Annotated in this window: 40 protein-coding genes and 2 tRNA genes (1 of these 42 running past the window's edge); 22 read left to right on the top strand and 20 right to left on the bottom strand. The window is 35.1% G+C overall.

What is annotated here, in order from left to right; translation table 11 throughout:
- The first annotated feature begins 536 nt into the window (after positions 1–536).
- The 5 genes from HJ01_RS07625 (at position 537) to HJ01_RS07605 (ending at position 7,168) form a co-directional block, all read left to right on the top strand.
- On the top strand, positions 537–1,208 hold the full coding sequence (locus tag HJ01_RS07625; protein ID WP_007137774.1) for a flavodoxin reductase: 672 nt from the start codon (positions 537–539) through the stop codon (positions 1,206–1,208).
- 25 nt (positions 1,209–1,233) lie between these two features.
- Complete coding sequence (locus tag HJ01_RS07620; RefSeq protein ID WP_007137773.1) at positions 1,234–1,785, top strand: ferritin; 552 nt, start codon at positions 1,234–1,236, stop codon at positions 1,783–1,785.
- 849 nt (positions 1,786–2,634) lie between these two features.
- Positions 2,635–4,392, top strand: coding sequence for an aromatic amino acid hydroxylase (locus tag HJ01_RS07615; protein ID WP_040473781.1), 1,758 nt, complete (start codon positions 2,635–2,637; stop codon positions 4,390–4,392).
- Positions 4,393–4,718: 326 nt separating this feature from the next.
- On the top strand, positions 4,719–5,492 hold the full coding sequence (locus tag HJ01_RS07610; protein ID WP_007137771.1) for an alpha/beta fold hydrolase: 774 nt from the start codon (positions 4,719–4,721) through the stop codon (positions 5,490–5,492).
- Entirely contained in the window at positions 5,489–7,168 is a 1,680-nt protein-coding gene (locus tag HJ01_RS07605; RefSeq protein WP_007137770.1) for an AMP-binding protein, read from the top strand. Before HJ01_RS07610 ends, HJ01_RS07605 begins: the two co-directional genes overlap by 4 nt.
- Before the next feature lie 67 nt (positions 7,169–7,235).
- Here HJ01_RS07605 and HJ01_RS07600 read toward each other — a convergent pair whose 3' ends face one another.
- The 4 genes from HJ01_RS07600 to alaS all read right to left on the bottom strand — a co-directional run bounded on the left by HJ01_RS07600 (position 7,236) and on the right by alaS (position 12,441).
- Complete coding sequence (locus tag HJ01_RS07600; protein WP_007137769.1) at positions 7,236–7,856, bottom strand: DUF4230 domain-containing protein; 621 nt, start codon at positions 7,854–7,856, stop codon at positions 7,236–7,238.
- Between the two features lie 2 nt (positions 7,857–7,858).
- Positions 7,859–8,809 carry a GSCFA domain-containing protein gene (locus tag HJ01_RS07595; protein ID WP_007137768.1) on the bottom strand — a complete coding sequence of 317 codons (951 nt, stop codon included), beginning with the start codon at positions 8,807–8,809 and terminating at the stop codon, positions 7,859–7,861.
- 31 nt (positions 8,810–8,840) lie between these two features.
- Positions 8,841–9,620, bottom strand: a complete 780-nt coding sequence (locus HJ01_RS07590) for a hypothetical protein (protein WP_007137767.1) — start codon at positions 9,618–9,620, stop codon at positions 8,841–8,843.
- A gap of 184 nt (positions 9,621–9,804) precedes the next feature.
- On the bottom strand, positions 9,805–12,441 hold the full coding sequence (alaS, locus tag HJ01_RS07585) for an alanine--tRNA ligase (RefSeq protein ID WP_007137765.1): 2,637 nt from the start codon (positions 12,439–12,441) through the stop codon (positions 9,805–9,807).
- 328 nt (positions 12,442–12,769) lie between these two features.
- Here alaS and HJ01_RS07580 point away from each other — a divergent pair, with 328 nt between their 5' ends.
- The 6 genes from HJ01_RS07580 to HJ01_RS07555 all read left to right on the top strand — a co-directional run bounded on the left by HJ01_RS07580 (position 12,770) and on the right by HJ01_RS07555 (position 16,557).
- Positions 12,770–13,747, top strand: a complete 978-nt coding sequence (locus HJ01_RS07580; protein ID WP_007137764.1) for a M23 family metallopeptidase — start codon at positions 12,770–12,772, stop codon at positions 13,745–13,747.
- Positions 13,748–13,813: 66 nt separating this feature from the next.
- Positions 13,814–14,146: a MerR family transcriptional regulator gene (locus HJ01_RS07575; protein ID WP_007137763.1), complete on the top strand. Its 333-nt coding sequence runs from the start codon at positions 13,814–13,816 to the stop codon at positions 14,144–14,146.
- Between the two features lie 12 nt (positions 14,147–14,158).
- A complete protein-coding gene (locus HJ01_RS07570; protein WP_007137762.1) occupies positions 14,159–14,746 on the top strand; it encodes a LemA family protein in 588 nt (195 codons plus the stop codon).
- A 97-nt stretch (positions 14,747–14,843) separates the two neighbouring features.
- On the top strand, positions 14,844–15,281 hold the full coding sequence (locus tag HJ01_RS07565; RefSeq protein ID WP_007137761.1) for a TPM domain-containing protein: 438 nt from the start codon (positions 14,844–14,846) through the stop codon (positions 15,279–15,281).
- 1 nt (position 15,282) lies between these two features.
- A complete protein-coding gene (locus tag HJ01_RS07560) occupies positions 15,283–16,098 on the top strand; it encodes a TPM domain-containing protein (protein WP_007137760.1) in 816 nt (271 codons plus the stop codon).
- Between the two features lie 231 nt (positions 16,099–16,329).
- A complete protein-coding gene (locus tag HJ01_RS07555; protein ID WP_040473771.1) occupies positions 16,330–16,557 on the top strand; it encodes a hypothetical protein in 228 nt (75 codons plus the stop codon).
- A gap of 91 nt (positions 16,558–16,648) precedes the next feature.
- On the opposite strand, the gene HJ01_RS07550 is transcribed toward HJ01_RS07555, so the two are convergent.
- The 3 genes from HJ01_RS07550 to der form a co-directional block, all read right to left on the bottom strand.
- The gene (locus HJ01_RS07550) at positions 16,649–17,440 is read right to left on the bottom strand and encodes an SDR family oxidoreductase (RefSeq protein WP_007137758.1); all 792 of its coding nucleotides are present in this window, start codon (positions 17,438–17,440) and stop codon (positions 16,649–16,651) included.
- 145 nt (positions 17,441–17,585) lie between these two features.
- Positions 17,586–20,366, bottom strand: coding sequence for an outer membrane beta-barrel protein (locus HJ01_RS07545; RefSeq protein WP_007137757.1), 2,781 nt, complete (start codon positions 20,364–20,366; stop codon positions 17,586–17,588).
- A 90-nt stretch (positions 20,367–20,456) separates the two neighbouring features.
- On the bottom strand, positions 20,457–21,764 hold the full coding sequence (gene der / locus HJ01_RS07540) for a ribosome biogenesis GTPase Der (RefSeq protein ID WP_007137756.1): 1,308 nt from the start codon (positions 21,762–21,764) through the stop codon (positions 20,457–20,459).
- 104 nt (positions 21,765–21,868) lie between these two features.
- Between der and HJ01_RS07535 the strand changes: the two genes are divergently transcribed.
- Positions 21,869–22,381, top strand: a complete 513-nt coding sequence (locus tag HJ01_RS07535; RefSeq protein ID WP_007137755.1) for a hypothetical protein — start codon at positions 21,869–21,871, stop codon at positions 22,379–22,381.
- A gap of 98 nt (positions 22,382–22,479) precedes the next feature.
- Here the strand turns inward: HJ01_RS07535 and era are convergent, their stop codons facing one another.
- The gene (gene era / locus HJ01_RS07530; RefSeq protein ID WP_007137754.1) at positions 22,480–23,361 is read right to left on the bottom strand and encodes a GTPase Era; all 882 of its coding nucleotides are present in this window, start codon (positions 23,359–23,361) and stop codon (positions 22,480–22,482) included.
- A 119-nt stretch (positions 23,362–23,480) separates the two neighbouring features.
- On the opposite strand from era, the gene HJ01_RS07525 reads away from it, so the two are divergent.
- The 4 genes from HJ01_RS07525 to HJ01_RS07510 all read left to right on the top strand — a co-directional run bounded on the left by HJ01_RS07525 (position 23,481) and on the right by HJ01_RS07510 (position 24,331).
- Positions 23,481–23,553: transfer RNA gene (locus HJ01_RS07525), tRNA-Met, on the top strand.
- 34 nt (positions 23,554–23,587) lie between these two features.
- Positions 23,588–23,660: transfer RNA gene (locus tag HJ01_RS07520), tRNA-Met, on the top strand.
- A 52-nt stretch (positions 23,661–23,712) separates the two neighbouring features.
- Positions 23,713–23,967, top strand: coding sequence for a GIY-YIG nuclease family protein (locus tag HJ01_RS07515; RefSeq protein ID WP_007137753.1), 255 nt, complete (start codon positions 23,713–23,715; stop codon positions 23,965–23,967).
- Between the two features lie 109 nt (positions 23,968–24,076).
- Positions 24,077–24,331: a GIY-YIG nuclease family protein gene (locus HJ01_RS07510; protein ID WP_007137752.1), complete on the top strand. Its 255-nt coding sequence runs from the start codon at positions 24,077–24,079 to the stop codon at positions 24,329–24,331.
- 275 nt (positions 24,332–24,606) lie between these two features.
- On the opposite strand, the gene HJ01_RS07505 is transcribed toward HJ01_RS07510, so the two are convergent.
- Positions 24,607–25,461 carry a leucine-rich repeat domain-containing protein gene (locus HJ01_RS07505; RefSeq protein ID WP_007137751.1) on the bottom strand — a complete coding sequence of 285 codons (855 nt, stop codon included), beginning with the start codon at positions 25,459–25,461 and terminating at the stop codon, positions 24,607–24,609.
- Positions 25,462–25,631: 170 nt separating this feature from the next.
- Here HJ01_RS07505 and HJ01_RS07500 point away from each other — a divergent pair, with 170 nt between their 5' ends.
- A complete protein-coding gene (locus HJ01_RS07500) occupies positions 25,632–26,114 on the top strand; it encodes a DUF1761 domain-containing protein (protein WP_007137750.1) in 483 nt (160 codons plus the stop codon).
- A 51-nt stretch (positions 26,115–26,165) separates the two neighbouring features.
- On the opposite strand, the gene HJ01_RS07495 is transcribed toward HJ01_RS07500, so the two are convergent.
- Positions 26,166–26,444, bottom strand: a complete 279-nt coding sequence (locus HJ01_RS07495; RefSeq protein ID WP_007137749.1) for a 4a-hydroxytetrahydrobiopterin dehydratase — start codon at positions 26,442–26,444, stop codon at positions 26,166–26,168.
- Between the two features lie 96 nt (positions 26,445–26,540).
- Here HJ01_RS07495 and HJ01_RS07490 point away from each other — a divergent pair, with 96 nt between their 5' ends.
- Positions 26,541–27,695: a GNAT family N-acetyltransferase gene (locus HJ01_RS07490; RefSeq protein WP_007137748.1), complete on the top strand. Its 1,155-nt coding sequence runs from the start codon at positions 26,541–26,543 to the stop codon at positions 27,693–27,695.
- A gap of 5 nt (positions 27,696–27,700) precedes the next feature.
- Here the strand turns inward: HJ01_RS07490 and HJ01_RS07485 are convergent, their stop codons facing one another.
- Entirely contained in the window at positions 27,701–28,570 is an 870-nt protein-coding gene (locus HJ01_RS07485; protein WP_040473769.1) for a diacylglycerol/lipid kinase family protein, read from the bottom strand.
- A 65-nt stretch (positions 28,571–28,635) separates the two neighbouring features.
- On the opposite strand from HJ01_RS07485, the gene HJ01_RS07480 reads away from it, so the two are divergent.
- Entirely contained in the window at positions 28,636–29,607 is a 972-nt protein-coding gene (locus HJ01_RS07480) for an App1 family protein (protein ID WP_007137746.1), read from the top strand.
- Between the two features lie 186 nt (positions 29,608–29,793).
- Here HJ01_RS07480 and HJ01_RS07475 read toward each other — a convergent pair whose 3' ends face one another.
- A complete protein-coding gene (locus HJ01_RS07475; RefSeq protein ID WP_007137745.1) occupies positions 29,794–31,704 on the bottom strand; it encodes an ABC-F family ATP-binding cassette domain-containing protein in 1,911 nt (636 codons plus the stop codon).
- 73 nt (positions 31,705–31,777) lie between these two features.
- Here HJ01_RS07475 and HJ01_RS07470 point away from each other — a divergent pair, with 73 nt between their 5' ends.
- Positions 31,778–32,158 (top strand): DUF983 domain-containing protein, encoded by a 381-nt coding sequence (locus tag HJ01_RS07470; RefSeq protein ID WP_007137744.1) that lies wholly within the window; start codon positions 31,778–31,780, stop codon positions 32,156–32,158.
- Positions 32,159–32,169: 11 nt separating this feature from the next.
- Here HJ01_RS07470 and HJ01_RS07465 read toward each other — a convergent pair whose 3' ends face one another.
- The 8 genes from HJ01_RS07465 to HJ01_RS07430 all read right to left on the bottom strand — a co-directional run bounded on the left by HJ01_RS07465 (position 32,170) and on the right by HJ01_RS07430 (position 42,737).
- Entirely contained in the window at positions 32,170–33,216 is a 1,047-nt protein-coding gene (locus HJ01_RS07465) for an NAD(P)/FAD-dependent oxidoreductase (protein ID WP_007137743.1), read from the bottom strand.
- Between the two features lie 128 nt (positions 33,217–33,344).
- Positions 33,345–34,232, bottom strand: a complete 888-nt coding sequence (gene gldN / locus HJ01_RS07460; protein ID WP_040473778.1) for a gliding motility protein GldN — start codon at positions 34,230–34,232, stop codon at positions 33,345–33,347.
- Positions 34,233–34,282: 50 nt separating this feature from the next.
- Positions 34,283–35,830, bottom strand: coding sequence for a gliding motility protein GldM (gene gldM, locus HJ01_RS07455; protein WP_007137741.1), 1,548 nt, complete (start codon positions 35,828–35,830; stop codon positions 34,283–34,285).
- Between the two features lie 46 nt (positions 35,831–35,876).
- Entirely contained in the window at positions 35,877–36,527 is a 651-nt protein-coding gene (gene gldL, locus HJ01_RS07450) for a gliding motility protein GldL (RefSeq protein ID WP_007137740.1), read from the bottom strand.
- A gap of 37 nt (positions 36,528–36,564) precedes the next feature.
- Positions 36,565–37,977: a gliding motility lipoprotein GldK gene (gene gldK / locus HJ01_RS07445; protein ID WP_007137739.1), complete on the bottom strand. Its 1,413-nt coding sequence runs from the start codon at positions 37,975–37,977 to the stop codon at positions 36,565–36,567.
- A 127-nt stretch (positions 37,978–38,104) separates the two neighbouring features.
- Positions 38,105–39,256 (bottom strand): formimidoylglutamase, encoded by a 1,152-nt coding sequence (locus HJ01_RS07440; RefSeq protein ID WP_007137738.1) that lies wholly within the window; start codon positions 39,254–39,256, stop codon positions 38,105–38,107.
- A 1-nt stretch (position 39,257) separates the two neighbouring features.
- A complete protein-coding gene (gene topA / locus HJ01_RS07435; RefSeq protein ID WP_007137737.1) occupies positions 39,258–41,789 on the bottom strand; it encodes a type I DNA topoisomerase in 2,532 nt (843 codons plus the stop codon).
- Between the two features lie 174 nt (positions 41,790–41,963).
- Positions 41,964–42,737: a DeoR/GlpR family DNA-binding transcription regulator gene (locus HJ01_RS07430; protein WP_007137736.1), complete on the bottom strand. Its 774-nt coding sequence runs from the start codon at positions 42,735–42,737 to the stop codon at positions 41,964–41,966.
- A gap of 153 nt (positions 42,738–42,890) precedes the next feature.
- On the opposite strand from HJ01_RS07430, the gene HJ01_RS07425 reads away from it, so the two are divergent.
- Both HJ01_RS07425 and glpK read left to right on the top strand, forming a co-directional pair.
- Positions 42,891–44,474, top strand: a complete 1,584-nt coding sequence (locus HJ01_RS07425) for a glycerol-3-phosphate dehydrogenase/oxidase (protein ID WP_007137735.1) — start codon at positions 42,891–42,893, stop codon at positions 44,472–44,474.
- A 22-nt stretch (positions 44,475–44,496) separates the two neighbouring features.
- Positions 44,497–45,865, top strand: the 5' portion of a protein-coding gene (gene glpK / locus HJ01_RS07420; RefSeq protein ID WP_007137734.1) for a glycerol kinase GlpK. 128 nt of this gene lie beyond the right edge of the window; 1,369 of the gene's 1,497 nt are visible here — the first part of the coding sequence; it begins with the start codon at positions 44,497–44,499; its stop codon lies off the right edge, out of view.

Below are 45,865 nucleotides of genomic sequence, written 5' to 3'. Positions count from 1 at the left end.
CACAAAGTAAAGGCACGAATCCTTTCGTGTGGCACGTTTTAATAACTGATAAACTTTCCAACTGGCGGTCGTTTGCAAAAGAGCACCTATTTCAATTTACAGCACCATCGTAGCTTTTGCAAAGCAGTTTACAGCATATAATCCCCTTATTTTGAACCGATAGACAAAAAAAAGCATTTAGAATGTATGAATAATGTAATTAATTTAAACAATTATGTAACACCTATTTTGCAAAACCGGCCCACCTTTGTGATATTATGAAGATTGATTGACAATATAGATTTATAAACTATCTATGGTTACGTTGGTTGTCACTTTGGGGAATGCCCCTGAAATGTTGGTTTGTTTGGCTAATATTTCTCTTTTAGATACTCGCACTCCCTTATAATATTCCCAGTCAACGCATGCAGAAAGATTCACCTCTTGACATTTTGCAAAAACGACTTGCTTCAAGAGAAATTAAAACTGAAGATATCACCTGAAGAAGAAAATTCCCGAAAGTGATTTAGCAAAACAATAATCAAAATAAAAATACGATGCAAAAACATATTGTAAAAATACAATCAATAGAGAAGGTCACTCATGATGTATTGAAAATTGTTACTGAAAAACCTAAAAATTATACCTTCAGCCCAGGGCAAGCCACAGAAATTTCCATAAACAAAAATGGATGGAACGATAACAAGAATCCTTTTACTTTCACTTCCTTGCCTGAGGATAACTATCTTGAATTTATTATTAAAACTTATCCATCACATAAAGGTGTGACAAACGAATTACTCCATCTAAAAAAAAACGATGAGTTAATTTTACATGAGGTGTTCGGCGCGATCAGCTACAAAGGCGAAGGAGTATTTATAGCTGGAGGCGCTGGAATCACTCCGTTTATCTCTATTTTCAGACACCTTGACTCGAAAAAAGAAATAGGAAATAACAAGCTCATCTTCGCAAACAAAAAAAAGAATGATATCATACTCGAAGATGAATTTAAAAAATTACTAAGCGATAATTTCATCAACATTTTATCTGATGAAAAAGTGCAAGGTTATGCAAACGGACAAATTACTAAAGATTTCATCCAAGAAAACTGCAGCGGATTAGATAAATTATTTTATCTCTGCGGGCCTCCGCCAATGATGGAAGCAATCGAAAAACAATTAGTCGATTTGCACGTAGATAAAAATTTAATTGTCAAAGAGGCATTTTAAAACAACATACTAAATAAACAATAAAATGAACACAAACAGACTTTCAAAAACGATTTCAGACGCATTGAACGCACAAATAACAAAAGAAGCACATGCTTCGCAAATATATTTGTCTTATGCTGCTTGGGCTGACGGACAGGGATTTGGCGGCATCGCTAATTTCCTTTTCAGACATGCTCAAGAGGAGCGCAACCACATGATGAAAATATTAGAATATATTTTAAAAAGAGGTGCCAAGGTAGAAGTAACAGCTATTCCAGCTCCCTCAGAGAATCCGGTAAATATAAACAACTGTTTTGAAAAAATATTCGAGCACGAAGTGGATAATACAAAAGCCGTTTACAAAATTGTAAAGATGAGCCATGAAGAAGAAGATTGGGCAACTTGGGATTTTATGCAATGGTTTGTTAAGGAACAAGTGGAAGAAGAAACGCTCGCGATGAACTTATTAGATAAAATTAAAATAGCAGGAGGCGAAAAAATGAGTAGCGATGTTTTATATTCATTTGACAGAAATATGGAAAAAACATCCGATGAAGTGACAGCCGCACAGGATGTAACAACTGAGAGCCCTTAAATTTTTAAGTGACATAACTTTAGACCACCATAATAATATACACAAAGAAAATTATGGTGGTAGGAAGCAGAGTGGCAGGCATAGCAAATCGACCAAAATTAGACTGTATGTAAACTGAAAATCTACAATGCTAACTTTGCCTTTTGTCCTTCGATGAATTTGCTGAAAGAGTTCGCAGGATGAAAAAATAGAATAAAAAAAAGAAACTTAGTTTAACTGAAGTAATATCTATGGTAGTAGGCACAATCATTGGCGCTAGCATTTTTTTATATTTGGTTTAGGAGCTAAAATTGCCGAAATGATTTACCAGAAGCATTTATTCCTTAACAGTGGCTTATTCATGCACTATATTAGGAGGAAAGATTATATCGAATGCAGATCCAATTGCATTTATATTAAAAGGACTTTGAGATAATATTGTAACAAGTGCTTTAAGCATACTAATATGGTTGTCATATGTGACATCAATAGCACTTTTCACTAAAGGCTTTGCGGGCTATCTATTCCTACTGGCGCTCGTTTGTAACGAGCGCCTATTTTTGTTTACAGCACAATCGTAGCGTTTACAACGAGGTTCAAATAGCATACTTTTTTTTCTTAGTTGCTGCAAACATAAGATGATCTCTTGAATCACCAAATCCCAAATCAAAATACAACTCCCCTAGCCCCGATTGTAATGAAAAGCTTTTTGTAAAAGCCGTTTCAGTTTTTCTTGTTTATAAAAAGCGACCAGAGGAAGCTCTTTTATAAACTTTAGAAAAACAAACGGCGATGCAAAAACTTGCAATGAAAAGCGGGAAATGGCTCCCAGAATTCGTACTTTTGTATCTTAACTACAACGTTTTCGACATGAATGCAACTATTGAAACTAATCCGTTATTAGACCGATTGCCAAAACACTTGAAGCAATTTATTAAGCCTCAGGATTATAGCGATTACACGCCTATCAATCAAGCCGTATGGCGTTATGTGATGCGCAAAAATGTGGATTACCTTTCGAAAGTGGCGCACAAGTCCTATTTAGACGGCTTGAAGAAAACGGGAATTGAAGTAGACAACATACCAAGTATGTACGGTATGAACCGTATCCTTACGGATATTGGTTGGGCTGCCGTGGCTGTGGACGGATTTATTCCGCCTAACGCATTTATGGAGTTTCAGGCGTATAACGTACTGGTTATTGCTTCGGATATTCGTCAGCTAGAACACATTGAATACACACCCGCTCCGGACATTATTCATGAAGGTGCTGGTCATGCTCCTATTATTGCCAACCCAGAATATGCGGAATATTTACGCCGTTTTGGAGAAATAGGCTGCAAAGCGATTTCTTCGGATAAGGATTACCAAATGTATGAAGCAATCAGACTGTTATCGATAGTCAAAGAAGCGGAAGACACGCCACAAGCTACTATTGATGCTGCCGAAAAAGCGGTGGAAGACTTGCAGAATAATATGGGCGAATTATCTGAAATGGCGCAAATCAGAAATTTACACTGGTGGACTGTTGAATATGGCTTAATAGGAACTGTTGAAAATCCAAAAATATATGGTGCCGGTTTGTTATCCTCAATAGGCGAAAGTGCTTATTGTATGACGGACAAGGTGAAGAAAATCCCTTATGACCTATCAGCCGCAAACCAGAATTTTGACATTACTAAACTGCAACCTCAGCTTTATGTAACGCCTAGTTTTTCGCATTTAAGTTTGGTCTTAGAAGAGTTTGCTAATAAAATGGCACTCAGAACTGGTGGTTTATCTGGAATAGAAAAACTGATTGAATCTAATGCTTTAGGAACTATTGAATTGAGTACTGGCTTACAGGTTTCAGGTGTTTTCACCAAAGTGATTTCACATGAAGGCAAACCTATTTATATACAAACTACAGGAAAAACAGCTTTAGCTTCTCGCGAAAAAGAATTGGTTGGCCACGGCAAACTAACTCATGCGGAAGGTTTTGGTAGCCCGATAGGAAAACTGAAAGGCATCAACCTTGCCATTGAAGATATGAGTCCGAAAGACTTAACTGCCTACAATATAACGGAAGGCAATACCGTAAAACTGGAATTTGAAGGCGACATTACTGTTGAAGGGGAAATCATTACGGGCTCCAGAAACCTTCAGGGAGAAATCATCCTTATCCGCATGAACAATTGTACAGTAACTCACGGTGAAACGATTTTGTTTCAACCAGAATGGGGCGTATATGATATGGCTGTCGGTAAAAAATTAGTTTCGGCTTTTTCAGGCCCTGCTGATGTGAATAGTTTTGACTTGATTACGCATTTACCATCTAGTACAACCATCAAAGCAAAGCATTCTGCTGAACGTGACGACCTAGAATCATTATACCATACGATTCGCTCCATAAGAGAAACGAAAGATCTCGAAACTTCATTAGCTCCTGTACTTAGTAAACTAAAAGCAGCTCATGCGAACGATTGGTTATTGTCCATAGAAATTGCAGAACTACTGATAGACAGAAACGAACCACAACTACTGGAAGAAGTTCTGATTTATCTTGAAAATTTAAAACAAAGAAGACCTGAAGTGGCGCATTTAATTAGTGGTGGTTTGGACTTGATTCTTACGAAAGAAAACGTATAAAGTTTTTAGCCACTGATTCAAAGTGATTATTATACAAAATTTAACCGCAGATTCGCAATATTTAATTAGCGAATTTGCGGTTTTTTCTTTTTTAAAAAAGCATGAAAATTCGATCATTGATTCACCGATTTAAAATCGTGCATTCGCGGTTTTTTATTTTTTCAAGCTAAAAGTGAAATACATTAAAAAGCACAGCCTTAAACTATATTGCAGATTCATAGAAGTAATTTCGTTTGTTTTTGAATTATTACGTGCTAAAAAAATCTTTTTAGTCCGTCTATGCTGTAAAAAAACGCTACATTTAAATCTCAAAACGAAAAATAAATATGTGCAGCAGCGAGATGATAACGGTTGAAATAGAAGGCAAAATAATTTCCTGCAGCTACATAACTCCCGCAAATAGCACAAACGATACACTACTTCTTTTTCTGCATGATGCGTTAGGCTGTTCTGAAAGTTGGAAAGACTTCCCTTCTACTCTATGTCAGAAAATGGGTTCAGTCGGTTTTACGTATGATCGAGTGGGTCATGGAAAATCAGCAGCAACCACTGCTAAATGGTCTAAAGGCTATTTAGAAGCGGAAGCCGATTTTCTAAAAAAAATTATCGCGACACAAAACCTTAAAAACGTTGTTTTAATTGGCTCCAGCGATGGAGGAAGCATAGCGCTTCTCTATGCAGCAAAATACCAAGACTGCAAAGCTATCGTTAGTATTGCTGGCCATTCGAAAGTAGAAGAGGAAACTACTGAAGGTATTCAACGTACAATTCAAAATTCAGAAAAAATCATTAGCCAATTAAAGAAATATCACGACGACAAAACAAGCAGTCTTTTTCAGAATTGGCAAGACTGCTGGCTTTCAGCTGATTTTAAGAATTGGAATATAGAAACTGAGTTACTAAAAATTCAATGCCCAAGCCTTATCATTCAAGGCAAACAAGACGAATATGCGACCAACGCGCATTGCAAAAGTATTGCACAACTAATAGGCAAAAAAGCCAAGGTCGTTCTAATTGATGATTGCGGGCATTTTCCTTATAAAGAAAACCCCTCACTTATTGCAGCAACAATTCACTCTTTTTTAAATTCAGAATCATGAAAAAATACAGTTATACTAGCGGCACAAGTGACGAACCATTGTTAGGCCTAACCATTGGAGGTGCTTTTGAAGAAACCGTAAGCCGATTCCCTAAAAACGAGGCCGTGGTATCTAGACACCAAAACATTCGTTATACTTATGAACAGCTTGAAATTCGAGTGAATCAATGTGCCAAAGCTTTCTTGTCAATCGACATCAAAAAAGGGGACCGCGTGGGAATCTGCGCTCCCAATTGTGTTGAGTGGTTGATTGTACAAATAGCGACTGCAAAAATAGGTGCTATTTTAGTCAATATCAACCCCAGTTACAGGACCTACGAACTGGAATACGCACTAAACCATTCGGGTTGTAAATCAATCGTAATCGCTGACAAAAGCAAACATATCGATTACAGCGAAATGATGTATGAACTCATTCCAATACTAAAAGACAACCTACTCCCCACTTTCGATTGCGACGAATTTCCGTTATTAAAATCGGTAATCTCATTAAGCAAAAACAACCTACACGGAATATTGATGTGGGAAGAATTTATTGATATGGGAATTCGTATCGATTATCACGAACTAGAAAAAAGACAAAGCACGCTTTCTTTTGACGATCCCATCAACATTCAATTTACTAGTGGCACGACCGGAAGTCCAAAAGGAGCTACATTGAGTCATCATAACATATTAAACAACGGTTATTTCGCAACCAAAACGCAACGCATCACAGAGAAAGATAAAATTGTAATACCAGTACCGCTCTATCACTGTTTTGGAATGGTTTTAGGAAATTTAGGCTGCATTAGTCAAGGCGCTACTATGATTTATCCTAGCGAGACTTTTGATGCAGAAACCACCCTTAAAGCTATTTCTGAAGAAAAAGCAACAGCACTTTACGGTGTTCCAACTATGTTTTTTGCTGAATTAGATCATCCCAACCGAAAAAAATATGATTTAAGTAGTTTGAGAACAGGAATTATGGCTGGGTCCCTTTGCCCTACGGAACTGATGAAAAAAGTCCAATCAGAAATGAATTTGACCGAAATGGGAATTGGTTATGGGATGACCGAAACCAGTCCCTTGAGTACACAAACAAGACACGACACATCGTTTGAGAAAAGAGTAAGTACCGTGGGGAAAATATTACCCCATACCGAAATAAAAATCATCCATCCAGAAACCCATCAAGTAGTTCCTATAGGGGAAACGGGAGAATTATGCACCCGTGGCTATTGCGTAATGCTGGGATATTGGAATGACCCAGTCAGAACAAAAGAATCAATCGATTCTGCCGGTTGGATGCACAGTGGCGATCTAGCCATTATGGATAACGAAGGCTACATCAACATTGTTGGAAGAATAAAAGATATGATTATACGTGGCGGAGAAAACATTTACCCAAAAGTGATTGAAGAATTCTTGTACACCCATGAAAACATAAAAGAAGTTTCTGTTTTTGGTATTCCAGACGAAAAACTGGGAGAGCAAGTTTGCGTTTGGATTCAGATGCAAGACAATTACAAACTCACTGAGCTAGAAGTTAAAGAATATTGTCGTGGAAAAATAGCGCACTATACGATTCCATATTACGTGAAATTTGTGCATGAATTCCCAATGACTGTTACAGGTAAAATTCGTAAAGTAGAAATGAGAGAAGCTATGAAGGAGGAATTAGGACTGTCAAAATAATAAAAAAGGGTTTGAATCAGATTATTACTATTCAAACCCTTATTATTGAAAACAAATTGGAAATCTGCTATAATTTTATCTGCTGATTAAAATCTTTTTCGCTTTCAATTACTTTTCCTTCGTATTTTAAGGTCCAGCCTAGATTACTGGTAGTAATTAACAACTTTGACAATTCACTAATCAACCTGTTTTGGGCATTAGATTTCAATGTAGATTTATCGATTTTTTTAGCTAGATTCGCTTTAACCGATTTGTTTATTTTATTGTAATCATCTCCTGTAAAAGGATTTAACTTACTTTGTTCTACATCATAAAACTTAATATCTGGACTGATTTTTATTTCTTCTTTCGGAATACTTACTATTGTGATTGTTTTATTTACGTCATCGATATCGTATTTCATTTTGTGCAAATCATACGCAACAGTAACGTCAGCATTAACAACAATCAATGCTTTTTTATCGAAAGAAACAATTCCCATCAAGTATTTTTCTTTATTCTTATACGTAATCACCTCCGAAAAATGCCCTTCGGTTACCACCAATTTCCCCACATTTAGGATTTGTTGCTGGATCAAACCTGAGCCATCTACAGTCGTAGAGTCATCGCCTTTTTTAAACTCACAATATTTAAACAATAGCACGACTGTAGCAATCAATGCTATAAACACAATAAATCTCTTGAACATAATTAAAATTTCATGAATGAATATTCCCCCAGCAATTTAGTGATTTTAAGCTTGAGGTTGGCTTCAAATTTTTTATGACTTTCTGAGTCTGGATTGAAAGCTCTGTGTTGTAATGATTTTTGAACCGTCTCTACGGCATCCATAGTAGAAAAGGCAGTTTCTGAAATTGTAGTTTCCTTAAAACGCTTCCAGATATAATCGATTGCCACTTGGTTTGGGTGTAACATATCTTCACCATAGAAACGATAATCCCGGAGCTCGTCCATCATGATTTCATAACTGGGAAAATAATTGGCAATTGATAATTGGCAATTGATAATTTGATGCAGCGCAGCTATTAGATTCGACTTACTCCATTGATTTTCTACAAAACCATCTTTGATATGACGCACCGGCGAAACGGTGAAAATAATATTGCAATTGCGATTTACGGAATGAATTAATTTCAGTGTATTGACAATAGATACTTGAATTTCATCAACTGAAAGTAATTCTTTCTTAAACTGCTTTTGCGGCACTTTATGGCAATTAGCGACAATAGCGTCACTTTCTATGTTTCTATACACCCAGGCCGTTCCATAAGTGATAATAACATGGGAAGCCTGTTTTAATTGCAGTTGAGTCGATTCTATTTTTTTATTCAAGCTTGCTATTAAGTCCTCTTTACTTGAATTACTTAAATCCGAATGTACAGCGTAACAATGCCAGCGTTCGTTATGAAAAAAAATGTCATTTTCTGTGAATCGCTTTGCAGAAACAGCAAAAGTGATTAGCTTCTCAATCGCAAAAGGATGAAACAAAATCCCAAACGGATTGCAACTATTTTGAAACTTAAAATAGTCCAGTTTCTCTGCCATATTTACGGCAAAACAAGAACCCAAAGACACAATGGTAGAATTGTAATCTATTTGATGATTATTTTGAGGAATAGGTATAAGAGTTCTAAATTGCATGATCAGTTATTTATGCAAACTTAGCAATTTATTAATAGAAGTACTCTGATTTTTTATATTCAGAATTGCCATTAATAGGCATGACAGCCTCTGAAATCCTTTCGGTAGGATAGCCATCTTCATCGTATTTGAAAGTGCTCTTATAAAAATTAGCTGAAGAAGTTATTTGGTCATTTTTGCTAGAACTATTAGTCGCCACACTGATCAAACTATTGTTTGCAGAAATAATATCATTATGATCCAGTAACTTTTCATAACCCATTATGGAATAAAACGGATTACTCTTAGCGTCGTATTCAAAACTAGCAGTATAAGTTAAGATAACGCCTGAAGGAGCATTATCAATTGTTCTCTGGTCTTTGATGATATTGTTCTTTTCGAAATACAAGGTGCCGTGATAAATTTTCACTTCTTGATTCCCTGCATTTATGTCAAATCTTTCATAGGCAATCGAACTGTCAGAATTAGCAGTATATTTTATTATGTTGTTATTTGAAGACTTAGCACTTACTAATTGTCCTCTTAAATAACTATATTCAATTGTATTAGTAGATTGATTTGCTTTGTCTAAAATTGTAATTTTAGTTATAAGTCCATCCATATAGCTAAAATCACTACGCTCCTTAACACCATCAATGCTTTTTATTTCATCTCCATTATAGCTAAAGTCAGTTGTAGTGGATGTTCCATCAGCAGAAGTTTCAACCAGCTGCTTTAGAAATTTAACGTTATTATCCTTGTCTTTGGAACAAGAGCACAAAACCACCAAAAATACGGAGGCAATCAAAAATATATGTAATGTTTTTTTCATTTAGAGACTATTAAAAACCATATTGTATTGAAAAATAACAACATAGATACTATTCAAGAAAACAAATGTACAAAATCTAAATTAATGATTTGTCTCTTTAAAATAATTGAATAAAAAATCACCTATAAGTGCGGTATGACTCGCTCTTAGAGGTGCTCTAGAATTAATCTTTTTTTGTTTTTTTCTATTTGATGAACTCAATCGCTTTTTCCAAAGCTTCTGCAATTCCTTCCACTTTTTTACCTCCGGCAGTTGCAAAGAACGGCTGTCCTCCACCTCCCCCCTGAATAAACTTACCTAATTCACGAACTACTAGTCCAGCATTCAGTTTCCTGTCAGCAACTAATTCTTTTGAGATATAACAGCTCAACATTGGTTTTCCTTCTTCTGCTGTTGCCAAAACAAGAAACAAGTTATTTCCTAAATTACCCAATTCATAAGCCAAATCTTTTGCTCCTTCCGGGTTCAAATCAACTTGTTTTGCCAGGAATTGAATTCCGTTAACTTCTTGCAATTCTTTTGCTAACTCCCCTTTCATGTTCTTCGCTTTCTCTTTTAACAAAGCATCCAACTGTTTTTTCAATTTGGCATTATCCTCTTGAAGTGCTATAACCGCTTTTAGTGAATCTTGTGGGTTTTTCAGCGCCGTTTTAATTTCACTTAATAGCTCTTCATGAGAAGCAAAAAAGCCTTTTACAGCATCGCCAGTAATTGCTTCAATACGGCGAATTCCTGCCGCAACTGCTCCTTCCGAAACGATTTTGAAATACCAAATATCAGCAGTGTTTTGTACGTGAATTCCTCCACAAAGTTCCATACTTTCGCCAAACTTAATGGCACGAACATGATCTCCGTATTTTTCTCCAAACAAAGCCATTGCTCCTTCTTCTACCGCTTGCGCGAAAGGAATATCTCTTCTTTCTATCAGCGCTATTTGCTCTTGAATTCTTGCATTTACAAAGTCTTCTACTTGTTGCAATTCTTCATCTGTCACTTTTGCAAAGTGAGAAAAATCAAAACGTAGATTTTTTGGATTTACCAATGATCCTTTTTGCTCTACGTGCGTTCCTAAAACGGTACGCAATGCCAAATGCATTAAATGCGTAGCGGAGTGATTCTTAGCAGTTGCTGCTCTTAAATCGGTATTTACTTTTGCAATAAAACTCGCATTTACATTCTCTGGCAATTGCTTTGTGAAATGTAAAATAAGATTATTCTCTTTTTTAGTATCTATAATTTGGATCGTCTCATTTGCCGAAACTAAAGTTCCTTTATCTCCTATCTGACCTCCTCCTTCCGGATAAAACGGACTGTTATCTAAAACGATTTGGTATAAAACACCGTCTTTTTTAGAGTCCACTTTACGGATACGGGTAATTTTTGCTTCTGATTCCGTTTGATCGTAACCTACAAATGTTTCTACATTCCCCGGGATTAAAACGCTCCAGTCTTCAGTTGAAATTTCAGAAGCAGCACGGGAACGCGCTTTTTGTTCCTGCATTGCAACATCAAAACCTGCTTCATCTAGCTCTAATCCTCTTTCTCTTAAAATCAAGGCTGTTAAATCCTTTGGAAAACCAAAAGTATCATACAATTCAAATGCTTTAGCACCTGCAACTTCATTCCCTTTTGTCTCTGCAATAACATTTTCTAACAATTGCAATCCTTGGTCTAATGTTCTCAAGAAAGAAGCTTCTTCCTCACGAATCACATTAGTTACTAAGTTTTGTTGCGACTTGATTTCTGGGAAAAATTCGCCCATTTGGTCTGCTAAAACTTCCACTAATTGATAGATAAAAGCTTCTTTGATATTCAAAAATGTAAATCCGTAACGTATTGCACGACGCAAAATACGGCGAATTACGTATCCTGCTCCAGTATTTGAAGGCAATTGCCCATCGGCGATAGCGAAGGCTACAGCACGAATGTGATCTACAATTACACGAATAGCAATATTCGTTTTGTTTTGCTCTTCGCTTATATCTTTTACCTCATTTGAAGTATATTTTAATCCTGTGATTTGTTCCACTTTTTCGATAAGTGGTGTAAAAACATCAGTATCGTAGTTTGAAGTAACATTTTGCATTGCCATACACAAACGCTCAAATCCCATTCCGGTATCTACGTGTTGCGCAGGTAATTTCTCTAATGAACCATCGGCTTTACGGTTGAATTCCATAAATACATTGTTCCATATTTCTACTACTTGTGGATGATCCGCATTTACTAAACTTCTTCCAGTTACAGCAGCTCTTTCTTCATCAGTACGTAAATCAATATGAATTTCAGAACATGGTCCGCATGGCCCTTGATCTCCCATTTCCCAAAAATTATCTTTTTTGTTCCCAAGGATTATGCGATCTTCGGGAACAAACTGTTTCCAAATATCAAAAGCTTGTTGATCAAAAGGTACATTTTCTGCTTCGTTTCCTTCAAAAACTGAAACGTATAAACGGTCTTTATCTAATTTTAAAACTTCAGTCAAAAATTCCCAAGCCCAAGGCAAGGCTTCTTCTTTGAAATAATCACCAAAAGACCAGTTCCCCAGCATCTCAAACATAGTATGATGATAGGTATCAAAACCTACATCCTCTAGATCATTATGCTTTCCTGAAACACGAAGACATTTTTGAGTATCGGCGATTCTAGTACTTTTTGGTGTGGCATTCCCAAGAAAATATTCTTTAAACTGCGCCATCCCTGAGTTGTTGAACATCAAAGTGGGATCGTCTTTAAGAACTATGGGAGCCGAAGGAACAATTAAGTGGCCTTTGCTTTGAAAAAAATCTAGAAATTGTTTACGTACGTCTTTTGAATTCATTGTTTTTATTTAAATATTTAAAGATTCAAAAGTTTAAAGATTATTTCAATCTTTGAATTTTGAATCTTTTAACTTCTTTTGCCCCAGATAGTAGTGGAAAGCTTCGAGAATTAGAAATCTATTTTTTTTCTTGAGGCAGCAGAGCGACCAAAGGAAGCTCCTGCAGAATCATTAGAAAAAAAAGATTGCTAATCGAGAACTTGCAACGAATAGCTGGAATAGGCACATTATTTTATTTATTATTGAAAAAAGTGTAGAACAAATGAAACATTTATTAAATTTGTTCAACTAACACTTTATAAAGTGCAAAAATAGGGTATTTTAAAATATGGCGAAAGTAAAATATTATTACGATTCGGAAAATCTAGCGTATAGAAAAATAAAAACAAAAAAAAGGAAGAAATTTGGTATAGCGATCTTGTTTTTAGTGGCTTCTGCCTTGTTTGGATTTTTGAGTTTTGTTATTTTATTGAACACTCCTTATTTTGATACCCCAAAAGACAGGCTACTGATTCGCGAAATCGAGAATTTGAAATTGAACTATGACATTCTGAATAAGAGAATGGATCAGGTTGACAATGTAATCGCGGCAATTGAAGACCGTGACAATAACTTATACCGTACCTATTTTAACACCTCTGAAATACCTGAAGAAGAAAGAAAATCAGGATTTGCAGATGCAAATCGATATGAAATTTTAGAAGGTTATGACAATACACAACTGGTATTAAACACAACAAAAAAGGTAGACGTTCTTACTAAAGAATTAGCAATACAATCAAAATCGTTGGACTATATTTTAAAATTAGCCAAAGAGAAAAATAAATTATTGGCTGCCATTCCTGCCATTCAACCTGTCAGGAACGAAAACTTGAAAAGGATGGCTTCTGGTTTTGGATATCGAACAGACCCATTTACCAAGGCACGTAAGATGCATGAGGGAATGGACTTTACGGCAAAAATAGGGACTCCCATTTTTGCTACTGGCGATGGAACTGTAGTAGAAGCGAACAGTAATGCTTCGGGATTTGGTAACCATGTGGTCATTAGGCATGGTTATGGATACGAGACATTATACGCACATTTAAGTAAATACAACTGCAAAGCAGGACAGCGAGTGAAGCGCGGAGACATAATAGGTTTCGTGGGCAGCACCGGAAGATCAGAAGGTCCACATTTGCATTACGAAGTTCATAAAGACAAGAGAGTAGTGAATCCGCTGAATTTTTATTACGGAAATATTTCGGCAGTGGAATATGTTGCCATATCAAAATTAGCAAACCAAGAGAATCAGTCATTAGATTAATAAAAAAAGTGTTCAGTAATCAGTCCTAAAAAACTTTGACAATAATGTTCAGAAAAAATTATAAAAATGCATATTGAACTTTCTAAAGATAAAAGATATTACAGCATTGGCGAAATCGCCAAAGCATTTAATGTAAATGCTTCCCTAATTCGTTTTTGGGATTCGGAATTTGACATTTTAAAACCTAAAAAAAACGCAAAAGGCAATCGCATGTTTACACCGGAAGATGTAACGAATTTACAGCTTATCTATCATCTTGTAAAAGAAAGAGGTTTTACGCTTGAAGGTGCAAAAACCCATTTGAAAGAAGGACAAAAGAAAACCTTAGATAAGTTTGAGATTATTAGAAAATTAGAAACAATAAGAACACAATTAACAAATATTAAAAATCAACTTTAAAATTAAATAAACATGAAAAGATTTTTGCCTTGGATTATCGGAGCCGTTATTATTTTTGGAATTTATAGCTGGGTTAAAGGAATAAACAACACTGCTGTAACAATGAATCAAACTGTAGAGCAATCTTGGGGAGATGTACAGACAGCTTACCAAAGACGAAATGACTTAATAGGAAACTTAGTAAACACTGTAAAAGGCGCTGCTGATTTCGAAAAAAGTACTTTGACTGCAGTAATTGAAGCACGTGCAAAAGCTAGCTCAACAACTATTGATCCTGCAAACATTACACCGGAACAACTAGCACAATTCAACAGTGCGCAAAGCGGAGTTTCTTCAGCATTATCTAGATTATTAGTTTCTGTCGAAAGATACCCTGAGTTAAAAGCAAATCAAAATTTCTTAAAATTACAAGATGAGTTGGCTAGTACTGAAAATCAAATTTTAACTGCCAGAACTCGTTTTAATGAAGCTGTTAAACCTTACAACACGCATATCAAAACTTTCCCAAACAGTATCTTTGCAGGTATGTTTGGATTTAAAGAAAAAGCATATTTCACTGCCGTTGAAGGCGCTGACAAACCAGTCGAAGTGAAGTTCTAAAAACTTGTCCAAAAGGGAATTAGTTTAGCAATAAAACAAAAATCCTAGAACCCACGGACTTTATCGTTCGTGGGATTCAGGTAAAAAAACCAATACAATGTCAAAAGTAGAAGATTTTTTAACAACAGAAGAAGAGCAAGAAATTGTTGAAGCGATTCGTGTGGCCGAAAAAAACACCTCTGGAGAGATTAGAGTCCATTTAGAAAAAACAACCAAATTAGATCCGTTTGATCGTGCACTGGAAGTTTTTAATGAACTTAAAATGGACGAAACCCAACTTAAAAATGGTGTTTTAATCTACCTCGCAGTAAAAGACAAAACCTTTGTCATCTGTGGCGATCAAGGTATAAATGAAATTGTCGAAAATGATTTTTGGGATAGTACTAAAGATGTTATGGTCGCTCATTTTAAAAACGGTAATTTCAAACAAGGTTTGATTGATGGTATTTTAAGAGCGGGAGAAGAACTAAAAAAACATTTTCCATGGTCCGAAGATGATACGAATGAATTATCAAACGAAATCTCAAAAGGATAATATGATTATACCAAAATTAAATAACTCACTTTTTTTCAAATTACTTATTTGTTTTTTTGTTACTCAAATAGGATTTGCACAATATACAATACCTGAAATTCCTAGTTTACAAACTTCCGTTTATGACTATGCTAACCTTCTCAGTGCATCAGAAAAAAAGCAACTAGAAGAAAAACTAATACACTATTCTGATAGTACAACTACTCAGATCGTTGTTATTACAATAGAAAGTTTACAAAACGAAGATGTTAGCCAACTAGCCACGAAATGGGGTCAAACATGGGGAATTGGAGGAACTGCAAAAGATGATAATGGAGTAATTATTTTAGTGGCAAAGGCCGAAAGAAAAATTGCTATCAACCCAGGTTATGGATTGGAAGATCGATTAACAGCGGGAACTGGAGGAGAAATAATCCGAAATATCATTACACCAGAGTTCAAAGCTGGAAGTTATTACAACGGCTTAGACAAGGGAACTGATGCTCTTTTTGAAGTTTTTGCAGGAAAATACAAAGGAGAAAGAAAAAAAGCAACCAAAGAAAAAGACTTTCCTATTTTACCTTTCATAATTATTATCGTCATTATCGTGATACTTATTTCTAAAAATAAAGGTAGCGGTGGTGGAAACTCAGGAAACCGCGGTGGCGGAGGTCCTAGTTTACTTGACGTCATTCTTCTCAGTAGTCTTGGACGAGGTGGTGGAGGCGGTTTCGGCGGCGGTTCATCGGGAGGTGGCTTTGGCGGCGGAGGCGGCGGTTTCGGAGGGGGCTTCGGAGGAGGCGGATTCTCCGGCGGAGGCTCTAGCGGAGGCTGGTAAAAAAAACATAGATTATTAAAACATTAAAAAGCTGCAAATTGCAGCTTTTTTTGTGCTCAATATTAAAGGTTTGCCAGCAAGTTCATTCTAAAAAGACCAATATAAATTTATAAACCCCATGGTTATAAAAATAGTAGACAAAAAGAAATAAATCATTATTTAATATTTGATTACCAAATAGTTAACTAAATTTTAGAGATGTAAAACGTAACTTTAATAGAAAACAAAGCCATGAAAAATTTTGCAATTAAACTTGTGTGGTTTACCACTTTTTATGTATTTATTTTTGCCGCTTTATGTGTAGCAAATATTCCAATTCAAGTATTAACGCTCTTTCTATTTATTGGGTATTTTTTAATACTGTTTATGGTTTATAAAGTTCTAAGAGATAGATACAGTACAACAAAAACTTTTAAAGACTGGTATGAAGATCAGCCAATGGACACTTTGGGCGAATAGAAACAGAGAATCCGTTTTACTAAACCTATTAAGGAAAGAAGGTATTCTGGTACATTACGAAATGCTTTAATTCTCTATTGCCATTTTAAAACTAACGAACTTTACTTTTTAATACAAAACGGTGCAGCAGCTTGGGAAAAAAACGTTTCAAATAAACACCTAAGACTTCTTTTCCTCCAATGTAGGCCTCAAATTTTTTGTCCTCTACAGCCTTTACTAATTTTATGGCAAAGACTTCTACCGCCATTCCGTTTAAGGTCGCAATATCATCCTTATTTTGCTTTGAACCATCAGCTGTAAGTGCATTAATAGCTACATTAGTCTGAATAAAACCCGGGCAAATTAGCGTTACACTAATATTGTCTTTTTGATGCTCCATACGCAACACATCAAAAAAACCATGTAAAGCATGTTTCGCACCACAGTAACCGGAACGGTAGGGAGAGCCAAATTTTCCCATCAAACTGGTGATCGTTACAAATTGTCCTTTCTGGTTCTGGATAAAATGCGGCAGCAAAGCCTTGGATAGAGCAACGGTGCCGAGGTAATCAACTTCAATCAGTTTTTTATCCACTTCAAAGTCGGTTTCTGCCAGAAGCGAACGCTGACTCACTCCTCCATTATTGATAAGGATATCAATATTCCCGAAAAAAGAAATCGCCGTCGCGACATGGTTTTTCGCGTTATCAAAATCCGACAAGTCAAATGGTAAAATAGGCACTTCTGAATTTACACACTTAGATTTAACACGTTCTAAATTTTCATTGTTACGAGCCGAAAGGATTAGTTTGCAGTTTCTTTGCGACAGTTCAAGAGCTAAAGCCTTCCCTATTCCGCTTGAAGCTCCAGTAATCCAGACAACCTTGTTATTTATCGAATCCATTTTTTCTTATAAATGTAAAAAAGTTTATCGAGTTATGACTAACTCAATAAACTTTCTATGAAAAATGGCAAAATCACTTCTATTTCTCTTCTATAAATGTAACCGGAACTACTAAAAAACCACGATTCACTTTGGCTATTACTACTTAATGAAACATCATTCCTCCTCTATTAGTCTTTTCCTTACCAGCAAATTTCTCTAATTTATAGGTCAATGAAAACATTAGATATCGTTTTAAAACAGTATTCTCTTCGTCCTGAATGGCTTCTGGCGTTATAGTTCTTGTAGCACTCTGATTTTGGTTTAAAAGATCATATACTTTTACTTTGGCTGTTATTTTTTTATCATAAAAACTATAAGCTAAGCTACTATTCCATAAGTAGAAATCCTTTTTAAAACCATCGGCAATATTGGAATTATAATTGTAACCAAAATCATTACCGAAAACCCAGTTTTTTGGCCAATAATTAGTGGTTTGGATATTGAACTTATGAGTTACGTTAGATGCCGAACTTAGTAAATAATTAGTATACTTGGTATTATTAAAACTCACACTGTACGTTGGACTAATCGTTAACAACTCGCCATATTCATAGGAAAAACTTGCTCTTGGACTTAAGCTAAGTGTATTTGCTTCAAATAAAATATCATTTGTGAATCCCTTTGACAAATTTAAATTTGCCTGCAGACCAAGTCCGAATTTATATTTATGAGCATCCTTTTTTATAGTTTTGTTCCAATTTAATCCAAAAAAAGAATCATAGTTTCCTGATATGTTCTCGTAGGTGGTTCTTCTTTTTCTATTCTCATCAAAAACAGTTGAAGAAACCGCTTGATTATCATAATAATTACCCCCTAAATAAATACTATAACCTGCACGACTGGCAAAATCATAATCTCTGAAACTAAAGTATCCTCTGTGACTTTTATTAGGATTTAAATCTGGATTCCCGATATAAGTATTTAATGGATTTGCCAGGTTCTCTACAGGCAAAATCTGGCTTGCTGACGGGAATTTTATATCGTATCCATAACTCATCCACAATGATTTTGACTTGGTGAATTTATAACTTATTTGCGCTTCTGCAAAAGGTAAGACATAGTTTTTGCTAAGTGCTGTTTTTGCATTAAGGTATAAAGACTCATTCTCAAATTGAGTAATCGAAGTACCGGCGCTTACATTGATATTATATTTTTTCTTATTCAAACTTAAACCAGCTTTAGGCTTAAAGGTTTTAATATAAGATGTGAAGTAATTCGTTAAACTCGCATTTATGTCAGAATACGTTTGAGAATTTGAATTAAAGTCATACGTTTCTCTATCCTCTGTTGTGTTTTGCCAAGAATAATTAGCAGCTAATCTAATTTTCAATGAATCCATTATTGGTTCCGCATATTCTATTTCTGCCGTATAAGTATCTTTAAAATTACTGTTTTTCCTTATTTGATCCCTGATGACATCTGGATCAGAACCTTGGTAAAAAATAGTATTCGTTTTATTAGTTGAGTTTAGCTCCTCCTTTGTGTTTTCATTCTCAAACGAAAAACTCACGTACCTTCCTTTTTTATTAAATGTCTTATTGTATTCAATTAAATTATTGAAATTATTTTTATCACTTTCTTCAAATACCTGTGAAGTATTTTCATTTAACAATTGGTCATTTTCATCCTTCGAAAACTCGAAAGATTTATTTCTATATTTAGAATCTGATTTAATAAACCTAGGAGAAACTATAATTGATGCGGTAGAATCTATTTTATATTCAAATTGAAAATTGAAATTATGACCCTTTTTCTCCTCACTAAATTCTGAATTGGATTCGGTTGTGAAGTTTCCTGTTGGTAAAAACACAGTCTGTTTTGATCTGTTTATATTTTCAGAATCAGAATTAGTAAAAAAGTAACTCCCGCTTGGTTCCATACCTTTAAACCATTCATCTGAGTAATTCAAACCTACCATATTTGAGCGTGTAATTCCTTTGCCGCCACCAAATCGCATACTTCCAATTCCGAACGAACCGTTATCAGAGTAATAAAACGAATTATTTCGTCCTCCTTTCATATTATCAAAAATTTCGTCCATAGAGAAACCGGTTGAATTAATATTGTTAGAAGAAGCCAAGACGCTAATTTTTCTTTTATTTTTAAAATAATTAACTAATGCACTGCTTTCGTAACGGCTACTTGTACCGCCCCCAGCCATAAATTTACCAAAAAAACCTTTATTTTTATCTTCATCAATAGTAAGGTTAATACTGGCATTATTCGAGCTTGCTACCTGATTTGTCAACTCTTCTTTTTTGGTTTTCGTGTCCGTAATCTGAACTTTATTGATAATTTCAGAGGGTAAACTTTGAAGTGCAATTTTTCCGTCTTTGTCAAAAAATGGTTTTCCGTTTACCAGAACCTGATTTACTTCTTTTCCGTTAACGGTGATTTTCCCGTCAGAGTCAATTTCGACTCCTGGTAATTGCTTCAACAAGGTCTCTACATTTGCATCTGGACGCACTTTAAATGAAGAAGCGTTAAACTCCAATGTGTCTTGCTTAATTCGGATGGGCGGCGCTTCGCTTTTTATTACGACTTCGCCTAAAGCGTACACATTTTCAACCAATTTCAAAGTACCAAAATCCTTCTCTTTAAGAAGTTCTTTAAATTCTTGTTTATAGACTTTGTAACCTATATAGGATATTTTTAAGAAAAATGGTTTTGTGATTGGTTTTGTAGAGAAAACAAACAATCCATTTTTATCTGAAATCGTGTAGTCGATTACGGTTGAATCTTGTACAGATGATAGATATACTGTTACCGATTCTAAAGGAATCTGTGTATTTACATCAGTAATTTTGCCAGATAGCCTAATACTTGTTTGAGCAAATGAAGTACAACAAACGATTAGTAGTATTAGTAGGTAGAATTTTCGCATAAAAAAATTAGCTGTTATAGATTGAACAATAACAGCTAATTAAGGCATTTTAAATAACAAAAAATTATATTTTACAATAATTTTAACAATCTATTTCTCTCTAATATAAATATCGATTGGTACTCCAGAGAAGTCCCAGTTGTCTCTAATTTTATTTTCAAGGTAACGTTTGTAAGGCTCTTTTACATATTGTGGCATATTAGCAAAAAACACAAACTGTGGTGTTTTCGTTGGCAATTGCATACAATATTTGATTTTCACATATTTCCCTTTGGTTGCAGGCGGTGGGTAAGCTTCAATCACTTTCAACATATATTCGTTGAATTTTGATGTAGCGATACGTTGTTGTCTGCTTTCGTACACTTTTACTGTAGCTTCAAGCGCTTTCAATAAACGTTGTTTTGTTAATGCAGATACAAAAAGAATTGGCACATCAGTAAATGGCATTAATTCTTCTCTTATTTTTTCTTCATAGTCTCTTGTTGACATGGTTTCTTTTTCGACCAAATCCCATTTGTTAACAAGAATCACAACACCTTTTCTATTTTTTTCGGCTAACCAAAAAATACTTTGATCCTGACCTTCAAATCCACGAGTGGCATCGATAATCAAGATACAAATATCAGAATGCTCAATAGCACGTACAGAACGCATTACTGAATAAAATTCTAAATCTTCTTTTACTTTCGCTTTACGACGAATTCCCGCAGTATCTACTAAGTTAAATTCGAAACCAAAACGGTCAAATTTTGTATCAATAGAATCTCTGGTAGTTCCCGCAATATCAGTAACAATATAACGATCTTTACCAATTAAGGCATTGATAAAACTAGATTTTCCTGCATTTGGACGTCCTACAACAGCAAAACGTGGCAAGTCAGAAACTTCCTCTACTACTGGTTTTTCTGGAAAAGCCTTAATTAAAGCATCTAACAAATCTCCAGTTCCACTTCCAGAAATACTTGCAAAAGTGTAATACTCTCCTAATCCTAGGTTATAAAACTCAATCGCATCTTTCTCACGCATAGCGTTATCTACCTTATTTACAGCAAGTAAAACAGGTTTAGTTACTTTACGCAATAGTCTAGCAACAGCATCATCCATCGGAGTAATACCTTCCTCAACATCAACTACAAATATGATAACATCTGCTTCATCAATAGCCAGTTCTACTTGTTTACGGATTTCACCTTCAAAAACGTCATCCGATCCGCGCACGTACCCCCCCGTATCAATTACAGAAAATTCCTTTCCATTCCACTCACTTTTTCCGTAGTTTCTATCACGGGTAACTCCCGAAACGGAATCTACAATCGCTTCTCTTCTTTGTATCAGCCTATTAAAAAGGGTTGATTTCCCTACATTAGGTCTTCCTACTATCGCAACAATATTGTTCATAATATAAATTCAAATATTTTGCAAAGGTAGTGTAAAAAGCGTGAATATCAATTATTTTACTATATTAGCTTAGAGCTTACCCTTAATAGACTAAAAAAAAATCTATGTATCCTGAAAATGAGATTACACTTCGTTTGCGTTTTAAACAAGATATTCAGGAAAATAGCACTTCCTTACTTTCGAAATTCGAAAAAAATTCTAATATCAAATCGGAGAATTTCACCATAAAAATGAGTGACAATCACATTTGGCTTGACATTGTTCCGTCAAAAAGAAAATACTGGACGCCTCATTTACATTTGGAACTCGAACCCAAAAGTGATTCAGAAACTCATATCAGAGGACTGTTTGGACCTGACCCTACTCTTTGGACATTCTTCATGTTTCTTCATTTTATACTCGCAGCCCTGTTTTTTATTTTTGGAGCAATGGCTTATTCTGATTATATATTAAAGAATTCGATAACAGTAGACATCTCAATTATGGTACTGATGACCATTTTTTGGTTTTCATTATATTATTTGGCTAAGGTTATTAGAAAAAAAGGAAGCCAGCAGATGAAGGAACTCGATGTCTATTTTAATACAATAATAAAATCCACAAATAACGACACATAAATTGAAAATAAAAGTCCCCATATAACCTACAGGAGATTATATGGGGACTTTCTAAGTTTCTACTGCGATTTCACAAGAGACTTTATCGCTAAAGAAGGCTATTGATTGTATCCGAATCGTTTCAACATGTTCACATTACTTCTCCAGTTTTTATTTACCTTAACGTAAAGCTCGATATGTATTTGTTTCCCAAAGAATTTCTCTAAATCAGCACGAGAATCCACCCCTACTTTCTTTAGCGCAGCTCCTTTGTGACCAATGATAATTCCTTTTTGTGTTTCACGCTCCACCATAATCAAAGAACGAATTCTAATGATGCTTTCATCTTCAAAAAACTCTTCCGTAACGATTTCCACTGCGTAAGGAATTTCTTTGCTATAATTCAATAAGATTTTCTCACGAATTGTCTCGTTAACAAAGAAACGCTCTGGTTTATCAGTTAACTGATCTTTTGGATAATAAGCTGGTGATTCCGGCAAAAGAGAAATTATTCTTTGAAAAACTTCAGGAACATTAAAATTTTGCAATGCTGATATTGGAAAAATTTCGGCGTTCGGTACTTTTTCAGCCCAGAATGCAACTTGCTCCTCTAATTTGTCTTGATTAGAAGTGTCTATTTTATTTAACAATAAAAGTACTGGAATCTTGGCATGTATGATTTTATTGAAAAAAGCTTCGTCTTTCAAATCTTGCTCGCCTATCTCGACCATGTAAATCAAAATATCAGCATCTTCAAAGGCAGACTTAACGAAATTCATCATAGACGCTTGCATTTCGTATGCTGGCTTGATTATTCCTGGTGTATCAGAAAGAATCATCTGAAAATCTTCCCCATTTACAATCCCAAGGATTCTATGGCGTGTGGTTTGTGCTTTGGAAGTAATGATAGACAACCTTTCCCCTACAAAAGCATTCATTAATGTTGACTTCCCAACGTTTGGGTTCCCTATGATATTTACAAAACCGGCTTTATGTGACATGTATTATAGTATTTAATCTGCAAAGGTAGTTATATCAACTCAATAGATGAAATAAAACATTTTTTTTTAAATTTTACTTGTAAATACCGAAATTCGTTGTACCTTTGCACCCGAAACAACGCGGGATAGAGCAGTAGGCAGCTCGTCGGGCTCATAACCCGAAGGTCACAGGTTCGAGTCCTGTTCCCGCTACTAAGTTAATTTTATTGAAATTACAAACGCACATCGCGGGATAGAGCAGTAGGCAGCTCGTCGGGCTCATAACCCGAAGGTCACTGGTTCGAGTCCAGTTCCCGCTACTAAGAAAGCTTCATAGAAATATGAGGCTTTTTTCTTTTCAAGCCAATTCTTATGGATGAGTTTGTTGTTTACATTTTATATCCCAAAAAATTCAGTAAGAATTATACTGGCTTTACTTCCAATTTAGTTGCACGTTTTAACTCACATAATCTTCTAGAAACAAAAGGATACACTTTGAAATTCAGACCTTGGAAAGTAATTCATGTCGAGTTTTTCGATTCTAAATCTAAAGCAATGAAAAGTGAAAAACATCTAAAAACTAGTATAGGACGTGACTTCATTCAAAAACTGATTACCAACCGATGATTCGGAGGGTTCCTATCCGCCACGGTGGACACCGATTCAAAGTACTAGTTCCCGCTACTAAGAAAGCTTCATAGAAACAAGAAGCTTTTTTCTTTTTAAGCCAATTTTTATGGATGAGTTTGTTGTTTACATTTTATATTCCGAAAAATTCAGTAAGAATTATACTGGCTTTACTTCCAATTTAATTGCACGTTTTAACTCACATAATCTTCTAGAAACAAAAGGATACACTTTGAAATTCAGACCTTGGAAAGTAATTCATGTCGAATTTTTCGATTCTAAATCTAAAGCAATGAAAAGAGAAAAATATCTAAAAACTGGAATAGGACGTAACTTCATTCAAAAACTGATTGCCAACCAATGATTTGGCGGGCTCTTACCCGCCGCAGCTAACACCGATTCGCAATACTAGTTCCCGCTACTAAGAAAGCTCCATAGAAATAGGAGGCTTTTTCTTTTTAAGCCAATTCTTAAAATCGAGCTTTATTAATCCCTTTCCATAAAAAAAACCCGTGATGCCCAGGCAACACAGGTTTAAACTAACTAAATTTATTCAAAACATCAACTTATTTAAAAAAACAAAAGCTTTATATTTATGCGTCAACAGGCATATTCTCGCTCAACTGCACTACATTTCTGTTACTCTTCTGACACCAAAGGTCTTTCTACTTCTATAGCCACATCCATTAAAGCGACAGCTCCTTTTTCATTTAACATTGTCATATTCAGAGTATCTAATACAGCTAATCTTCTTGAAATTAAACCGCTAAACATATTGTAGGAAATGTTCATTTCTTTTAAATTATTCAACTTCTCTAACCCAAAAGGGACTTGACCATTCATATTGTTTTCAAACAAACTAAGATTTTCTAGCATTTTCAAATTGGCTACATCAGCACTTAATTCCCCTTCAAACTTATTACTATTTAATAGTAATGTTTTTAAGGTCTTTACTTCATAAAGAGAGTTTGGAATTTGCCCTTCAATTTCATTGTTAAAAACTGCTAACGTTACTAGGTTTTGCAATTTACCTATTTCAGCCGGCAACTGACCTGAAAGCATATTCATATAAAGTTCTAAATCTTGAAGCATATCCATTTCACAAATGGAAACTGGTATAGCTCCCGATAATCTATTAAAAGATAAGTCTAAAACCTTTAATTCCTTTAAACTATGCAATGAGTAAGGTATAGTACCAGATATACCGTTTTTGTGCAAATTTAATTCTTGTAGATTTGCAAGGTTTGCAATTTCACTAGGTATTTCGCCTATTAAATTATTATCAGATAAATTAATTCCAACAACTATATCTCCATCTAATTTAACACCGTACCAAGTCGAAACTGGAGAAGCTAAATCCCATTTTGTAGTCCAGTTAGCACCGTTAGTCGAATTATATAACTTCAGCAATACCGCTTTATCTGACAATGACACATCAGCCATCATTGTAAATGAAGCTAAAACGGTTAATAGAAGAGTGAATAGATTTTTCATAAGCTGGTACTTTTACTGTTTTTTGATGATTAAATGTACAAACAATGCAGTTTATCAGCAAATATAATCGATGAACTACACTATTTAGCGAAATAAAAAGCTATTTTTCTTACAATTCAAATTTATAAATAAAATATTATATTTGTTTCCTTAACTTTAAAGATAACACTATGGAAATTAACTTCTTAGCACTTATCACTGCTGCTTTTTCAACATTATTTGTAGGATTTGCTTGGTATCATCCTAAAATTTTTGGGACAATCTGGATGAAAGAAGCCGGCTTAACTGAAGACAAAATGAAAGGCTCAAATATGGTCATGATTTTTGGAATGGCGGTGCTCTACGCCTTTCTAATTTCTATGACGCTTCAGTTTCTAACCATTCATCAATGGGGTGCAGTAAGCATGGTTGGCGGAAATATCGCTTTAGCAAAACCATCCTATGCCGCATTTATGTCAGATTATGGTACCGTATTCAGAACATTTAAACACGGAATGCTTCATGGATTCATTACTGGCTTATTTATGGCACTACCCGTAATAGGTACAAATGCACTCTTTGAGAGAAAAAGCTGGAAATACACTCTAATAAATGGAGGGTTTTGGATTGTTTGTTTTACGATTATGGGAGGAATTATTTGTGCTTGGATTTAATATAAATAAATAATCTTCTCCCTATTTATTTAGGGAGAAGAAATCTTTATGTTATGTAATTGTATCTATTGCTTTTGCCAAATCAAAATCTTTATCGGTAACTCCTTTGGCATCATGAGTAGACAAACGTATGTCGACTTTATTGTACACATTGAACAATTCTGGATGATGGCCTTGCTGTTCTGACAAAAGCCCCACTTGCACTATAAATCCAAGTGCCTCACTGAAATTTTTGAAAACGAACTTTTTTTCAATTCCGTTGTTATTAAAGGTCCAATCTTTCAATTCTTTTAAAATAGCTAGCGCTGTATCCTCATTATAAGTATCCATAATTTTCGTTTTTTATAAAATTAGTTAAAATCTATCTATTAGTTCCCTCTTTTAACTTTATATGTTAATTTAGACAAATATTAATTTCTCTATCCATTGAACTCAAATTTTTCTTTCAAAATCTATTCTTCTACCAAAGATTTGCCTACTAACTGGGATTCTTTGGCTATCACCAACATTTTTCTTTCCAAAGATTATTTGACTGTACTGGAAAATACAGCTCCACAAAATATGGTTTGCCATTTCATTGGCTTATTACTCTATGATGAATTAGTCGGTTTGGCTTTATCACAATACATTGATTTAAGTGATGTGCATTCTTTTGGAGAACGTGACCATTGCATCAAAACAAAGGTACGTGAAATTGCTTTTAAACAATTCAGCTCCAATGTCTTGGTAATGGGAAACAACATGTTAACTGGACAAAACGGCTGTAGTTTTAGTAAAAAACTGCCTACATACGAAGGAATGATTCTTTTAGAAAAAGCATCCGATGAGTTAAAAGCTAACTTCCGTAAGAAAGGAACAAACATACACTTGACTATTTTTAAAGATTTCTCTGAATCAGATGTCAAAACATTTGACCTTCCGGAATTCAAATCGTTTTACAAGTTCACGACCCAGCCTAATATGATTTTTCAAGTCAGAGAATCCTGGAACAACTTTGACGATTACATCCTTGACAAGAGTAAAAAGTACAGAGATCAGTATAAAAGAGCCCGAAAAAAAGCGGACGGTATTCTGAAAAAAAAATTATCATTAGAAGAAATAACGGCTTACAACTCAAGAATACATGAGCTATATATGAATGTAGCTAAGAACGCCCCATTCAATACTTTTTACCTACCTCAAAATCATTTTGTTTTTTTTAAAAAAATACTAAAAGATAGCTTCCTTTTTTATGGTTATTTTATAGAAGACGAATTAATAGGTTTTAACACATTGATTAAAAACGGAAAAGACATAGACACTTATTTCCTTGGCTATGATGAAAAATACCAACGTGAAAAAATGTTGTATCTTAATATGCTTTATGACATGATTGGCTATTCCATTAATAAAGGTTACAAACGTATTATTTTTGCGAGGACAGCGCTAGAGATAAAAAGTTCTGTAGGCGCGAAACCAATTCCTATGTATGGACTGATGAAACACAGCAACCCATTTATCAATCAATTTGTTTCAAAAACATTCAGCTATTTTGAACCTAAGATTGAATGGCAGGAACGAAATCCATTTAAAAATGAATAGAAAAATTACGGCACAGCCACTTTTAACTTTTTTGGGGCTATACTAATATTAAATTCGGCTTCAGCTCCATAATACTCCCCATCCATCTGGAAACTAACGGGGAAATTTGTTTTGATTGTTGCTTTATCAGTCGAAATAATAGAAATGTCATCTGATTCAAGCGGCATATTTCCTGTGATAATTTTGCCAAAAACCATAAAATCAAGATTTTTTAAGATTATAATTTCAAACTTTCCGTCATTCATAATTCCGTTAGGATTAATAACGACACCAGTTCCATATTTTTTGGAATTTGCAATCACGATCATTCGTGCTTGATATTCCGTAACCTCACTGTTAGTAGTTATTGTCGCTGAAAAATCGACATCCGTATTAATCAATGTCTTGAAAGCTTGTAACGCATAATGCCATCTTCCGTGCATGGAACCTTCTTCATAGTTTTTTATCAATGTGGCATTTAGACCCAAATCACTTAAATGCAGGCTCTTCTTGCCATTAACGACAATCATGTCGATTTCTAGAAAATCATTACGAAAAGCAATTGACAAACTCTCATCGATAGTTTTAGGCAAGCCCAAATCTGTAGCTAATCCGTTAGCTGATCCTGCTGGTAAAATTCCTAATATAAATTCTTCGCTTTCCAATGCTTCAGCTACTAACTTTATTGTCCCATCGCCACCGGCGACAATAATGCGCTCTGGTATAAACTTTTTATACAATGCTTTAATTTTCGCAGTATCATTATCCGCACAAGTTTCATATAAAACGAAGTTCAAATTCTCCTTGGCAGCAAAATTAGCTGCCTGATGGATAAATTCTGATTTATCCATACCCCCTGAAACAGGATTCACAATCATTATAACATTCTTTTTCAAGCTTATATTTCGTTTATTGAGTAAAAATAATTAATTTTCAGCATACTTCAAAAGTAGTAAACAAAATGAAACCTATTTTAAAATTATATCGGGGATATGCGAATGATCAGGAATTGATTGTGATGGGTCATGTTTTTAAACCAACCAAAACTAGAGATTACGATTTCCTAGACAAAAATTTTAAAAATGCGAGTTCAATAATCAGCCTATTTCGGATCAAGACACATGCAAATGCCGACGTATACTTGACTCATAACGGAGGTGAAATTCACACAAAAACATTGGTCGACGGCTATTTTAAATTTTGCATACCGCTAGACCAAAACCAGAATTATGGGTGGAATGATTATGAGGTTAGTATCATCTACAATAACGAAGCTATCATAGCTAAAGAAAGTTACATTCGCCCACACAAAGGTAATTTAGGAATCATATCTGATATTGACGATACGTTTTTAGTATCCTACACCCTTAATCCATTAAAAAAACTATATTATTTACTGTTTAAAAATGTCGAGGGAAGGAAAGTTTTTGAAGATGTTGTTCCACATTTCCAAGCGTTGAGTTCTGCCGGAAGAGGTGATAATGGGGAATTAAACGCTTTTTTCTATGTCTCCAGCAGTGAATGGAATCTATATCGCTTTTTAGTCACGTTCACTGAAATTCACCAATTACCTAAAGCTGTTTTATTATTAAAAGATATCAAGACCAGCCTGACCAATTTCTTTTGGACAGGGAGAGGCGGTCATAATCATAAATTTGACAAAATAAAACATATATTGGAGTTTTACCCCAACTTAAAATATGTTATAATTGGCGATGATTCTCAACACGATCCATATTTGTATGAAGCCATCAGTAAAATATTTCCTTTAACAGTAAAGGCTATTTACATAAGACAAACTGGTAAACATAAAAAAGAAAAAGTGATTAAGGCTATGAAAAACCTTGAATCGATGGACGTTGCTGTTTGTTATTTTAAAAACAGCGCAGAAGCCATATCACATTCTAAAAAAATAGGGTTGATTCCGCAATAAAAGTTTACTGGGAACTGCAAATCACCCTAGCCCGGATGGAAATGGATAGCCTTTCTTAGCCTCATTATATTTTTCTTATGGTAAAAGAGCGACCATAGAAGCTCCTTTTACAATTTAGAAAAATACAATGAGAGGCTAGAAAGCTTGTAATGAACAGCCGGAAATAGCTCCCAACTGAATTAATTATTATGAAGCATTGTCAATTTCTTCTTGAACTAGCTCCCAATCTGAAAGATATTTATCCAACTCCGCCTTCTTTTTATTGTAAGCCGTAAAGAACTTAGCGTCTTCTATATGCTTATCGTAATTTGAGGCTAACATTTTATCATCTTGCTGAATATCTCTCTCCAATTGCTTGATTTGACTTTCAATTTTACTCAAACGATTCTGCAACGCTTTTCCTTTCTTTTGTTCTTCATAAGAAATTTTGTTGCTCTCTTTTGGGGCTGCTGCTTTTAACGCATCTTTTTTCTCGACTTCACGCATGTTTTCTAAATTGCGCTGTTCCAAGAAATAATTAACATCACCCAAATATTCTTTTATTTTTTGGTCTCTGAATTCATATACGATATTCGACATTCCTTGAAGGAAATCCCTGTCGTGAGAAACTAACAGTAGTGTCCCTTCGTATTTTTGCAAAGCGGCCTTCAACACATTTTTGGATTTAATATCCAAGTGATTCGTAGGCTCATCCATCACCAATACATTAATGGGCTGCAAAAGCAATTTACAGAGCGCTAGACGGTTTCTTTCTCCTCCAGAAAGAACTTTTACCTTTTTCTCCACATCGTCGCCACGAAAGAGGAATGAACCCAACATATCGCGCACCTTAGAACGATTAGTATCTGATGCGGCATCTTCCATTGTTTGAAGTAATGTGATTTCACCATTAAGATATTCAGCTTGATTTTGAGCAAAGTAACCTACCTGAACATTGTGTCCTAATTTTATTTCTCCTTGATACTCAAATTCATTAACTATAGCTTTAATAAAAGTCGATTTCCCTTGTCCGTTTTGTCCAACAAAAGCAATCTTACTTCCACGTTCAACTAAAAGAGAAATATCTTTTAAAATCGTCTTATCACCGTAACTTTTGGTCACTTTTTCAGCTTCGATCACTACACGACCGGGAACTTTAGAAAGTGGAAAAGAGATATTCATTACTGAATTATCATCTTCATCTACTTCAATACGTTCTACTTTATCCAGCTTCTTTATCATCGATTGTGCCATAGAAGCTTTGGAAGCTTTCGCACGGAATTTTTCAATCAGCTTTTCAGTTTCCTCAATTTTCTTGGCTTGATTCTTTTGGGTTGCCAATTGCTTTTCACGTATTTCATGACGCAATTCCAAATATTGCGAATACGGCTTGTTGAAATCATAAGCTTTTCCAAGAGAAATTTCGATTGTTCTGTTAGTCACATTATCCAAAAACATCTTATCATGCGAAACAATTACTACAACACCGATATAGTTACGCAAGAAACTCTCTAACCAAATGATACTTTCTATATCAAGGTGATTCGTTGGCTCATCCAGTAGCAAAACATCATTAGCTTGCAATAATAATTTAGCTAATTCGATTCGCATTCTCCAACCACCAGAAAAAGTCTCCGTTTGATTGTTGAATACTTCTCTTTTAAAACCTAACCCAAGAAGAATCTTCTCGGTATCACCAACGTAGTTGTAACCACCCAACAATTCAAAACGATGGGTATAATCTGATAAATCTTCAATTATTTTCGAATATTCATCACTTTCATAATCAGTACGAGTGACTAATTGATGGTTGATTTCTTCTAATTTTTTTTCTACTATTTTTATATCAACAAAAGCTTCATAAGCCTCTTCTAGAACTGTACGTCCCTGCTCAAAATCAATATCTTGACGTAAAAACCCCATTCTCACATCTTTCTCTTGAGAAATCACACCTGTGTCAGGAAGAAAATCCCCAGCCAACATTTTTAGCATGGTCGATTTACCTGCACCATTTTTACCTACAAGACCCACACGGTCTCCAGCACCCAATCGAAAGGTAACATCTTCAAATAAATAAGAGCCACCAAACGAAACAGATAAATTGTGTATATTAAGCATGTATTATGATTTTATTCCCTTTTGAAATCGTAAATTTACAACTCCACAAAAGGAAAAATTAAATTTTTTGCAAATGTTAAAAAAAGGATCCAAACTATATAGTATTTTAACAGGAACTTGTCCTAAATGTCAGAAAGAGAGCATGTATTTCGACCAAAACCCGTTACATCTTGGAAATGTCTTAAAAATGCATGAAAAATGCAGCCATTGTGGATTAACTTATCAAATTGAACCGTCGTTCTTTTATGGAGCAATGTATGTAAGTTATGGACTAAATGTAGCTACAGGTATTGCGGCATTTATTATTTCTTATTTGATTTTTGGCTCTTCTTTAAAAGTGGCTTTTATTTCAATAATTGCATCAATTGTAGTTTTATTTCCATTCGTCTTACGCTGGGCGAGAAATATTTATATCAATATGTTTGTTTCCTACGATCCGAGTTTCAAACAATAAGTATTTCACCTTTAGTTTCTGGGTAAAAACCGCTTAATATCTATTTCCCTATCTAAAGCAATATCATTTTCTATATAATTAAATAGCGCTTCTGCCATAGCCGGACCAAGCATTACCCCGCGTGTCCCTAATCCATTAAGAATGTGAATTGGTCGATGCAAAGCGTGAGTTCCTACCAAAGGCCTTCTGTCCTTTACCGTAGGTCGGACACCTGCAAAATGCTCCACTATTTCAAAGTCACAGGTAATTATCTCTTTAATTCTATCTATTAGTTCCAATTTCCCTTCCTCAGAAGGCAGGTCAGTCTTGTCTTTCCAGTTGTAAGTTGCACCAACCTTATACAAATCATTCCCTAATGGTAGAATAAAAACACTAGTATTAACAATGACATCCAAGACCAATTGGGGTGCTTTTATTATAAACAACTCTCCTTTTGTGCCATCTAATGGTAACTCTTTAAAATAAGGGTTAGCATGCATTCCAAAACCTTCAGCAAATACTATATGCTTTGCTTCGATATCATTATACCGAATATACTCCGGAAAACATTCTAAATTGCCATATTCAAAAGAAGAATCAGAGAACAGACCCATTTTAGATAAATATTCTCTGTATTCTTTTAATAAAACTGCAGTATCGACGTAACCAGTTTGCAGTACCTCCCCATAATTATAAGGCGATTCTATTCCAGAATATTTGTTTGTTACTAAATTAGTCGATAAAAATGGTGCCAATGCTATTTTATCAGAAGCAGAAAACCAATTATTTTGCTCCTCAATTGAAAAGAATTTTCTCAAAATAGGCTTTTTAAAATCAACCTTAACCGAAAGCTTACCTTCTAGATCAGCATAGAAAGAGTCCATTAAAACCAACTGCTCTTGTGCCTTCCAAACTTCACTGAAGCGTTTTAAAATAACTGGATTGTATAAGCCACCAGCAACCTTAGAAGAATTTTGAGAACTATTATCCATTACAAAAATGGATTTCTCATTTTTCAGTGCAATTTCAGAAAACGCTATCCCAGCCAAACCTGAGCCTATTATTAAATAATCAATCATAATGCAAAAGTAACTATTAATCCAAAGTAAAAAACAAAGCGAAATTATAAGGTAAATCTACAGCCTCCTAAAATAAAAAACTCTCATCGTAAACGACAAGAGTTCTATTTAATATACTATAATTGAAATTAGTAATTCCACATATCTGATTCGAAATCTCGAATTTTTTCTTTCACCCTTTCAGATTCCAGTAATTGATTTTGTGCATTATCCCTCATATAATCCTTAATATCTCTATCGCCATAAACATTTTCTTCTTTATAGATGACACTATTAAAATGGCGCGAATTCAATATTTGGTCAAAAGAAATTGGCATTGCAGAATTTTGATTGTTGAATGCTTTCGCCTCATGCAAAACCTCTCTAGCAGATGGGAAAAATACCCAAAACAACTCTATATAATCCTTTTCATCACTGTTCATTGTATAGACATCTGGAGTAACAGGACAAATCCCAAGCAGACGATATTTCAATTCACTTTGACGTTTATCAAAATACCAGTACCCTTTAATCTTATATTGTGTAACATCTTGAGCAGTCAAATCGGAACGTAAAATATATTCAGGTGAAACTTGCATACCTGCATTTACTTGTTCACGACCAGCATCAGTAGTATCGACACGTGATAATGAAGCCTGGATGTCTTTTAAGGTTTTTTTAGTCTTAAAATAACTATCTGAATACACTTCACTGATTTCTCCACTTCTGATTGCCTTTGTCAGCACATTATACAATGACCTTCTATCAGCACCTAGATTTTCATCTATTGGAAAATACAGAGCGAAATTAATTTTCTCACTTAAATCTATAATCTCCCAAACTGTTTTACCCATCAAAATATCTCTATCATGTACATAACCATAAGCCAATGGCTTATCATTATCAGAAATAAGTTGTGCAGCAGTTTTAAGTCCTATTTCAGAAGGCGTTTTTGCATTGAGCAAATTAGATTGCGCAAAAGTAGTAACGCTCCAAGTAATGGAAATAATAACTATTAAAAAAAATTTAACTTTCATCATGGTATGATTATAAGATAATGTAGAAACCCTTGCGGGTAACTTGTTAATTATTGTATTTCAAAAATAACCGGTGCCGTTCTTGGTAATAAATAACTACCTGCCCCAACTAGTTTCGTTTTAATATCCGAGATCGTTACCTGATCTCCTCTTCCTGCTTTAGAAAGAACTGATTTACATTGCGCATTTAATTTATCACCTTGAACTACCACTGTAGGCTGTCCTGTAACTTTTAAATTAAAACCAACAACATTCAACCCAACTTCAAAATCAAAATCTTCTAATTTAGCACCTATTGTAGCAATTTCAAGATTTGATTTAGGTCCTTTAACGACACCTGTTTCTCCTCTAATTGTACCAGTAGGTCCAGGAATACCTTTAATTCTAAATGTCTTTTTATCAGACACTTTAGAACCATCAGGTAATGTACCTGTTACATTAATCACTACTTCATTCCCCGAAGTTGGACTCATTTTAAATTTACCACCACCAGCAGAACTTAATCCTGGCGCAGAAGCCGATATTTTATCAGCATTAATTCCTGCAAATGAAATTGTCATAGGATTAACGACCCCTCTATAAACAACGTTCATCTTATCAGCTGATATTGTTGCAGATTTTGGTCTGGCAACAACAACATATTTATCATTTATAGGCAAACTAACCACTTTACCACCTTCATCAAAATTAAAAGAACCAGTAATTGGATGATCACCAATATTTCCTGCTCCAAATGAGAACTTGGCTTGACCTGCCATAGCCTGTATATTCGAACCATTAATAATTACAGACTTCGCCTTTAATGACGGATCAAATTTTCCTAATATAATCTTTCCTGAAACTGCTTCACCTTGAAAGAATACTGATTTATCAAGAACAACAATAGGTTGGTACGCCGTTAGAGAAGCTGCCGCAACTAAATCACTTTGAAACATTCCACTCATAATATCACTTTCCGTTGCCTTGATATCTGCCTGTAACTGAGACAAATTTGTAATCGTAGCAATCAAAGGGAAGCCTTTGTAATGGTAATCAATCCAATCTAGATTAGCACCTGCTTTTTCAGAATAAACTGGTTTTGTCGCAAATCTTGCTTCAATTTTTTTCATTTCAGATTCCGCAATAGAACTACCTCCAATTTGCTTAATTTGAGCGGAATAATTGTTGATTTTATTTAAAAATTCTTCACCAGCTTTTGAAACTTTATCACCAGTAAAAAACATTCTATCAATTAAATCGCCTTTATCCATTTCCTCATAAGGCAAATTACCTTTAGCATCTCTCTCGAAATCTTTGGTTACAGATGTCTTAATATTCTCTAAATAATCATTAAATTCTTTAGATAAAACTCTTATTTTTTCAACTTTAGCTTTTTTGTCACCAAATTGTCCTGGTTGGTCAACCGCTTTTTGCGCTAATTGAGCAAATGAACTTTCATTTCTTTGGTCTGTGATTACATTTGATTCAACAATTTTTACATTTAAAATTCCAAAAGCAGATAATACTTCTTTAGACATATTTAATGCTAACATCGCGATAAAAATCAGATACATCAGATTTATCATCTTCTGCCTTGGGGTAAGTTTTCCTCCTGCCATATTTTCTAATAATTAGTTAGTTATTTTTTATATAGTACGAAACTAATTATCCTTTATTACTCATTGCTGAAAGCATTCCACCATATACATTGTTCAATGATGATAAATTTGTAGTTAATGAATGCATTTGCTCCTTTAACTTCATATTATTCTCTAGAACCTCTTCATTTATTTGAGCACTTCTTGAAGCACTTTGTAATTGAATTTTGTACAAGCTATTTAAAGACTCCATTTGCGCGGCAGCCATCGTTAATTCTTCACTGTATTTTTTTGTAGAAGCCATCGATTCAGCAGTTGGTGCAATACTTTTTGCAGCTGATTCGAAATTTTTTATACTATTTCCTAAACTTGACATTAATTCCCCGTCAATTTTAGCATCTTTCAACATGGCATCTAGTTTTTGAGACAATAATCCTTGTGCCTCTGAAGGTGATTCTGCTTTTGGTTTTCTTACACCCGCAGCTTTCCCATTAGCCAATTCTGGATAAACCAAAGTCCAATCTAATTCATTATCTACGTCTTCAAAAGCGGAAAGCGCAAAAATCGCAGCTTCAACCACCAAACCAATCGTTAACATCAAGTTACCGGTAATAACTCCGAATTCAATGTGGGTTATTTTGAATAACGCTCCAATGATTACAACTGCAGCACCCATTCCATAAGAGAAATTCATTGCTTTTTTACTTAATAATGCCATAATTTTTAGATTTTAATTTTAGTAGGTTTTGGTTTTTTTATCTAGTTTTAACTTTTTTTCCGTTTCCGGTTGTTTCTAATCCCATATAATCCTGAACTGTTCTGAATCCGATAAAGCTTCTTGCAGAATCAGCATATTCAAAATCTCTAGTACTTACTTGTAAGAAATAAGAAACATCTTTCCAGGATCCTCCACGTACCACTTTACGTTTATTGGAAGCATCCAACACATTTGGATTCATTGAAGAAACATATTCATACGCATTTGGGTCATACGATGAATCTGTCCATTCAGCAACATTTCCAGCCATGTTATATAAGTTATAACCGTTAGGCTCATACGATTTTGCCTCTACAGTATATAGCGCTTGATCAGCCGCGTAATCTCCTCTGTTTGGTTTAAAATTAGCAAGGAAACATCCTCTGTCATTTTTAGTGTAAGGTCCTCCCCAAGGGTATGTGCCTGACTCTAAACCACCTCTTGCAGAATATTCCCATTCTGCCTCAGTAGGCAATCTAAATGAGTTTATTAGATCGCGCCCCGACTTTCTTGATTTTATGAAAGTATTTTTATTCAATGTTCTCCAAGCACAAAAAGCTTTTGCCTGAGTCCATTTTACACCTACAACGGGATAATCTCCATATGCCTTATGCCAGAAGTAATCATTATGCATAGGCTCATTATACGAATAAGCAAAATCCTTAATCCAAACTGTTGTATCTGGATATACTTTTACTTCTTCTGTTTTTATAAAATCTTTTCTTTTGCCAACTTTAGCTTTGGCCGCAGCCTGAATATCCATCCAAGAATAACGAAATTTAAGTTTATCTACATCGATAGTTCGTAAGCCATTATAAGAGGCTTCCAATGGCAAATACATCGAATCCATCACCTCAACGTAATAGGCATCCGGATACAATTTAGGATCTTTAATTAACTTAACTTTTCTATTTAATTTCCTTCCTGCATAAGGGTCGTCATCTGTACCAATACTATAATAGTTATCATACATGTACTTATCATAAGCAGTCATTTTTTCAGGATCTGAATCGTTGAAAGCAAAATCCCCTATACTTCCGGAATTTTTACCTTTACCTTTTCCATCGCCAGCCTTTATACCTTCCTGGTCAGCAAGGATTGCTAATCTTACTCTCATGGTTGAATCCTTAACCCATTCCACAAATTGACGGTATTCACTATTGGTTATTTCTGTTTCATCCATGTAAAACGAACGAACAGTTACTGTTTTTGTAGGAGCATCTTGAATATTGGCTACATCATTATCTGATTTACCCATAATATATGCACCACCAGGAACTAAAGTCATACCATATGGTTTTTCAGGATGCCATTTCCCACCCTTAACACCGACCAATTCGCCTTTGTCGCCAGATTTACCGCAACTGGTTAATAGCGTAAAAATCGCCATAAATGCAATGAACTTCTTCATATAAATTCGGGTTATATTTTCATTATTTTTTAAGTGTGTAAACCTATTTATTATTTTTTAATAAAACAATTATTTTACACTAAACATTCTTTTTGAAAAAAAAATTTTAGTCGAAGCAATTAAACTCCTAAATACTGTTTTTGCGTTGTGCTTTCCACCATCTTTCGGGTAATTCTTGATTACATGCCCCTAAATATTCATCGTAGGAACAAGGTAATAACGTATTCCTTTTCAATTTATTACTCCCATTTGAAATAAATGGTATCTCTATCCACCATCGATCTGTTTTGTCACTTTTATAGAAAACCAAAACCTCTTCTTCTAAAGGTACAATATATTTTATATAATTTTCTCTACTTCCAAAAGGATACTCATTTGAACGGTAATGAAAGCCTTCTATAAAATACCAGATAATCTGCGCCACCAAAATGGATTCTTGAACCGAATCATTATGATTAAATATTCCGAAAACAGATACCTTATCGCTAATTCCAGCATATCTGGCTAATGAACAAATCTCCTTCCCGTTAAAGCCATTAGGAGTAAATGTAACAAAATTGCCTGAATCTGAAGACTTTATAGAATTCAAATCAAGACTAACTATGTCTGCATCTCTAAAAACTGGTTCTGCCAAGGCTATATTATTAGAAATCTCCCCCAATCTATAGGCATCAAAAAATAATTTTTCAATTAAATCAATCTCCTCCTGTGAGTTATAATAGGTTTGATACCCAATATTACAATAATTAAAGAGATTATTTGGTTCATCAATGATAATTTTTGTCAGATATGAAGCAGCCGAAACGCCCTCATTTTCTTTTCCAAAATCAAACTTACTGTCTATAGTAACTAGATTTACCATTTGTTCCAATTCATCATACGCTCTGTAAAGTGCAAAGGTCAAATCTTGAGAACCGCCAATAACGATTGGAATAATTTTCTTCTTAATTAAATCCGAAACGACTTTGCGCAAGGCAAAATAAGAATCATCTGCAGAGTTTCCTGCAAGAATATTTCCTAAATCAGCGATAGAAGCATCCCAGTTTCCTGGAAACATGCTGTAGAGCTCTTTACGAATTGCTAACAAATCAACATCTGTTGTGGTCTTGTCATTTCCTCGGTTTTCCAAAACACCAATAATAGCAATGTTAATCTTATTTAAATCAGGGAATTGCTCATCCGTATGAAAAACGATTTTACTTCCCAGCTGCTGAGAAGATAACTTTTTTATCTCTTCTAAAATATCAGAATCAATGGGTTTTAAAAAATCAAATTCCATTTTATTTCTTTTTTGCTACAGGTTTTTTTACTGCTGCTTTCTTAGTCACTGCTTTTTTAGCTGGTGCTTTTTTGGCGGCAGTTTTCTTGACAGGAGTCTTCTTAGCAATCATTTCTTGCACTTCTTCCAATGTCAGTTTTGTCGCATCGACATCTTTACCCAATTCAATTTTAATTTTTCCCTTGGTTATTACAGAACGTCCCCAACGTGCTTTTTCGACTAAAATCCCTTCCTCAGTCCAGTTGTGCAAAACTTTATCAATGTTCTTTTGCAATTTATCTTCAATCAATGTTTCGATATCTGATTGCGATAAATTATCAAAATCATATTTCTTATTTACATTGATAAATAATCCATCCCATTTGATAAAAGGACCAAAACGACCTGTTCCTTTCTGAACACCTTCGCCTTTATATACTGTAATTGGAGCATCAGCAATAGCTTTCTCATCAATTAACTCCTGTGCTCTTTTAAAATCGACATCCAAAGGATTCTCTCCTTTTGGCAAAGAAACAAAAGCCGCTCCATGACGAATATAAGGACCATAACGGCCATTACTAACCTGAACCTCTTCTCCTTTATATTCTCCTAAATCTTTTGGAAGTAGGAAAAGGTTTAGCGCCTCTTCCAAAGTAATCGTTCCAATATTTTGATCGGCCATTAGACTGGCAAATTTCTTCTCTTCATCATCCGCTTCACCAATTTGAGCCATTGGACCAAATTTCCCTAAACGAACGGAAACCTGCTTTTCAGTTTTAGGATCTTTCCCTAAAATCCTTTCTCCGCTTTCTCTTTCGGCATTTGCCTCTACGTCTTTCACTGTAGGGTGAAATTTATCGTAAAACTCCTTCATCATTACCGCCCAGTCTACATTCCCTTCGGCTATTTCATCAAAATCTTGTTCCACTTTTGCAGTGAAATTATAATCTAAAATATTCCCGAAATTCTTTACCAAGAAATCAGTTACAATTGTCCCGATATCCGTTGGCACTAATTTTCCTTTATCTGAACCTGTATTTTCTTTCAATTCCTTCTCATCCAGTTTCCCAGACTGTAAAGTCAATTGCGTATACTTTCTTTCTTGTCCGTCAAGATTTCCTTTCTCAACATAGTTTCTGTTGATTATAGTAGAAATCGTTGGAGCATAAGTTGATGGACGACCAATTCCTAGTTCTTCTAGTTTCTTAACTAAAGAAGCTTCAGTATAGCGTGCCGGAGGTCTAGAATACCTTTCGGTAGCAGTGATGTAATTGTTTTGTAATTTTTCGTTGACTTTCATAGCAGGTAACATTCCTTCCTGCTCTTCTTCATCGTCATCATGTCCTTCAAGATACACTTTCAAGAAACCTTCAAAAAGTAGCACTTCACCTGAAGCAGTGAATAACTCTCCGTGATTATTAGCCTCAATTTTGACATTTGTTCTTTCTAATTGTGCATCACTCATTTGCGAAGCCAAGGTTCTTTTCCATATCAAATCGTACAAACGAGCTTGGTCTCTATCGATATTCACCGTATGACGCGACATATCAGTAGGACGAATAGCCTCGTGAGCTTCCTGTGCTCCTTTACTTTTATTTACAAAAGTTCGCGGTTTAGAGAATTCCTTTCCATAAGATTTAATGATTTCTGCCTGAGCAGCATCCATAGCGTCTTTAGAAAGATTAACACTATCCGTTCTCATATAAGTTATCAATCCCGCTTCGTATAAACGTTGCGCCAATTGCATGGTAATTCCAACAGGCAAATACAATTTACGCGCCGCTTCTTGTTGCAAGGTCGAAGTCGTAAATGGCCCTGTTGGTGATTTTTTGGTTGGTTTCGTTTCTAAATCCGAAACCTTATAATTAGAACCGACATTTTTATTTAAGAAATCTTCAGCTTCTTTTTTAGTACTGAAATTTTTTGGGATTTTTGCTTTGAATGATTTTCCAGCTTCATTAGTAAATTCTGCCACAACAGAATAACTTGCAACAGCATTAAAATTCTGGATTTCGCGTTCTCTCTCCACAATCAAACGAACTGAAACTGACTGCACACGTCCAGCGGACAAACCCCCTTTAATTTTTCTCCATAATACAGGAGACAATTCATAACCCACTAACCTATCAAGTACTCGCCTTGCTTGTTGTGCGTTTACTAAATTATAGTCAATTTCACGTGGATTATCTATTGCTTTTAGAATAGCAGTTTTTGTAATTTCGTGAAAAACAATTCGTTTGGTTTTGCTTTTATCCAGTTTTAGTTCCTCTGATAAATGCCAAGAAATAGCCTCACCCTCGCGATCCTCATCACTTGCTAACCAAACCATTTCTGCTTTTTTTGCCAAACCTTTCAATTTAGTTACCAAAGCTTTCTTATCTGATGAAACTTCATATTTAGGTTTAAAACCATTCTCTACATCTACACCTATTTCTTTGGAAGGCAAGTCGGCAATATGCCCATAACTTGACTCTACTTGAAAATCACTCCCTAAAAATTTCTCGATTGTTTTTGCCTTTGCAGGGGACTCAACTATAACTAAATTCTTTGCCATTGCTCTATTTTTCTCGGACAAAAGTAGAAGTTTTTTTTAAATATTGGGCTTTCGAAAATTTTAAAAATATTTTTCCTCCAAAAAAAAGCCTCTAAAACCTTAACTAACAGTATTCCTCAAAACCTATTAAAAACACTCCTTCTCAACTTACACCTATATATTAAGGAATAAAAATCAACCTTTTCCAGCAACAACCACATCAATACCCAACTCTTCTAGTTTCGCTTTGGTTTCATTATCGATACCACTATCAGTAATCAAAACATCAATTTTATTCAGATTACATATTTTACCAAACCCTCTAATATTCATTTTTGTAGAATCGGCCAATACGATTACCTTCTCTGCAACATCAATCATTGCCTTATTTAGATGCGCTTCCAACGCATTTGACGTGCTTAATCCAAATTCTAAATGAATACCGTCTGTTCCCAAAAACAACTTATTACATGAAAATTGACCTAAAATCGACTCTGCTATAGGCCCCACAGCCGAAGTTGAACTGTTTCGAATATCTCCGCCCAATTGAATTGTATCAATACTTGGCTCTTTACAAAGCTCTAACGAAACCTTTAGTGACGGCGTAAGTACTGTTAATTTTTGAAAATCCTTAATAATTCGCGACAAATAATGAATATTGGAACCCGAACCTAATATAATATAATCGTTATTACTTATATATTTCAATGCCTCTTGTGCAATCTGCTTTTTCTGTACGACCTGTAATGATTCCTTATCACTTATATCCCTTTCAAACGCATAAATAGGCTGCTTACTAGCCCCGCCATGCGTACGATGCAAAAGCTTTTCATTCTCTAAAAAGTTCAAGTCCTTTCGTATGGTTACGGTTGAAACATTATGTGTTTCACACAAATCAACCACATTCACATATCCCTTTTGATTTAATTCTTTAAGTATATCCTCTTGTCTTCTATTGATTATGGTCATAGTGTCTCCTATTATTTAGTATTGCTTGTTTTTAAAGATACAAAAATAAAATACACAAATAAATATCATTTTATTTTATTTAGTTTCATTTAATTTCATTATGTTTGTTATTCGAAAGTAAACAAAGCTTTAAACCATCAAATACTACACACAATGAAACTACCTGAACAATTATCAAAACTAAAACAAACTGTAGAATGGGACGTAATTGTCATTGGTGGAGGAGCTAGCGGCCTTGGTACTGCACTTGATGCAGCAAGCAGAGGGTATAAAACTATTTTAGTTGAAGCAGTAGATTTCGCAAAAGGAACCTCGAGCAGAAGTACTAAATTAGTTCACGGTGGGGTACGCTACCTTGAGCAAGGTGACATATCCCTTGTTAGAGAAGCTCTTAAAGAAAGGGGCTTAATGGCGCAAAACGCTGGGCATCTTGTTAAAAACCAATCTTTCGTCATACCTAACTACAATTGGTGGGGTGGTTATTTTTACACTATAGGTCTTACCATTTACGACATGTTGTCCGGTAAATTAAGTTTAGGCAAATCTAAATATATTACAAAGAAAAAAACAATCGAACTACTTCCTACCATTGAGCAGAAAGGATTGGTTAGTGGCGTTATCTACCAGGACGGACAGTTTGACGATTCGCGTTTAGCTATTAATATAGCTCAGACTGCAGTCGAGAAAGGCGCTTGCCTTTTAAACTACACCAAGGTTGTTAACCTTTTAAAAGACAGCGAAAACCAAGTAACCGGTGTTCAGGTTAAAAACCAGGAAACTGGAGACTTATATGATTTAAAAGGAAAAGCTATCATAAACGCAACTGGTGTTTTTACAAATTCCATAATGAAACTAAACGACACTGTTTATAAAAAATACATTGTTCCAAGTCAAGGAATCCATCTTGTTTTTGACAAGTCTTTTCTACCAAGTGACCATGCACTTATGATTCCGAAAACAAGTGACGGAAGAGTTTTATTTGCAGTACCGTGGCACGATAAAATTGTTGTTGGAACAACTGACACTTTAATTAAAAGTCATAGTTTAGAGCCAATTGCACTTGAAAAAGAAATCGATTTTGTTCTAGAAACTGCTCAAAGATTCTTGGCAAAAAAACCTACACGAGCTGATGTATTATCTGTTTTTGCAGGGCTAAGACCACTTGCAGCACCCGAAAAAGAAGGTAAAAGCACTAAGGAAGTATCCAGAAGTCATAAAATAATTGTTTCCGAAACTGGGCTAATTACGATAACCGGAGGTAAATGGACCACTTATAGAAAAATTGCTGAAGACATTATTGACAAAGCAATAACTGTTCGTCATCTCCCTAAAAGACAATGCAAAACAGAACACATATCCATTCACGGAAATATCAAAACAAATACTGCTGATCGTGAAAACCATTTGTATATATATGGTACCGATATTCCCAAAATACTAGAGTTACAAAGACAAGAGCCAGAATTAAAACAAAAGCTACACCCTGATTACGACTATACCATGGCCGAAGTTGCCTGGGCAATCAGACATGAAATGGCAAGAACAATTGACGACGTGCTATCAAGAAGAGTACGCCTCTTGTTCTTAGATGCTCGTGCTGCGATAGCCGTTTCAGATAAAGTAGCAAAATTACTTGCCAAAGAACTCGGACATGATGAAGCTTGGATAGAAAACCAAATAACCCAATTCAAAACACTTGCAAACGGATTTCTATTAACAGAATTTAGATCAAATTAATTAACACCTATATACACTAACCATGAAAAATAAATTAATCTTAGCACTTGACCAAGGAACAACATCGTCACGAGCAATCGTCTTTAACCATGACGGAGAAATAGTAAACATATCTCAAAAGCCATTTGAGCAAATATTCCCAAAACCAGGATGGGTAGAACATGACCCTAATGAAATATGGTCTTCACAAATTAGTGTTGCTGCCGAAGTAATTGCAAAAACAGGAATTAACGGAAAGCAAATTGCCGCAATTGGCATAACAAACCAACGAGAAACAACTATCGTTTGGGACAGAGAAACTAGCGAACCTATTTACAATGCAATTGTTTGGCAAGACCGAAGAACAGCAAAATATTGTGACGAGCTAAAAGCGCAAGGACACGCTGAGATGATCCAAAAAAAGACTGGTTTAGTCTTAGATGCCTATTTTTCTGGAACAAAAGTAAAATGGATCTTAGATAATGTTCCTGGAGCCCGTGAAAAAGCAGAACAAGGAAAACTTTGTTTTGGAACCGTAGACACATGGTTAATCTGGAAACTTACCCGCGGAGCCATGTTCATGACAGATGTTTCTAATGCTAGTAGAACCTTATTGTTAAATATACACACGCTAGAATGGGACACTGAACTACTTGAGTTATTCGACATACCTAGAGCAATGTTACCCGAAGTAAAAGAAAGCAGTGAAATATACGGAGAAACCTGCACGACTTTATTTGCAACAAAAATTCCTATCGCAGGAGTTGCCGGAGATCAGCAAGCCGCCCTTTTTGGTCAATTATGCACAGAACCAGGTATGGTTAAAAACACATACGGAACTGGTTGCTTCATGTTAATGAATACTGGAACTAAACCTGTTTATTCTAAAAACAACTTACTTACTACGGTAGCTTGGAAAATCAACGGAAAAACAACTTACGCACTAGAAGGAAGTGTTTTTGTAGGAGGTGCAGCTGTACAATGGCTACGAGACGGAGCTAAAATGATTGATTCAGCAGAGGAAATCGAAACTTTAGCGTCAAAAGTACCAGACAACGGCGGTGTTTACTTTGTCCCTGCATTAACAGGCCTAGGCGCACCACACTGGGATCAATACGCAAGAGGTGCAATCGTAGGAATTACCAGAGGAACCACTAATGCGCATATCGCACGTGCCACTCTAGAAGGAATAGCTTACCAAGTATACGATTTAGTTAAAGCAATGGAAGCTGATTTTGGCAAAAAAGGTGTTGAATTAAGGGTTGATGGCGGAGCTGCAACCAATAATTTAATGATGCAATTCCAATCGGATTTATTTGACTTTAAAGTAATCAGACCTAAGACATTAGAAACAACTGCATTGGGCGCAGCATACTTAGCAGGACTAGCTATAGGATATTGGAAAAGTGTGG

It is taken from the genome of Flavobacterium frigoris PS1 (assembly GCF_000252125.1).
GTDB lineage: Bacteria > Bacteroidota > Bacteroidia > Flavobacteriales > Flavobacteriaceae > Flavobacterium > Flavobacterium frigoris_A.
Note: the sequence above shows the minus strand (reverse complement) of the source record. Positions and strands in the feature narration are given on the sequence as shown.

Excerpts from the sequence above, each read along its gene's own strand:
- HJ01_RS07575 (WP_007137763.1), top strand. The coding sequence starts at position 13,814 with ATGCATATTGAACTTTCTAAAGATAAAAGATATTACAGCATTGGCGAA.
- HJ01_RS07505 (WP_007137751.1), bottom strand. The coding sequence starts at position 25,461 with ATGAAAAATCTATTCACTCTTCTATTAACCGTTTTAGCTTCATTTACA.
- HJ01_RS07560 (WP_007137760.1), top strand. The coding sequence starts at position 15,283 with ATGATTATACCAAAATTAAATAACTCACTTTTTTTCAAATTACTTATT.
- HJ01_RS07590 (WP_007137767.1), bottom strand. The coding sequence starts at position 9,620 with ATGAAAAAAACATTACATATATTTTTGATTGCCTCCGTATTTTTGGTG.
- alaS (WP_007137765.1), bottom strand. The coding sequence starts at position 12,441 with ATGAATTCAAAAGACGTACGTAAACAATTTCTAGATTTTTTTCAAAGC.
- gldK (WP_007137739.1), bottom strand. The coding sequence starts at position 37,977 with ATGAAGAAGTTCATTGCATTTATGGCGATTTTTACGCTATTAACCAGT.
- HJ01_RS07555 (WP_040473771.1), top strand. The coding sequence starts at position 16,330 with ATGAAAAATTTTGCAATTAAACTTGTGTGGTTTACCACTTTTTATGTA.
- gldM (WP_007137741.1), bottom strand. The coding sequence starts at position 35,830 with ATGGCAGGAGGAAAACTTACCCCAAGGCAGAAGATGATAAATCTGATG.
- HJ01_RS07615 (WP_040473781.1), top strand. The coding sequence starts at position 2,635 with ATGAATGCAACTATTGAAACTAATCCGTTATTAGACCGATTGCCAAAA.
- topA (WP_007137737.1), bottom strand. The coding sequence starts at position 41,789 with ATGGCAAAGAATTTAGTTATAGTTGAGTCCCCTGCAAAGGCAAAAACA.
- HJ01_RS07605 (WP_007137770.1), top strand. The coding sequence starts at position 5,489 with ATGAAAAAATACAGTTATACTAGCGGCACAAGTGACGAACCATTGTTA.
- HJ01_RS07550 (WP_007137758.1), bottom strand. The coding sequence starts at position 17,440 with ATGGATTCGATAAATAACAAGGTTGTCTGGATTACTGGAGCTTCAAGC.
- HJ01_RS07495 (WP_007137749.1), bottom strand. The coding sequence starts at position 26,444 with ATGGATACTTATAATGAGGATACAGCGCTAGCTATTTTAAAAGAATTG.
- HJ01_RS07475 (WP_007137745.1), bottom strand. The coding sequence starts at position 31,704 with ATGCTTAATATACACAATTTATCTGTTTCGTTTGGTGGCTCTTATTTA.
- HJ01_RS07500 (WP_007137750.1), top strand. The coding sequence starts at position 25,632 with ATGGAAATTAACTTCTTAGCACTTATCACTGCTGCTTTTTCAACATTA.
- HJ01_RS07430 (WP_007137736.1), bottom strand. The coding sequence starts at position 42,737 with ATGACCATAATCAATAGAAGACAAGAGGATATACTTAAAGAATTAAAT.
- HJ01_RS07470 (WP_007137744.1), top strand. The coding sequence starts at position 31,778 with ATGTTAAAAAAAGGATCCAAACTATATAGTATTTTAACAGGAACTTGT.
- HJ01_RS07610 (WP_007137771.1), top strand. The coding sequence starts at position 4,719 with ATGTGCAGCAGCGAGATGATAACGGTTGAAATAGAAGGCAAAATAATT.
- HJ01_RS07535 (WP_007137755.1), top strand. The coding sequence starts at position 21,869 with ATGTATCCTGAAAATGAGATTACACTTCGTTTGCGTTTTAAACAAGAT.
- gldN (WP_040473778.1), bottom strand. The coding sequence starts at position 34,232 with ATGAAAGTTAAATTTTTTTTAATAGTTATTATTTCCATTACTTGGAGC.
- HJ01_RS07510 (WP_007137752.1), top strand. The coding sequence starts at position 24,077 with ATGGATGAGTTTGTTGTTTACATTTTATATTCCGAAAAATTCAGTAAG.
- era (WP_007137754.1), bottom strand. The coding sequence starts at position 23,361 with ATGTCACATAAAGCCGGTTTTGTAAATATCATAGGGAACCCAAACGTT.
- gldL (WP_007137740.1), bottom strand. The coding sequence starts at position 36,527 with ATGGCATTATTAAGTAAAAAAGCAATGAATTTCTCTTATGGAATGGGT.
- HJ01_RS07425 (WP_007137735.1), top strand. The coding sequence starts at position 42,891 with ATGAAACTACCTGAACAATTATCAAAACTAAAACAAACTGTAGAATGG.
- HJ01_RS07625 (WP_007137774.1), top strand. The coding sequence starts at position 537 with ATGCAAAAACATATTGTAAAAATACAATCAATAGAGAAGGTCACTCAT.
- HJ01_RS07600 (WP_007137769.1), bottom strand. The coding sequence starts at position 7,856 with ATGTTCAAGAGATTTATTGTGTTTATAGCATTGATTGCTACAGTCGTG.
- HJ01_RS07465 (WP_007137743.1), bottom strand. The coding sequence starts at position 33,216 with ATGATTGATTATTTAATAATAGGCTCAGGTTTGGCTGGGATAGCGTTT.
- HJ01_RS07545 (WP_007137757.1), bottom strand. The coding sequence starts at position 20,366 with ATGCGAAAATTCTACCTACTAATACTACTAATCGTTTGTTGTACTTCA.
- HJ01_RS07440 (WP_007137738.1), bottom strand. The coding sequence starts at position 39,256 with ATGGAATTTGATTTTTTAAAACCCATTGATTCTGATATTTTAGAAGAG.
- der (WP_007137756.1), bottom strand. The coding sequence starts at position 21,764 with ATGAACAATATTGTTGCGATAGTAGGAAGACCTAATGTAGGGAAATCA.
- HJ01_RS07480 (WP_007137746.1), top strand. The coding sequence starts at position 28,636 with ATGAAACCTATTTTAAAATTATATCGGGGATATGCGAATGATCAGGAA.
- HJ01_RS07620 (WP_007137773.1), top strand. The coding sequence starts at position 1,234 with ATGAACACAAACAGACTTTCAAAAACGATTTCAGACGCATTGAACGCA.
- HJ01_RS07570 (WP_007137762.1), top strand. The coding sequence starts at position 14,159 with ATGAAAAGATTTTTGCCTTGGATTATCGGAGCCGTTATTATTTTTGGA.
- HJ01_RS07515 (WP_007137753.1), top strand. The coding sequence starts at position 23,713 with ATGGATGAGTTTGTTGTTTACATTTTATATCCCAAAAAATTCAGTAAG.
- HJ01_RS07565 (WP_007137761.1), top strand. The coding sequence starts at position 14,844 with ATGTCAAAAGTAGAAGATTTTTTAACAACAGAAGAAGAGCAAGAAATT.
- HJ01_RS07580 (WP_007137764.1), top strand. The coding sequence starts at position 12,770 with ATGGCGAAAGTAAAATATTATTACGATTCGGAAAATCTAGCGTATAGA.
- HJ01_RS07595 (WP_007137768.1), bottom strand. The coding sequence starts at position 8,809 with ATGCAATTTAGAACTCTTATACCTATTCCTCAAAATAATCATCAAATA.